Below are 57671 nucleotides of genomic sequence, written 5' to 3' on the forward strand. Positions count from 1 at the left end.
GCAGCGTCTGAATGACGAAATATATCAGGTCACTTTCTGGTGGCGTGACCCTCAAGGTTCTGAAGACCGCTCGACGATAAAGCGCGTATGGGTTTATATCACTGGCGTTACCGATCACCATCAGAACAGCCAGCCCCAGTCGATGCAGCGCATTGCAGGCACTGACGTTTGGCAGTGGACGACACAACTCAGTGCTAACTGGCGCGGCAGCTACTGTTTTATTCCCACTGAACGCGATGACATTTTTTCTGCACCATCACCCGATCGCCTCGAATTACGTGAGGGCTGGCGAAAACTATTACCCCAGGCGATAGCCGATCCGCTGAATCCGCAAAGCTGGAAAGGAGGGCGAGGGCACGCTGTTTCTGCACTCGAAATGCCGCAAGCGCCTCTGCAACCGGGATGGGATTGTCCGCAAGCGCCAGAAATACCTGCCAAAGAAATTATCTGGAAAAGTGAATGGTTGAAAAATTCACGTCGTGTATGGATTTTTACCACCGGCGATGTAACAGCAGAAGAACGCCCGCTGGCAGTTTTGCTCGATGGCGAATTTTGGGCGCAAAGTATGCCCGTCTGGCCTGTGCTGACTTCGCTGACCCATCGTCAGCAACTTCCTCCCGCCGTGTATGTGTTGATCGATGCTATTGACACCACGCACCGTGCCCGCGAACTGCCGTGTAATGCGGATTTCTGGCTGGCAGTACAGCAAGAGTTACTGCCGCTGGTGAAAACAATCGCTCCTTTTAGCGATAGTGCCGATCGCACTGTTGTCGCCGGGCAGAGTTTTGGTGGACTTTCCGCGCTGTATGCCGGACTGCACTGGCCTGAACGCTTTGGCTGTGTATTAAGCCAGTCAGGATCGTACTGGTGGCCGCATCGGGGCGGGCAGCAAGAGGGCGTGTTACTTGAAAAGCTTAAAGCTGGTGAAGTTAGCGCCGAAGGTCTGCGCATTGTGCTGGAAGCGGGTATTCGCGAGCCGATGATTATGCGGGCCAATCAGGCGCTGTATGCGCAATTACACCCCATAAAAGAATCCATTTTCTGGCGTCAGGTTGACGGCGGACATGATGCGCTTTGTTGGCGCGGTGGCTTGATGCAGGGGCTAATCGACCTCTGGCAACCACTTTTCCATGACAGGAGTTGAATATGGCATTCAGTAATCCCTTCGATGATCCACAGGGAGCGTTTTACATTTTGCGCAATGCGCAGGGGCAATTCAGTCTGTGGCCGCAACAATGCGCCTTACCGGCAGGCTGGGACATTGTGTGTCAGCCGCAGTCACAAGAGTCCTGTCAGCAGTGGCTTGAAGCCCACTGGCGTACTCTGACACCGGCGAATTTCACCCAGTTGCAGGAGGCACAATGAGCCAGCATTTACCTTTGGTCGCCGCACAGCCCGGCATCTGGATGGCAGAAAAACTGTCAGATTTACCCTCTGCCTGGAGCGTGGCGCATTACGTTGAGTTAACCGGAGATGTTGATGCACCGCTGCTGGCCCGCGCGGTGGTTGCCGGATTAGCGCAAGCGGATACGCTGCGGATGCGTTTTACGGAAGATAACGGCGAAGTCTGGCAATGGGTCGATGATGCGCTGACGTTTGAACAGCCAGAAATTATCGACCTGCGTACCAATATTGATCCACACGGTACTGCGCAGGCCTTAATGCAAGCCGATTTGCAACAAAACCTGCGCGTCGATAGCGGTAAACCGCTGGTCTTTCATCAGTTAATTCAGGTGGCGGATAACCGCTGGTACTGGTATCAGCGTTACCACCATTTGCTGGTCGATGGCTTCAGTTTCCCGGCAATTACCCGCCAGATCGCCAATATTTACTGTGCATGGCTGCGTGGCGAACCAACGCCTGCTTCGCCGTTTACGCCTTTCGCTGAAGTGGTGGATGAGTACCAGCAGTACCGCGAAAGCGAGGCCTGGCAGCGTGATGCGGCATTCTGGGCGGAACAGCGTCGCCAACTGCCGCCACCTGCGTCACTTTCGTCTGCACCTTTAGCGGGGCGCGGCGCCTCGGCAGATATTCTGCGCCTGAAACTGGAATTTACCGATGGTGAATTCCGCCAGCTTGCTACACAACTTCCCGGTGTGCAACGTACCGATTTAGCACTTGCGCTGGCGGCCTTATGGCTGGGGCGATTGTGCAACCGCATGGACTACGCCGCCGGATTCATCTTTATGCGTCGAATGGGCTCGGCGGCGCTGACGGCTACCGGCCCCGTGCTCAACGTTTTACCGTTGGGTATTCACATTGAAGCGCAAGAAACGCTGTCGCAACTGGCAACCCGACTGGCGGCACAACTGAAAAAAATGCGCCGCCATCAACGCTACGACGCCGAACAAATTGTCCGTGACAGTGGGCGCGCGGCGGGAGAGGAACCGCTGTTCGGTCCGGTACTCAATATCAAGGTATTTGATTACCAACTGGATATTCCGGGTGTTCAGGCGCAAACCCACACCCTGGCAACGGGGCCGGTTAATGACCTTGAACTGGCGCTGTTCCCGGATGAACACGGTGGTTTGAGCATTGAGATCCTCGCCAATAAACAGCGTTACGATGAGCCAACGTTAATCCAGCACGCCGAACGCCTGAAAATGCTGATTGCGCAGTTCGCCGCGAATCCGGCGCTGTTGTGCGGCGATGTCGATATTATGCTGCCAGGTGAGTATGCACAGTTGGCGCAGATCAACGCCACACAGGTAGAAATCCCTGAAACCACGCTGAGCGCGCTGGTGGCAGAACAGGCAGCCAAAACGCCGGATGCTCCGGCACTGGCTGACGCTCATTATCAGTTCAGCTATCGGGAAATGCGCGAGCAGGTGGTGGCGCTGGCGAATCTGCTGCGTGAGCGCGGCGTTAAACCTGGCGACAGCGTGGCGGTGGCATTACCGCGCTCGGTCTTTTTGACCCTGGCGCTACATGCGATAGTTGAAGCAGGTGCGGCCTGGCTACCGCTGGATACGGGTTATCCGGACGATCGCCTGAAAATGATGCTGGAAGATGCGCGCCCGTCGCTGTTAATCACCACCGACGATCAACTGCCGCGCTTTAGCGATGTTCCCAATTTAACCAGCCTTTGCTATAACGCCCCGCTTACTCCACAGGGCAGTGCGCCGCTGCAACTTTCACAACCGCACCACACGGCTTATATCATCTTTACCTCTGGTTCAACCGGCAGGCCGAAAGGGGTGATGGTTGGGCAGAAGGCTATCGTCAACCGCCTGTTGTGGATGCAAAATCATTATCCGCTTACAGGCGAAGATGTCGTTGCCCAAAAAACGCCGTGCAGTTTTGATGTCTCGGTGTGGGAGTTTTTCTGGCCGTTTATTGCGGGGGCGAAACTGGTGATGGCAGAGCCAGAGGCGCACCGCGATCCGCTCGCTATGCAACAATTCTTTGTCGAATATGGCGTGACGACCACGCACTTTGTTCCCTCGATGCTGGCGGCGTTTGTTGCTTCACTGACACCGGAAACTGCCCGGAAAAGTTGTGCGACGTTGAAACAGGTTTTCTGTAGCGGTGAAGCGTTACCGGCCGATTTATGCCGTGAATGGCAACAGTTAACCGGCGCGCCGTTACATAATCTTTATGGCCCAACGGAAGCAGCGGTGGATGTTAGCTGGTATCCGGCTTTTGGCGAGGAACTGGCACAAGTACGCGGCAGCAGCGTGCCAATTGGTTATCCGGTGTGGAACACGGGGCTGCGTATTCTTGATGCGATGATGCATCCGGTGCCGCCGGGTGTGGCGGGCGATCTCTACCTCACTGGCATTCAACTGGCGCAAGGGTATCTTGGACGCCCCGATCTGACCGCCAGCCGCTTTATTGCCGACCCTTTCGCTCCAGGTGAACGCATGTACCGTACCGGAGACGTTGCTCGTTGGCTGGAAAATGGCGCGGTAGAATACCTCGGGCGCAGTGACGATCAGCTAAAAATTCGTGGTCAGCGTATTGAACTGGGCGAAATCGACCGCGTGATGCAGGCGCTGCCGGATGTCGAACAGGCCGTTACCCATGCTTGTGTGATTAACCAGGCGGCAGCAACCGGCGGCGACGCGCGCCAGTTGGTAGGGTATCTGGTGTCGCAATCAGGCCTGCCGCTGGATACCAGCGCATTACAGGCGCAGTTGCGCGAAACGTTGCCACCGCATATGGTGCCCGTCGTTCTGCTGCAACTTCCGCAGTTGCCGCTTAGCGCCAATGGCAAGCTGGATCGTAAAGCTTTACCGTTGCCGGAATTGAAAGCACAAACGCCGGGACGAGCGCCGAAAGCGGGCAGCGAAATGATTATCGCCAGGGCGTTTTCGTCATTGCTGGGATGTGATGTGCAGGATGCCGACGTTGATTTCTTCGCTCTTGGCGGTCATTCGCTGCTGGCGATGAAACTGGCGGCGCAGTTAAGTCGGCAGTTTGCCCGCCAGGTGACGCCGGGGCAGGTGATGGTTGCGTCAACCGTCGCCAAACTGGCAACGATTATTGATGGTGAAGAAGATAGCACCCGGCGCATGGGATTCGAAACCATTCTGCCGTTGCGTGAAGGTAATGGCCCGACGCTGTTCTGTTTCCATCCGGCGTCCGGTTTTGCCTGGCAGTTTAGCGTGCTCTCGCGTTATCTCGATCCACAATGGTCGATTATTGGCATTCAGTCGCCGCGCCCTCATGGACCTATGCAGACGGCGACGAACCTGGATGAAGTCTGCGAAGCGCATCTGGCAACGTTACTTGAACAACAACCTCACGGCCCTTATTACCTGCTGGGTTATTCGCTGGGCGGTACGCTGGCGCAGGGGATTGCGGCGCGGTTGCGTGCCCGTGGCGAACAGGTGGCATTTCTTGGCTTGCTGGATACCTGGCCGCCAGAAACGCAAAACTGGCAGGAAAAAGAAGCTAACGGTCTGGACCCGGAAGTGCTGGCGGAGATTAACCGCGAGCGCGAAGCCTTCCTGGCGGCACAGCAGGGAACTGCGTCGACGGAGCTGTTTACCACCATTGAAGGTAATTACGCTGATGCAGTGCGTCTGTTAAGCACGGCTCATAGCGTACCATTTGATGGTAAAGCGACGCTGTTTGTTGCTGAACGTACACTTCAGGAAGGTATGAGTCCTGAACGCGCCTGGTCGCCATGGGTAGCTGAGCTGGATATTTATCGTTTAGATTGTGCGCATGTGGATATTATCTCGCCAATGGCGTTTGAAAAAATCGGGCCAATTATTTTGGCGACGCTAAATAAATAACTTTATCTTAAATAAAATCCATAATTACTGTAAATGATTGTGGATTTTATTATTTATTATTATGATGAATCCTCAGTTGCTTCTCTGAAAACACGCTTAATGTTGTGTTCGGTGAGGGGAATTTACAAAGTTCAGCTTCGGATAATTCTTGCTAACTGATAAAGTGAGCGCCGTGGAGATTTAATCTTATTGGACTCATTTCAGGTCATATCGCATGTCATCACTGAATATTAAGCAGGGAAGCGATTCTCATTTTCCCGATTATCATCTGGCGTCGCCCAGTAATAATGAAATTGATTTACTTAAACTTATCGAAGTTTTGTGGTACGCAAAAACGCGGGTAATAGCGGTGGCTTTAGCCTTTGCCTGTATCGGGTTACTGGTGTCTTTCATTTTGCCGCAAAAATGGACCAGCTCGGCAGTTATCACGCCCGCAGAGGCTGTCCAGTGGCAAGATCTGGAGAAGGTCTTCACCAAACTCCGCGTGCTGGATCTGGATGCCAATATCGATCGCAACGGTGTGTTTAACCTGTTTATCAAGAAATTTCAGTCTGTGAGTTTATTGGAAGACTATCTGCGTTCGTCCCCTTATGTCATGGATCAATTAAAAGAGGCGAAGATTGATGAACAGGAGCTGCATCGCGCTATTGTCACATTGAGCGAAAAAATGAAAGCGGTTGATGACAACGCCAGTAAGAAAAAAGATGAGCCCGCGTTGTATACCTCCTGGACATTAAGTTTCACTGCGCCAACCAGTGAAGAAGCGCAGACAGTATTGGCTGGTTATATCGATTATATCTCAACGTTGGTGGTGAAAGAGTCGATAGAAAACATACGTAATAAACTGGAAATCAGAACCCAGTTTGAAAAAGAAAAACTGGCTCAGGATCGCATTAAAACGAAAAACCAGCTTGATGCAAATATTCAGCGGCTCAATTATTCACTGGATATTGCCAATGCGGCAGGAATTAAAAAGCCTGTTTATAGTAATGGTCAGGCTGTTAAAGATGACCCTGATTTTTCTATTTCTCTCGGCGCAGACGGTATTGAACGTAAACTTGAAATTGAAAAATCAGTCACCGATGTTGCGGAACTGAACGTTGAATTACGTAATCGTCAATATCTTGTCGATCAATTAACAAAAGCAAATGTCAACGATGTTACTTTTCCGCCATTTAAATATCAGTTGCGCCCATCCTTGCCGGTGAAAAAAGACGGTCCAGGAAAAGCGATTATTGTGATCCTTTCCGCCTTGATCGGCGGTATGGTTGCTTGTGGCAGTGTGCTCTTACATCATGCAATGGCATCCAGAAAACAGGATGCCATGATGGAAGATCGGTTAGTTTAAATCACGGCGGTTGATGGTGCCGTTCGTCCGAGCGGCACCACTAATGGCGTTCCGGCTACTGGATCGTCAATAATCATGCAGCGCAGACCGTAAATACGCTCGATCAATTCAGCTGTGACGATCTCTTTCGGCGCTCCCTGAGCGACAATTTTTCCTTCCCGCAGCGCAATTAAATGGCTGGCGTAGCGACAGGCCTGATTAAGATCGTGCAGCACCGCCGCCAGGGTATAGCCTTTCTCGCGGTTCAGTTCGCTCAATAATTCCAGTAGATCAATTTGATGACTGATATCCAGCCAGGTGGTCGGCTCGTCGAGCAGCATAATCGCCGTTTCCTGTGCCAGCACCATCGCGATCCACGCTCGCTGGCGTTGTCCACCAGAAAGGGTATCCACGCTTTGATTTGCCAGATGAGTTATTCCCGTGGCCTGCATCGCTTTCGTTACCGCTTCTTCATCTTCTTTGCGCCAGCGGGTAAACAGCGGTTGATGCGGGTAACGTCCACGCGCCACCAGCTCCTGCACGGTGATATCGCCCGGCGTGGTAGCATTTTGCGCCAACAGACCAATCCGGCGTGCAACCTCTTTACTGGCGTAATGTTGAATGTGCTCGCCATCCAGCCAGACATGCCCGTGAGCAGGCGTCATCAGGCGGCTTAAAGTACGCAGTAAAGTGGATTTACCGCAGCCATTTGGCCCGATAATTGCCGTGAAGTGACCGTCAGGAATTTCTACAGTCAGATTTTCCGCAACGGTATATTTGCCATATCCGAGGGTTAACTGTTCGCCGCGCAAACGGGCTACTGATTCGGTCATTTTTTGCGAGACTCCTGAATTAACAAGACGATAAGGTAAATACCGCCGAGGCTGACGGTAACGACGCCAACCGGAAGTTGATACGGCATAAACAGTTGTTGGGCGCAGAGATCGGCTGCCAGCAGTAACAGCGCACCACACAGCGCAGCCTGGGTTAGTCCCCAGCGGGCAGTGCCGCTGATGCGCCGGGCAATGTGCGGTGCGACTAAAGCAATAAAGGAAATCGGCCCCGCCAGGGCAGTGGCAGCAGCGGTAAGTACTACGGCAACCAGCATCATTAACAGACGCGAGCGTTCGACGCTGACGCCCAGCGCGCAGGCGGTATCATCGCCCATCTCCAGCAAGCGCATTCTCCGTACCAACAAGGCGGCGGCAATTAACATCAATATAATGATGGGCGCGGAAGGCCAGGTTTTTGTCCACGTCAGGCCGTTGAGCGATCCGGCATTCCATAATCCTGCGGTTAGTGCCGTTTCTAAGGACGCTTTCAGCAACAGCCAGGTATTAAAGGCCACCAGCATGGCGCGAACGCCGATGCCGATAATAATCAACCGAAAGGTGTCGATACCGTTACGCCAGGCAAGTAGCCAGACCAGTAGAGAAGTGACAATGCCGCCTGCCATTGCTGCCAGCGCGATAGCTGTCAGATCCTGACCAAACAGCACCATCGCCACCAGTACGCCGCTCCACGCTCCGGTGTTAAAGCCCATTACGTCAGGGCTGCCGAGCGGGTTACGCATCAACGACTGAAAAATCGCGCCGCTGACGCCCAGCGCCGCGCCAATCAACAGCGCCATCAGCACGCGTGGTAAACGCCATTCGGTGACCACCATCGTCATACTGCGTGGTGCGTCACCCATCAGCGCGGCGAATACCTGCGAGGTTTCCAGTGGCACGGTGCCACTGCGTAATCCCCAAACACTTGCCACCGCACAGGCAGTTATCAACAGCAAACAGGTGATGATTAATCGGCGAGAGACGTAAATCATGCGCCACCTCGCGTTTTACGTCGCACGAGGAAGATCAACACCGGCGCACCAATAAACGCACTGACCACCGAAACGCGCAGCTCGCCGGGAACAATCACACGCCCGATGATATCGGCAAACAGCAGCAGGGCAGGGGTGGCGAGCAGCGTGACGGGCAGCGACCAGCGATGATCGGCACCCACCAGCCAACGCGCCATATGCGGCATCATCAGGCCGATAAAGGCAATCGGGCCAACTACCGCTGTCGCACTACCACAAAGCACGGTAATCGCCAGCAGACCAATTAACTGTGTGCGCGCCACGCGACTGCCCAGCGCCGTCGCGGTGTCGCTGCCGAGGCTTAAACTGTTCAGTGCGCGGCTCAGTAATAGCGCGGTTGCTCCGGCGATCAGCACCGGGATCAGCACCACTTTTAAGGTGTGTAGATTGCGAATATCCAGCGAACCGGCTTGCCAGAAACGCAGTTGATCGTAGACGTCAGGATTAAGCAGGGCGATGCCGCTGGTCAGCCCTTCCAGCACCGCTGCCAGCGCCACACCCGCCAGAGTTAAACGCACCGGACTTAACTGCCCGCCGCCCTGACTGCCGGTAAAGGCAACAATCAACGAGGCCACCAGCGCCCCGGCGAAGGCCATCGCCAGTTGTTCCTGTGCGGAAGAGTAACCAAACAGCGCCGCACCCAGCACAATGGCAAAGCTGGCTCCGGCGTTCACGCCAAGCAATCCGGGGTCGGCAAGTGGATTTCGGGTGAGGGTTTGCATCAACGCCCCGGCAAGGCCAAGCGCGCCGCCTGCAAGTAAACCGGCAAGGGTGCGCGGCAGTCGCGCGTCGAGCACGATGGTGCAGTCGGCGCTCTGACAGGTGCCGGAGAGGGCCTCCAGCACTACGGAAGCGGGGAGTGATTTTGCCCCAATGAGCAGGCTTAATGCCGTCGCGATAATCAGTAATAACAGCAATCCGGGCACGGCAATGGCGCGTGTCACGGCAACAGAACCAGACATACGAACTTCCATGATAATGAAATTAATTATCGTTATCGATCTTATTTGGATATGTTAGCATGTGCAGCCTAAGAATAGGTATTTAAAATATTTGATGGCAAGGCATTGTAATGAATAAACAATCCTGGCTGCTTAACCTCAGCCTGTTGAAAACGCACCCGGCGTTTCGTGCAGTATTCCTCGCTCGTTTTATCTCAATTGTGTCTCTGGGTTTGCTCGGCGTCGCGGTACCGGTGCAGATCCAGATGATGACGCATTCTACCTGGCAGGTGGGGCTTTCGGTGACGCTGACCGGCGGCGCGATGTTTGTTGGCCTGATGGTCGGCGGTGTGCTGGCGGATCGCTATGAGCGCAAAAAAGTGATTTTGCTGGCGCGCGGCACCTGTGGCATTGGCTTCATTGGACTGTGCCTGAACGTGCTGCTGCCGGAGCCGTCATTGCTGGCAATCTATTTACTTGGTTTATGGGATGGTTTTTTCGCATCGCTTGGCGTTACGGCGCTACTGGCGGCGACACCAGCACTGGTAGGACGTGAAAACTTAATGCAGGCCGGGGCGATCACCATGTTGACCGTGCGTCTGGGGTCGGTGATTTCGCCCATGATTGGCGGTTTATTGCTGGCGACCGGAGGCGTAGCCTGGAACTACGGGCTGGCGGCGGCGGGCACGTTTATTACCTTGCTACCGTTGTTAAGCCTTCCGGCGTTGCCACCGCCGCCGCAGCCGCGTGAGCATCCGCTGAAATCGCTTCTGGCAGCGTTTCGTTTTCTGCTCGCCAGCCCGCTGGTAGGAGGGATTGCGCTGCTGGGTGGTTTATTGACGATGGCGAGTGCGGTGCGGGTACTGTATCCGGCGCTGGCTGACAACTGGCAGATGTCGGCGGCACAGATTGGTTTTCTCTATGCGGCGATCCCGCTCGGTGCGGCTATTGGCGCGTTAACCAGCGGGAAGCTGGCACATAGCGCGCGACCAGGGTTATTGATGCTGCTCTCCACGCTGGGATCGTTCCTCGCCATTGGTCTGTTTGGCCTGATGCCGATGTGGATTTTAGGCGTGGTTTGTCTGGCGCTGTTCGGCTGGCTGAGCGCGGTTAGTTCGTTGCTGCAATATACAATGCTGCAAACGCAAACCCCGGAAGCAATGTTAGGGCGGATTAACGGTTTGTGGACGGCGCAGAACGTGACGGGCGATGCCATAGGCGCGGCGCTGCTGGGCGGTCTGGGGGCGATGATGACACCGGTGGCCTCCGCAAGCGTGAGCGGTTTTGGTTTGTTGATTATCGGCGTGTTGTTGTTGCTGGTGCTGGTGGAGTTGCGACGTTTTCGCCAGACGCCGCCACAAGCGGCAGCGTCTGAGAATTAGTTAAAGGTGCATTTTCCCCTCACCCTAACCCTCTCCCCGGAGGGGAGAGGGGACTGTTAGTGCTCTAATTGTATGTTTTATCAATCTTTTTTAAACAGTGAATTAAGCCCATCCAGCACTTGCATGGCGCTGTAGTAATCCAGACGGAACGTCTCGGTTCCCAGCGCATAAACCTGCTTGTTTTGTACTGCGGGCAGGTGCGCGAGCAGCGGATTGGCATAAATAGCATCGGCGTCTTTCTGATCACCGGCGAACAGGAATAGTGACTCGCCATTTAACCCTGCCGCCAGATTTTCCCCACCAAGCTGAATGATGTCATGGCGTTTGCCCTGGCTTTGGCTGGCGTTTAACCCTGCGGGCAACTTCGCCAGCGTAAAGCCGAGTTGTTCCAGCATCTGCCCTTGTGCTGATTCCGGCGTCCAGAGATTAGCACTGTGCGCGGCAGCAGTATAAACAATGGCAGTGACTGGCTGCGGCGGTAATTTGATTTGCTCTTTCGCCGCCGTCAGTTGCTTATCAAACTGTGCAATCCGCTCTGCCGCTTGTTTCTCATGTCCGGTAATTTCGCCAAGCTGCGTTAACAGCGACTGCCAGCTTTTGTCGTCGTAATTGATGATTAACGTCGGGGCGATGGTGGAAAGCTGATCGTACAGCGCCAGCGCCGAATCGCCGCCGGTGGCGCTAATTAAAATCAGATCTGGCATTTGCGCGGCAACGGCTTCGGCACTTGGTTCGCCGATATAGAGCCGCTGCAGTTTGCGTTCTTTCGCCACCTTGCTCCACTGGCGTAAAAAGCCCTGGTCATCCGCTACGCGGTTATTCGGCGTGGTCGCGCCACTGGCGATCACTGGAGCATCAATCGCCAGCAGTGAGCCGGTCAGGGTGACGCTGGTGGAAACAATACGCTGCGGTTGGCTTTCCAGGGTATGAGTGCCACGACTGTCAGTAATCTGACGCGGCCAGTCGGCAGCCTGAACTGCGGCTATTCCTGAAAGCAAAAGTCCTGTTAATAGAAGGGCGTTGCGGTAGAGCGGGGCGAGTCTCACGAATCAGCTTCCTGTTATTAATGAAGTTAATGCTTCTCATTTTCATTGTAACGACAAGCAGATGCAACCCCGAGTTGCAGATTGCGTTACCTCAAGAGTTGACATAGTGCGCGTTTGCTTTTAGGTTAGCGACCGAAAATATAAATGATAATCATTATTAAAGCCTTTATCATTTTGTGGAGGATGATATGGATACGTCACTGGCTGAGGAAGTACAGCAGACCATGGCAACACTTGCGCCCAATCGCTTTTTCTTTATGTCGCCGTACCGCAGTTTTACGACGTCAGGATGTTTCGCCCGCTTCGATGAACCGGCTGTGAACGGGGATTCGCCCGACAGTCCCTTCCAGCAAAAACTCGCCGCGCTGTTTGCCGATGCCAAAGCGCAGGGCATCAAAAATCCGGTGATGGTCGGGGCGATTCCCTTCGATCCACGCCAGCCTTCGTCGCTGTATATTCCCGAATCCTGGCAGCCATTCTCCCGCAAAGAAAAACAAGCTTCCGCGCGCCGTTTCACCCGCAGCCAGGCGCTGAACGTGGTGGAACGCCAGGCAATTCCAGAACAAGCCACGTTTGAACAGATGGTTGCTCGCGCTGCTGCACTTACCGCCACGCCGCAGGTCGACAAAGTGGTGTTGTCACGGTTGATTGATATCACCACTGACGCCGCCATTGATAGTGGCGTATTGCTGGAACGGTTGATTGCGCAAAACCCGGTTAGTTACAACTTCCATGTCCCGCTGGCTGATGGTGGCGTCCTGTTGGGGGCCAGCCCGGAACTGCTGCTACGTAAAGACGGCGAGCGTTTTAGCTCCATTCCGTTAGCCGGTTCCGCGCGTCGTCAGCCGGATGAAGTGCTGGACAGGGAAGCGGGTAATCGTCTGCTGGCGTCAGAAAAAGATCGCCATGAACATGAACTGGTGACTCAGGCGATGAAAGAGGTGCTGCGCGAGCGCAGCAGTGAGTTACACGTTCCTTCCTCTCCACAACTGATCACCACGCCGACGCTGTGGCATCTCGCAACACCCTTTGAAGGTAAAGCGAATTCGCAAGAAAACGCACTGACACTGGCCTGTCTGCTGCATCCGACCCCCGCGCTGAGTGGTTTCCCGCATCAGGCCGCGACCCAGGTTATTGCTGAACTGGAGCCGTTCGACCGCGAACTGTTTGGCGGCATTGTCGGCTGGTGTGACAGCGAAGGTAACGGCGAGTGGGTGGTGACCATCCGCTGCGCGAAGCTGCGGAAAAATCAGGTGCGCCTGTTTGCCGGAGCGGGGATTGTGCCTGCGTCATCACCACTTAGCGAATGGCGCGAAACCGGCGTCAAACTTTCTACCATGTTGAACGTTTTTGGATTGCATTAAGGAGCGAGGATGAGCATCCCATTCACCCGCTGGCCGGAAGAGTTTGCCCGTCGCTATCGGGAAAAAGGCTACTGGCAGGATTTGCCGCTGACCGACATTTTGACCCGCCACGCCGCGAGTGACAGCATCGCGGTTATCGACGGCGAGCGGCAGTTGAGTTATCGGGAACTGAATCAGGCGGCGGATAATCTCGCCTGTAACCTGCGCCGTCAGGGAATTAAATCGGGCGAAACCGCGCTGGTACAGTTGGGTAACGTCGCTGAACTGTACATTACCTTTTTTGCGCTGCTGAAACTGGGCGTCGCGCCGGTGCTGGCGCTGTTCAGCCATCAGCGTAGTGAACTGAACGCCTATGCCAGCCAGATTGAACCGGCGTTACTGATTGCCGATCGCCAACATGCGCTATTTAGCGGGGATGATTTCCTCAATACTTTCGTCACAGACCATTCCTCCATTCGTGTGGTGCAACTGCACAACGACAGCGGCGAGCACAATTTGCAGGATGTGATTAACCATCCGGCAGAAGATTTTACTGCCACGCCGTCACCTGCCGATGAAGTGGCCTATTTCCAGCTTTCCGGCGGCACCACCGGCACACCGAAACTGATCCCGCGTACCCATAATGACTATTACTACAGCGTGCGCCGTAGCGTCGAGATTTGTCAGTTCACGCAACAGACTCGCTATCTGTGTGCGATTCCGGCGGCGCACAACTACGCCATGAGTTCACCAGGATCGCTGGGGGTATTTCTCGCTGGCGGCACAGTGGTTCTGGCGGCCGATCCCAGCGCCACGCTCTGCTTCCCATTGATTGCAAAACATCAGGTCAACGTCACCGCGCTGGTGCCGCCGGCGGTAAGCCTGTGGTTACAGGCGCTGGCTGAAGGTGAAAGCAGGGCGCAGCTTGCCTCGCTAAAACTGTTACAGGTCGGTGGCGCGCGTCTTTCTGCCACGCTTGCGGCGCGTATTCCCGCAGAGATTGGCTGCCAGTTGCAGCAGGTGTTCGGCATGGCGGAAGGGCTGGTGAACTACACCCGTCTTGATGATAGCGCGGAGAAAATTATCCATACCCAGGGTTACCCAATGTGTCCGGATGATGAAGTGTGGGTCGCCGATGCTGACGGAAATCCACTGCCGCAAGGGGAAGTTGGACGCCTGATGACGCGCGGACCGTACACCTTCCGTGGCTATTACAAAAGCCCGCAGCACAATGCCAGCGCCTTTGATGCCAACGGTTTTTACTGTTCTGGCGATCTGATCTCCATTGATCCAGACGGTTACATCACCGTGCAGGGGCGCGAGAAAGATCAGATCAACCGTGGCGGCGAGAAGATCGCTGCCGAAGAGATCGAAAACCTGCTGCTGCGCCATCCGGCGGTGATCTACGCCGCACTGGTGAGCATGGAAGATGAGCTGATGGGCGAAAAAAGCTGCGCTTATCTGGTGGTGAAAGAGCCGCTGCGTGCAGTGCAGGTGCGTCGTTTCCTGCGTGAGCAGGGTATTGCCGAATTTAAATTACCGGATCGCGTGGAGTGTGTGGATTCACTTCCGCTGACGGCGGTCGGGAAAGTCGATAAAAAACAATTACGTCAGTGGCTGGCGTCACGCGCATCAGCCTGAAGGAGAGAACACGATGGCTATTCCAAAATTACAGGCTTACGCACTGCCGGAGTCTCACGATATTCCGCAAAATAAAGTCGACTGGGCATTTGAACCGCAACGCGCCGCGCTGTTAATCCATGATATGCAGGATTATTTCGTCAGCTTCTGGGGCGAGAACTGCCCGATGATGGAACAGGTGATCGCGAATATTGCTGCGCTGCGCGACTACTGCAAACAGCACAATATTCCGGTTTATTACACCGCCCAGCCGAAAGAGCAGAGCGATGAAGATCGGGCGCTGTTGAATGATATGTGGGGGCCGGGCCTGACCCGTTCGCCGGAACAGCAAAAGGTGGTGGATCGCCTGACGCCGGATGCCGACGATACGGTGCTGGTGAAGTGGCGCTACAGCGCGTTTCATCGTTCTCCGCTGGAGCAAATGCTGAAAGAGAGCGGACGTAACCAACTGATTATCACCGGGGTGTACGCGCATATTGGCTGTATGACCACCGCGACCGACGCGTTTATGCGTGATATCAAACCATTTATGGTGGCGGATGCGCTGGCCGATTTCAGCCGTGACGAGCATTTGATGTCGCTGAAATATGTTGCCGGGCGTTCTGGTCGGGTGGTGATGACCGAGGAACTGCTGCCGACGCCAATTCCCGCCAGCAAAGCGGCGCTGCGAGAGGTGATCCTGCCGCTGCTGGACGAATCCGATGAGCCGTTCGATGACGACAACCTGATCGACTACGGTCTGGATTCAGTGCGCATGATGGCGCTGGCGGCGCGCTGGCGCAAAGTGCATGGCGATATCGATTTTGTCATGCTGGCGAAAAACCCAACCATTGATGCCTGGTGGAAACTGCTCTCCCGCGAGGTGAAATAATGGATTTCAGCGGCAAAAATGTCTGGGTTACCGGAGCGGGTAAAGGTATCGGTTACGCCACGGCGCTGGCGTTTGTTGACGTGGGTGCGAAAGTTACAGGTTTTGATCAAGCGTTCACTCAGGAGCAATATCCCTTTGCGACCGAAGTGATGGATGTAGCCGACGCCGGGCAGGTGGCGCAGGTATGTCAGCGACTGTTAGCTGAAACGGAGCGACTGGACGTGCTGGTCAATGCGGCGGGAATTTTACGCATGGGCGCGACCGATCAGCTCAGCAAAGAAGACTGGCAGCAGACCTTTGCGGTCAACGTTGGCGGCGCATTTAACCTGTTTCAGCAAACCATGAACCAGTTTCGCCGTCAGCGGGGCGGGGCGATTGTTACGGTAGCGTCCGACGCTGCACATACGCCGCGTATTGGTATGAGTGCTTACGGTGCGTCGAAAGCGGCGCTGAAAAGCCTGGCGTTGAGCGTCGGGCTGGAACTGGCGGGTAGCGGCGTGCGCTGTAACGTGGTTTCGCCCGGCTCCACCGACACCGATATGCAACGCACGCTGTGGGTGAGCGATGACGCCGAAGAGCTGCGTATTCGCGGCTTTGGCGAGCAGTTTAAGCTCGGCATTCCGCTGGGGAAAATTGCCCGTCCGCAGGAGATCGCCAACACGATTTTGTTCCTCGCCTCTGACCTCGCCAGCCATATCACGCTACAGGATATCGTGGTGGATGGCGGCTCAACGCTGGGAGCATAAGCATGATCTGGAAACGCCATTTAACGCTCGACGAACTCAACGCCACCAGCGACAACACAATGGTGGCGCATCTGGGAATTGTTTATACCCGCCTGGGCGATGATGTGCTGGAAGCCGAAATGCCGGTTGATACCCGTACTCATCAGCCGTTTGGCCTGCTGCATGGCGGTGCGTCGGCGGCGCTGGCGGAAACGCTGGGATCGATGGCCGGATTTATGATGACTCGCGACGGTCAGTGCGTGGTAGGCACGGAACTGAACGCCACGCATCATCGTCCGGTGTCTGAGGGAAAGGTGCGCGGCGTCTGCCAGCCGCTGCATCTTGGGCGGCAAAATCAGAGCTGGGAAATCGTCGTTTTCGATGAACAGGGGCGGCGTTGCTGCACTTGTCGGCTGGGTACGGCGGTTTTGGGATGAACCCGACAGAATTAAATGAGATTGCAGGAAAACTCGGTTAACGGAGTGATCGAGTTAACATTGTTAAGTTAATTATTGGTTTTAACTCTTATTTGTTTGGTTATCGCGTTGTTAAATTCCGCAAAGATGTTATAGAAACAAAATGTAACATCTCTATGGACACGCACACGGATAACAATTATGAACAAATCAGGGAAATACCTCGTCTGGACAGTGCTCTCTGTAATGGGAGCATTTGCTCTGGGATACATTGCTTTAAATCGTGGGGAACAGATCAACGCACTGTGGATTGTGGTGGCGTCGGTCTGTATCTATCTGATCGCTTATCGTTTTTATGGTCTGTATATCGCCAAAAATGTGCTGGCGGTTGACCCGACGCGTATGACGCCAGCGGTGCGCCATAACGACGGGCTGGACTATGTGCCGACGGACAAGAAAGTGCTGTTCGGTCACCATTTTGCGGCCATTGCCGGCGCAGGCCCGCTGGTGGGGCCGGTGCTGGCAGCGCAAATGGGCTACCTGCCGGGGATGATCTGGCTGCTCGCCGGGGTGGTCCTCGCCGGTGCGGTGCAGGATTTCATGGTGCTGTTTGTTTCTACGCGCCGTGACGGTCGCTCGCTGGGCGAACTGGTCAAAGAAGAGATGGGGCCAACCGCCGGGGTGATTGCGCTGGTGGCCTGCTTTATGATCATGGTGATCATCCTTGCAGTGCTGGCGATGATTGTGGTGAAAGCCCTGACTCATAGCCCGTGGGGAACGTATACCGTTGCGTTCACCATTCCGCTGGCGCTGTTCATGGGGATCTACCTGCGCTACCTGCGTCCTGGTCGCATTGGGGAAGTGTCGGTGATTGGCCTGGTGTTCCTGATTTTCGCCATTATCTCTGGCGGCTGGGTGGCAGAAAGCCCGACCTGGGCGCCGTACTTTGACTTTACCGGTGTGCAGTTGACCTGGATGCTGGTGGGTTACGGTTTTGTGGCGGCGGTGCTGCCCGTATGGCTGCTGCTGGCTCCGCGTGACTACCTTTCTACCTTCCTGAAAATCGGGACTATCGTCGGTCTGGCGGTAGGCATTTTGATCATGCGCCCGACGCTGACTATGCCTGCGCTGACCAAATTTGTCGATGGCACAGGCCCGGTATGGACCGGTAACCTGTTCCCGTTCCTGTTTATCACCATCGCCTGTGGTGCGGTGTCTGGCTTCCATGCGCTGATCTCTTCCGGCACCACGCCGAAGATGCTGGCGAACGAAGGTCAGGCGTGTTTTATCGGCTACGGCGGGATGTTGATGGAATCCTTCGTGGCGATTATGGCGCTAGTTTCTGCCTGTATCATCGATCCGGGCGTGTATTTTGCCATGAACAGCCCGATGGCGGTGCTGGCTCCGGCGGGTACGACGGATGTGGTGGCTTCTGCCGCGCAGGTGGTGAGTAGTTGGGGCTTTGCGATAACCCCGGATACGTTAAACCAGATTGCCAGCGAAGTCGGTGAACAGTCGATCATTTCCCGTGCGGGCGGTGCGCCGACGTTGGCGGTGGGGATGGCCTACATTCTGCACGGCGCGCTGGGCGGCATGATGGATGTGGCGTTCTGGTATCACTTCGCCATTTTGTTTGAAGCACTGTTTATTCTGACAGCGGTGGATGCAGGTACGCGTGCTGCGCGCTTTATGTTGCAGGATTTGCTGGGCGTGGTGTCTCCGGGTCTGAAACGGACCGATTCTCTGCCTGCGAACCTGCTGGCAACGGCGCTGTGTGTGCTGGCGTGGGGCTACTTCCTGCATCAGGGCGTGGTCGATCCGCTGGGCGGTATTAACACCCTGTGGCCGCTGTTTGGTATTGCCAACCAGATGCTGGCAGGGATGGCGCTGATGCTCTGTGCCGTGGTGTTGTTCAAAATGAAACGCCAACGTTACGCCTGGGTGGCACTGGTGCCAACGGCCTGGTTGCTGATTTGTACCCTGACCGCAGGCTGGCAGAAAGCGTTTAGCCCGGATGCGAAAGTCGGCTTCCTGGCCATTGCTAACAAGTTCCAGGCCATGATCGACAGCGGCAACATTCCGTCGCAGTATACCGAGTCACAACTGGCGCAACTGGTGTTCAACAACCGTCTGGATGCCGGGTTAACCATCTTCTTTATGGTGGTCGTGGTGGTTCTGGCGATGTTCTCGATTAAAACGGCGCTGGCGGCATTGAAAGAGCCGAAGCCAACGGCGAAAGAAACGCCGTATGAGCCGATGCCAGAAAATGTCGAGGAGATCGTGGCGCAGGCAAAAGGCGCGCACTAAAGTCAGAGTGAGGGGGAATGTTGGTATAGTGCCGATGCTTCCCCTTCACCCTAACCCTCTCCCCGGTGGGGCGAGGGGACTGACCGAGCGCGTTGATAGCTATTAATGCACTCTCTCAGCAACCTGTTTACCGGAGGTATTGATGTTTGATTCACTGGCAAAAGCCGGAAAATATTTAGGTCAGGCGGCGAAGCTGATGATTGGTATGCCTGATTACGACAACTATGTCGAACATATGCGGGTTAACCATCCCGATCAAACGCCGATGACCTACGAAGAGTTTTTCCGTGAGCGGCAGGACGCGCGCTACGGTGGAAAAGGCGGCGCGCGCTGCTGCTAAATTTGTTCGTCAGGCTTTAAACGATTCCACTTTTTCCAACGCTGCACGCAACGTATCTGGTGTCAGCGTGACTGGCAGGTAATGAATGGACTCCACCGGACGTAAGGTGTGGGCAATCACTTTGTCGATCTCCGCCTGATTATTGATATCCACTTCCAGCTCCGCCAGCGTAGTCGGCAGATGAAAACGCTGATACGCCCCTGTTAATTGCGCCAGCACATCATCCTGACCCAGCAAGGCGCTTTGCACCAGAATTCCGTAGGCGACTTTGGTGCCGTGGAGAAACTTCTCGGTTTGCGGCAGAACAGTCAGACCGTTATGCACGGCATGAGCCGCCGCCACACGCGTAAAACGATCGCCCAGACCGCCGACCATTCCGCCACCAGCGATAATGGCATCCACCACATCGCAAAATGATTGCGTTAACTGCTGATTTTGCTGATCGGCAAGCGCCTGTTCGCTACTGTTTAACAAGACGTCGCGAATGGCTTGCGCGTTATTAATCCCCAGACGCACGGTTAGCGGCAAGGTTTCTGGCTGCGGAGCCAGTACCACCGCTTCATACCATTTCGCCAGCGTGTCGCCGATCCCCGCCAGCAGATATTCTTGCGGCGCATTGAGGATAATCTCCGGTTCCACCAAAACCATAAAATTGGCGTCGTCGAAAATTTCATAATGTAGCGCCTGTCCGGCATCGTTATACCAGACGGAGAGCGGTGTCCAGGCGGCGCAGGTAGCGGCGATCGTTGGAACGGCAACAAACGGCAGACCGAGACGGCGGGCGAGGGCTTTCGCGGTGTCGAGCAGTGCGCCGCCACCGACGCCAATTACTACGCTGCGATCGTCACCAGACTGTGTCGCCAGTTGTTGCACATCGCTTTCGCTGCAATGACCGCGAAACAAAATATGCTTTGCTCCTGGCAGTTCAAACGCTAGTGGAAGTTTGGTTTGCGCCGCAGCAATGGCGCGTTCACCATAAATCCACACAGCGCGAGAAAGCTGTTCAGTCGTGAAAAAATCATGCAGGTGATTGAGACTGCCGGGATGAGAAAAGTAGTTAGCCGGGCCGACGACGACGCGGATAGGATTGTGAGGCATGTTGTGTTGTCCTTATTGTTTTATTTAGACATCTAAACGTCTTGATTGCCAAATACTAGCATCGTGTTATAGTGCCTTCAACACGCAACTTCGTCAGGCACAATAAAAATGACAAATAACCCTCTGATTCCACAAAGCAAACTTCCACAACTTGGCACTACCATTTTCACCCAGATGAGTGCGCTGGCGCAGCAACACCAGGCGATTAACCTGTCGCAAGGCTTTCCTGATTTTGATGGTCCGCGCTATTTACAGGAGCGACTGGCGTATCACGTTGCCCAGGGCGCAAATCAATACGCGCCAATGACCGGCGTACAGGCATTGCGCGAGGCGATTGCTCAGAAAACGGAACGTTTGTATGGCTATCACCCGGATGCCGACAGCGATATCACCGTAACAGCAGGGGCGACGGAGGCGTTATACGCGGCGATTACCGCGCTGGTACGTAGTGGCGATGAAGTTATCTGTTTCGACCCCAGTTATGACAGTTATGCGCCAGCCATTACGCTATCAGGTGGGATCGTGAAACGCATTGCGCTACAGCCGCCGCATTTTCGCGTTGACTGGCAAGAATTTGCTGCGCTATTGGGCGAGCGCACCCGGCTGGTGATCCTCAACACGCCGCATAATCCCAGCGCCACCGTCTGGCAACAGGCTGATTTTGCCGCTTTGTGGCAGGCAATTGCCGATCGTGAGATTTTTGTCATTAGTGATGAAGTTTACGAGCACATCAACTTTTCACAGCCGGGCCATGCCAGCGTGCTGGCGCATCCGCAGTTGCGTGAGCGGGCGGTGGCGGTGTCATCGTTTGGCAAGACCTATCACATGACCGGCTGGAAAGTGGGGTATTGCGTTGCGCCAGCGCCCATCAGTGCCGAAATTCGCAAGGTACATCAGTATCTGACCTTTTCGGTGAATACCCCGGCACAGCTGGCACTTGCGGATATGCTACGTGCAGAACCTGAGCATTATCTTGCATTACCGGACTTTTATCGCCAGAAGCGCGATATTCTGGTGAATGCCTTAAATGAAAGTCGGCTGGAGATTTTACCGTGTGAAGGCACATACTTTTTGCTGGTGGATTACAGCGCCGTGTCTACGCTGGATGATGTTGAGTTTTGCCAGTGGCTGACGCGGGAGCATGGCGTGGCGGCGATCCCGCTGTCGGTGTTTTGCGCCGATCCCTTCCCGCATAAACTGATTCGTCTCTGTTTTGCCAAGAAGGAATCGACGCTGATGGCGGCGGCTGAACGCCTGCGCCAGCTTTAGTTATTTGACAGTCCAGGCGCGGGAATATTGGCGGTCGGCAAACAGTTCTTGCAGGCCGTTAATTTGCTTCAGGCGCAACACTTCGTCGCTGTCCATTCCCAACTCTTTGCCGATTTTATTGTCATCCCAACCTAACTGGCTGAGTTCACGAACAATTTCTGACATTGCCGTGACCTGGTGGCGACCGCGCGCCCGGTTGTGGCGAATAGTTGCAGCGATACGTTCGTTACGTGTTCCTTCCAGGCAGGTGACCGGTAAATACCCTTTTAATCGCAATTTTAACGTGTTAGAGCCTTTACCAATTTCATGACGGTGAAAACCATCAACAATTTCAAGTGTGCTGGCTCGTGTGTTGGTCACCACAATTGGCTGGGTAAAACCATCGACCTCAATTGATTTTTGCAGTAATCGTTTCTCTGGCGGCGCGACGTTATTCGGATTGTAATCATTGGGAGTGAGTTGGGTGTTCTTAACCCACAAAACACAATCTACCGGTTCGTCGCGAAATGGACTTACTTGATGGATCGCCGTTCTGATCTCATTGATCGCCTTAATGCGATCTTCTTCCGCCAGACTGGCGAGAAATTGAGTTAAATCCTGCGTTAATCGCTGCTGCATAGTATTCCCCATTCCTGACGTTTTCCTTTAATCCGTTCGTTATAACGTTGATAATTTTTGGCTTTTGTGGGGCTGAATGATAATGCCCGACACCAATAATCATTGTTGAGCAATACTTTGCAGATTCGTCGCCAGGAAGGAACATCTTTTGAGCCAATATCTCCATGCTGTGTCTGAGGGATCTCGATGCCTTTTTTTTGATACCAGTGCAAATAAACAGCAATCTTATTGCGATAATGTTCAGCCGTTTTTTCCGGCATACTATTAAGCAGTAATAAGGCATATTCTTGCCAGTCTAAATGGTCGGGCTTAAGGATCTTCCTATGACCATAAAATTGATTGTCATGACCAGCGTAAATTCCACCGCTTTTTACGCCACTGACCCTGGCGCACATTGCGGCCCATCGGTCAGGTTCAAGAACATGATATAGCCATAAACCTTGCCGTTGCTCTGGACCAAAAGGTTCGCAGATTCGCATATGACGCAGAGGGACGCCAGCCTGGTACATCAGATTATACAAAGGGTTAGATAGAGTCTGGTGTTTAGCATACCAGGTCCAGATATCGGCCACCTTCCAGTCGTAAATGGGATAAATATACCAACAATGACCACCTGGTGCGGCGGTGGTCCACGGTTTATCGTCAGCAAAACGTTGTTTATTTAAGCTGGCAATGGCGACGAAACGATTATAAGACTCGTCGGCACGGATACCGACTAACATTGCGGCTGGACGATGTTGTGAAAACCATTCGGCAAATTCACGCACAAAATGTTCAAAGGTCATGCCTGATTGATAAAACGAGAAAAATGCCGGATCGGTTATCGCATCTTCTGGCGGTTGACGAACCCATTCAATATCAGGCTGCCAGCACTGCCATTCGGGTTGATATTGGGATAATGAATTTTGCGTTGTTAGCGGTAGTGCTACCCAATAAAACTCTTCGATAACATCGGCATACTGCTCACGTAGCGATTGAACATAGTCAATCGTACAAGAAAACTGAGCTTCCCAGTCGATAAACAGGACGTGTATTTTTTTTCCCATTTTTCTGGCCAGATCTGCGGTCAAATGGAGCATTAAGCCAGAATCTTTACCACCAGAAAAAGAGACGCATACGCGAGGCAGAGTATTAAGTGTCCAGGTGATACGGTCTTGTGCTGCTTCCAGGATATTGAGAGGTAGCGGGATTTTATAAATGGACATCTGAAGACGCTCTCTTAACGTGACCGTGAGAAAAGTGCGATAGTTTCCTGATTATAGTATTAATAAATTAAAATGAGGTATCTTATTTTATATTCACATGCTGAATTTTTAAGACGAATATTATCCATGCCGGCAGATGTTTAACATAAGTTGTCATTCAAACGATCAATAAAACGAGAGAAACTCAGGTTGTTTAATGATGATTTATTATAGGAAATATAAAGTGTATTAGACGGTAGATTCTGTTCTATCTTTATTTGTTTTAATTGAAGGTTTTTTTGATAGCTACGATATAATTCGAAGGGCACAATGCCCAGTAAATCGGTAACCGCAATAGTATTGACAATAGTAAACAGTGAAGAGCTACGGAATGCTATTTTTCGGTTTGTAAGAATCGCTTCTATTTCCATCTGAAAATCTTCAAGGCCAGGTGCTTTCGATGTCAGAGAAGTGAACTCTTCATCAAGAATTTCTTCGCGGCTACTGTGTTCCGTTATTCTCGGATGGGATGCGCTACAGATAAGCGTGTTTCGTATCGACTGAAAAGGCATACAGCTTACCGAGCGACTGATGACCGGCATTAATGTGATGACCAGATCTGCTTTGCGATAAGTCAATAAATCTTCGGCGCTTTCTGCTGACATCATGATGTCATGATGTTCAATTTCTACGGCTGTATCTTGTCGCAGACATCCGATCAAGAGGCTACTGTTGGTTGAAGAGATGAGTTGCGGGCCATAAATAATAAATTTTTTCTTCAGTTCTGCTTTATTGACAATGTTGATTGTTTGCTCAAGGTTCTTGAGATTTTTCTCAAGGTGATGATGCAAATTTAACCCTGTCGTTGTTGGTGCAATACCTTTCCCGGAGCGAATAAATAAGGGGTCATTAAATTGTGCACGTAGACGTTGTAAAGACTGACTCACCGCAGAAGGGGTTATATATAACGATTCTGCGGCCTTGCTAATGCTAAGATGTTGGTATATGCATTCAAAAATGACAAGCAAGTTCAAATCGAATTTTTTTAAGTCGTAAAGATTAGCCATGATGCGCTCCATTCATATGCTTGTTCTCATAATATTCATCAAGTCAATGATATGGCTTTATGTATTTATATATATTATGTTGTTTTACTTAATTTACGATTAAGTTTTTCTAAAATACCATAGTTGATATGAGCGGGGTGAACAATACTTGCGATTTTATGGATAACTGAAAAGGAGTGAACTATTTCAGCTATCCATACAATGAATGTTATTTATTTCCCATAATAATATTTAAGGTCTTTTGATCCGGTAATCCGACAGCCTGCTGCAATGTGTTCTCTGGACTCATGTAATAAATCGCAGGTGTGACATTTGCACCCAGTTCGTCCATCAACGCCTCATTGGCACTTAGAATCTTCATCTGTTCCGGGCCCACGCTCCCGGAGAGGTTCAGCTTTAACTTGCCGCCTGATGCTTCATACTCTTGCCACGTTTTTGCCGGATCCTTAGACGCAAGGATTGCCGCCGCAGTTGCTGGGCTTTCGGGTTTTATCACGCCAACCAGTAGGGTACGGATTTGTACTTTACCGGCATCAACCCATGGGCGCGCTTGTTGCCAGAATTGTTTGCAATACGGGCAGAAAGGATCGGCAAAAACATAAACCACGACTGGTGCATCTTTTTTACCGTCAAGTAACCAGCTTGATTGTTCCATGCGTTGCCACATTTCGCGTCCGGCAGGTGCGTAAATCTCTTTTTCAATAAGGGCGTTACTGAGGTTCTCTCCCTTTTCGTTGTACATATAGCCAGATATGGCATGTTTGCCGTCAGGCGTAAGGTAGATAGTGACTCCCATGTCCTGATATTTCCCCAGATAACCTTTCATGCCGCCAGGTGCATCGAACGATTTGATAATCGTAATCCCCTGTTTTTCAATCGCTTTAACGGGCGCAGGAAGCTCTTCGGCGTAAGCAAATCCAGGGAGTAGGGTAAACAAAATTATCTTTTTTAACATTGCTTTGTCCTTTTCGTTCAGTGCAAATACACAATAAAAGGCTTAACCTATCACTGTCATAGTTAAGACCTTATGTCAGATGATTGCCCTTTGTTTATGAGGGTGTTGTAATCCCTCTCGTCGTTGCGATCATCATTGCAACACCGCAGCCTGTTGAACAGGCGCTGAAGATACCAAAGGGTAGTTCAGGTTATGCGGTCACCTGGAAAGGGGACCCTTTTTACTTTTTATCGCCGCTGGCGGTGCAAAGTTCACAAAGTTGTCTTACGAAGGTTGTAAGGTAAAACTTATCGATTTGATAATGGAAACGCATTAGCCGAATCGGCAAAAATTGGTTACCTTACATCACATCGAAAACACGGAGGAAGTATAGATGTCCTTGATTAACACCAAAATTAAACCTTTTAAAAACCAGGCATTCAAAAACGGCGAATTCGTTGAAATCACCGAAAAAGATACCGAAGGCCGCTGGAGCGTCTTCTTCTTCTACCCGGCTGACTTTACTTTCGTATGCCCTACCGAACTGGGCGACGTTGCTGACCACTACGAAGAACTGCAGAAACTGGGCGTAGACGTATACGCAGTATCTACCGATACTCACTTCACCCACAAAGCATGGCACAGCAGCTCTGAAACCATCGCTAAAATCAAATATGCGATGATCGGCGACCCGACTGGCGCCCTGACCCGTAACTTCGACAACATGCGTGAAGATGAAGGTCTGGCTGACCGTGCTACCTTCGTTGTTGACCCGCAGGGTATCATCCAGGCTATCGAAGTTACCGCTGAAGGCATTGGCCGTGACGCGTCTGACCTGCTGCGTAAAATCAAAGCAGCACAGTACGTGGCTTCTCACCCAGGTGAAGTTTGCCCGGCTAAATGGAAAGAAGGTGAAGCAACTCTGGCTCCGTCCCTGGACCTGGTTGGTAAAATCTAAGTTCCGCAATCGCGTAATTAATCGGGTGCTGCGGCACCCGATTTTCTTCCCCGCACCATGATGCAAGCTGCATCCAGGTAGCCGATGAGGCCGCTTGCATGATGATGTTTAAAGCCCAGGAGATAAACATGCTCGACACAAATATGAAAACTCAACTCAAGGCTTACCTTGAGAAATTGACAAAGCCTGTTGAGTTAATTGCCACGCTGGATGACAGCGCAAAATCGGCAGAAATCAAGGAACTGTTGGCTGAGATCGCAGAACTGTCAGACAAAGTCACCTTTAAAGAAGATAACAGCTTGCCGGTGCGTAAACCGTCATTCCTGATCACCAATCCAGGTTCCAACCAGGGGCCGCGTTTTGCAGGTTCCCCGCTGGGCCACGAGTTCACCTCACTGGTACTGGCGCTGCTGTGGACCGGTGGTCATCCGTCGAAAGAAGCACAGTCTCTGCTGGAGCAGATTCGCCATATCGACGGTGATTTTGAATTTGAAACTTATTATTCGCTCTCCTGCCATAACTGCCCGGACGTGGTGCAGGCGCTGAACCTGATGAGCGTACTGAACCCGCGCATTAAGCACACGGCGATTGATGGCGGTACGTTCCAGAACGAAATCACCGATCGCAATGTGATGGGCGTTCCGGCGGTGTTCGTGAATGGTAAAGAGTTTGGTCAGGGCCGCATGACTATTTCCGAAATCGTCGCCAAAATCGATACTGGTGCGGAAAAACGTGCGGCAGAAGAGCTGAACAAGCGTGATGCTTATGACGTATTAATCGTCGGTTCCGGCCCGGCGGGTGCAGCGGCGGCCATTTATTCCGCACGTAAAGGCATTCGTACCGGTCTGATGGGCGAACGCTTTGGCGGTCAGATCCTCGATACTGTTGATATCGAAAACTACATTTCTGTACCGAAGACCGAAGGGCAGAAGCTGGCAGGTGCACTGAAAGTTCACGTTGATGAATACGACGTTGATGTAATCGACAGCCAGAGCGCGAGCAAACTAATCCCGGCAGCAGTTGAAGGCGGCCTGCATCAGATTGAAACAGCTTCCGGCGCGGTACTGAAGGCACGCAGCATTATCGTGGCGACCGGTGCAAAATGGCGCAACATGAACGTTCCGGGCGAAGATCAGTATCGCACCAAAGGCGTGACTTATTGTCCACACTGCGACGGCCCGCTGTTTAAAGGCAAACGCGTAGCGGTCATCGGCGGCGGTAACTCCGGTGTCGAAGCGGCAATCGATCTGGCAGGTATTGTTGAACACGTAACCCTGCTTGAGTTTGCTCCAGAAATGAAGGCAGACCAGGTATTGCAGGACAAACTGCGCAGCCTGAAAAACGTCGATATTATTCTGAACGCGCAAACCACTGAAGTAAAAGGTGACGGCAGCAAAGTTGTTGGTCTGGAATACCGTGACCGTGTGAGCGGCGATATTCACAACATCGAACTGGCCGGTATTTTCGTCCAGATCGGTCTGCTGCCGAACACTAACTGGCTGGAAGGCACAGTTGAACGTAACCGCATGGGTGAGGTAATCATCGATGCGAAATGCGAAACCAACATTAAAGGTGTGTTTGCTGCCGGTGACTGTACGACTGTTCCGTACAAGCAGATCATCATTGCCACTGGCGAAGGTGCTAAAGCCTCTCTGAGTGCCTTTGACTACCTGATTCGCACCAAAACTGCATAAGAAGAAGTAAGATTCACCTGCAATTGTTAGCCGCCGGGGTCAAACCTGGCGGCTTTTTTTCGTTATAAAAAAACCTGCCGGGATTGCTCCGGGCAGGGCATCATAAATACGTTAATCTGTTAACGAACGACTAATACAGGCAGATTAGCATGGCGGATCACGCTGGAAGCGTTAGAACCTAACAGATGGGTTGAAATTGATGGATTACGCGAACCGATAACCACTACATCTGCATTCAGTTCTTTGGCTAACTCGTTCACCTCATCCCGCACGCTACCAAAGCGGACATGTGGTTTGATACGGGAGGGATCAATATTGAAATGACCAACCATTGTCTGTAGGCGTTCTTCCGCCTCATGTTGCAAATGCTCTTCGAAACGACGCACATCGGCAGCAAAACGGTGCAGACTAAGGCTTGCGGCGCCAGGTAATACATGGAGTAAATGAATTACACCATCATCCTGGGCGAGAAATTCAGCATGACGAACGGCTTTGTCGCTTAATTCCATTTCAAATACGTCTACCGGCATAATGATTGTTTTGTACATAAGCATTCTCTCCTTGCTGTTGCATGAATACATAACATCACATTATTGATTGCAGTTCTGTGATTTGCGACGTTGATTTTATATCTATTAAATATTGATTGGTAAAATATATTCACATAAACACTACCAGTGTTGCTCAAGGTATAGCACCGCGACAACGAGTATTGCCGCGATGAAAATATAAAGCACTGTAATACCAAGAGCTTCACTCATAATGGAGTCCGCAGGTTGATAACTTGTTCAGATTAGAACGTAGCGGGGAAGAGCAAAATGATAAGTCTGGTTGATATTTGAACAGAAAGAGGATGCGGATGCATCCTCTGGGCAAAGCGAGTAAACGCTTGTGCAGATGGGATTAAAGCAGGTAGTCGCCAGCGGCTTCAGGCTGGTATTCGAGTTCCAGCACTTCAAGGTGGGTTGCGGTGCCGCCCGGAAGTTCCCAGTGAATGGTATCGCCAACGCGAAGTCCCAGCAGTGCGGCACCCACCGGAGCCATCACGGAAAGCTGAGTATTGCTGTCGGTCATTTTGGCCGGATACACCAGCGTGCGCACACGCACTTCGCCATCGCTAAGATTGCGGAATTTAACCCGGCTGTTCATCGTCACCACGTCGTGTGGTATCTCTTCAGGCGAACACATTTGGGCGCGATCCAACTCTGCGTTTAACGCGTCGGCGATTGGCAAACCGGCATAGGCGGGTTGCTCCAGCAGAATATCGATGCGTTCGGCATCCAGGTCGTTAATGATGATAGTTGGTCTGGACATTTTTACTCCATGTCGTCGGTACTGCGAGTGTCGCAGATAAACATACCCAAAAGAAAACCCTCACCGTCAGGCGGCGAGGGTTTAACTCATATGATGATACTGACTGTTGCTCACTCTTTGAAGTGATATACGTCACATTCAGGTAATTCCTCAATGCAGCGCATTATGTATATATATTAATCATCATGTTTTACGTAAAACGCGCTACGACGTTTTACAGATTTGATTATTAATAACCCGCTTTATCAATCACAAAGGCTTTGCCACAGTTGCCAGGGTGTGGTTGTGGTAAGAATGAGTTTGCTGAGAGCGGTGCGTTGATGGCGTCAGCTTTTATCGAAATCTGGATTTCAGTCAAATACGCCGGGTTACCCTGGCACGTTAACTTGACCGCTTTGACGTTCTCTTTCCCCCAACTTTTGGCAAAGGCGGCGTCAAAGTCACTGCGGCTCACGGTTTTTCCGTAGTTATCCGCGAGGAATTTTCCGGCTGCGCTCTCTTTAATTTCTTGATTCAGACGCACCATCGTGCCGAAATAAGCATCCGGGTCAAAACCAAAACAGGCACCATGTTTCGCGTATTCGTAACGTTCCAGACAAGAGCGTCCGCCAGCCCCCGGCATAACTTCACTCAGTTTAGCTGCGGTTTCCAGCGATAACCCGGTTTCCGGTGAGGAACACATCCGGCTGGCGCGAGCTTCCGGCAAGTTCGGGATTGGACGAGTGGCGCAGCCGAAGCGCATCCAGCGGCGTTCATCAACGCCACGCGCTGCAACTGATTTTGGCAACCCCGGCCACAGACCATGAACGGTCAGAAAATCGGCTTTGTTGGTCGTTTCGGTTTGCAGGCGACATTCATCCCGTTCGTTACGATTTCGATCGTGCTGGCTCTGGCAAAATCCTGTTTGCCAGGAGAGAGCCAGGACATAGCGGTCAAAATCGCCATACTGTTTTGCCTGCAACGCAGCGGCGTTGACAGAAGATAAGGGGAGCAGAGAAGCCGCCAGTAAAGCGGCGTTACGCCAGAATGCTTTCATAATGGGTGTGGGACTCATACATACACTGAATACTATCTATTAAATCATAAAAAAGCCCGCCAGGTGGGGTTACCTGGCGGGCGTGATGATTTATTCAGCGTTTGACGAACGTATTAGTTCCACATGGCGAGAATCGGCCAGCCTACCAGAAGCAGCATGGCAATATAAATCACCCCGAAGATAGCGCCAAGACGCCAGTAATCTTTCGATTTCACATAGCCGCAGCCGTAAATAATAACCCCTGGACCGGTTGCATATGGCGTCAGGCAGCCCATGATACCGATAGACAGAACCAGCAGGATACACAGTTGTTCCATCGGTACGCCCGGAATACCTTTACCGACGGCCAGAATGACCGGCAGCATGGTTGCGGTATGCGCAGAGAGGCTGGCAAACAGGTAGTGTGCAAAGTAGAAGACCAGAACCAGTACAATCACTGTGGCGTTTGGTGAGAAGCCTTCCAGGTGAGTACTCATGGTGCTGGCGAACCAGTCGATAAAGCCAGAACGGGTCAGGCCATTAGCCATAACAACCAGTGTTGCCAGGTTGACCAGCGTGTTCCATGCGCTGTTATAGCGGGTAATGTCTTTCCACGGCACAACGTGCAGCGCCAGCATCAGCGAAACCGCCAGCAGGCCAACTGCAGTGGCGTTAATGACTTCACTACCAAATACCCACAAACCTAAGCTGAGCAGAACAAGACCAATCAGCGTCCACTCTCTGCGTGTCAGCGCACCCATGGTTTTTAGTTCATCACCCGCCCAGGTTGCCACTTCTTCACTGTGTGTGATTTCCGGTTTGTACAGCACGTAGGAAAGCCACGGCGCAATGATAAGTAAGATAACCCCAACTGGCAGGAAGCAGAGGAACCACTGCAACCAGCTAATCTGGATACCGGCAATTTTGCTGACGAACTCCAGACCCAGCACGTTTGGTGCTGCACCGGTGACAAACATGGAGGAACTCAGACTGGTACTGATGACCATCATCCACATTAAATAACCGCCAATGCGACGTGCAGACGGATCGTTCGGGAATGATTTAAACAGCGGCGGCAGGTTTTTAATGACCGGGAAAACCGTACCCCCGGTACGTGCGGTGTTAGACGGTGTAAACGGAGCCAGCAGAATGTCGATAATGACAATTGCATAACCCAACGTCAGCGTGCGTTTACCCATGAATTTTACCAGGAAAAGGGCAATACGACGGCCTAATCCGGAAACTTCATACCCTAATGCAAAGATAAATGCGCCAAATACCAGCCAGACAGTGGTACTGGAAAAACCAGCCAGTCCCCATTTCAGCGCCTGTTTTTGGGCATTAAAAGCGGGGTCAGCTAATTCTTTGGCGTCAAAGAGCAGGTAATTACTGCCAATAACGCAAATAGTCACTGCAATAAAACTGATCGCTGTTGCCGGAATTGGCTCGAGGATCATGCCGACAATCATTGCCACAAACACGGCGAAGTAATGCCATGCCTGCGGCGGCATACCGTCGGGTACAGGGATAAGAAACATGACGCCCATCACCACCAGTGGGGCCAATAATTTCCATATCTTATCTTTTGCTAAAGACATACGGGTTCTCCGAAAATTAATATTTCCAAATTTATCAAGTGCTTAAATTTTTAAATCTGTGCTAAAAACCAGGTAAGAATCAGCAGGTCGGCGCTGCCGCCTGGACTGAGATTTCGTTCGATACACTCCCTGTCGAACTGCCGGAGATAATCGAGATCGGCGGGGGTTCGGATGCCCCCTTTTTGCAATAATGTTTGCGCCTCGCGCTGTAGCCAGCGCAGGCCCCCTTCGCCACCGCGCGATGCGACGTTGGTATCGCCGTTAATCGCCATCAGTAGGAGCAAGGTATCGAGCAATGCCAGTTCAGGATCCAGCCCCTGATCCAGCAGAGTGAGGTAATGCGGGAGGGCGCGGTTGATAACCAGCGGGTAGCCCGCTTCGGCTTCACCGCGCGCACCGGTAAGGCCAAGTTGCTGATATAACCGTTGGCCTGCCGTCAGTTGTGGATTATTGGTGCGCAGTTCGCGATCGGTCAGACCACGGCAAAAACTGGCTGCCGTCGCACAAACGGTTTTGGGCGTTACCGGCTGGTTGAGCTGAAGCAAACGACCAATTGCCGCACACATCAGCCCTAAAGAAAAAATACTGCCTTTATGGGTGTTTACACCTGCGGTAGCGCGGAACATATCGCCTTCGCAGGCCATACCAATTGGGCGTAATCCGCTGAGTACCGATTCTGGTGCCATTTCTGCACTACAGGCACCAAATTCAATGAAACGTGGTAACCAGCCCTGAATCGCCAGCGCGCTACGGTGGAAATCCTCCAGCGACATATCTTTGTGCGCACCGCAGTTAATGCGATCCACGAGACCGGGTTTCGGTGACAGATTGACTTCAGTCAGCATGGCGCGCCAGCCCAGAAGGGCATAGTCATTGATTAATGACGTCGCAAGCTTTGTGGTTTTAGTTGACGTTGCAGGCATCGACATCGTTCAGCAGCGCCTCCATACGGTTGAGTAAATCGGTCAGTTGATGCGTTTTTCCACGCGCACAAACAGCCGCACTTTGCTCGCATAACAGGCAGCGGCGAGGCGGCAGCGAATAATCGCGGCGGGAGAGAATTTCGCCTTCGGGCGTCAGGACATCGATATCCCACAAACGCCCGAGAGCATGACTATGCTCAAGCTCAATGGTTGCGAGCTTGAGGTCGCGAGCCGGTGCGGCAATGCTCAACATGCCCTCCGGCCCGCTGGCGGAAACCAGTGCAGCCTGCTCCTGAATTTGCCAGCCCTGTTTTGCGGCTAAAGCACGCAGGGCAGTCACGCCATGATTAAAAATCCGGCGTGTGACCTCGCTGTCTTTAACCGGCCCAGGCGCAACCACGGTAAAGGAGACCAGTGGAACAGGATGGCGCTTGAGCCAGGCGTGTTGCCGTGCTTGCCTTTCATCCCGGCTTATAAGCAACTCGGGAATCGAAACCGCATGGTGGCTGGCGAGTTCAGGGAGCAGGTGCATGGCTTATTCCTTCACCTGATGTACAACATCAATCACCGAGCCATCGCGGTAACGCACGACGGCAACGACGCGGTCGGTGAATTCAATCGGCTGTGGTTCACCGGTCAGCAGACGCGCGCGTTCGCGCAGCCACTCAATGGAAACCACTTTAATGCCCGCCTCCTGCAGACGCTCTGCCAGTTCAGGACGTGCCGGGTTAACTGCGATACCGTGGTCGGTAACCAGGATATCGACGCTGGAGCCAGGGGTGATGCAGGTCAGCACGTTATCCACCAGGGTCGGAATACGACCGCGCACCAGCGGTGCGACGATGATGGAAAGGGCGGATGCAATCGCAGTATCGCAGTGACCGCCGGAAGCGCCACGCAGTACGCCGTCAGAGCCAGTCAGCACGTTGACGTTGAACTGGGTATCAATTTCCAACGCGCTCAGTACCACCACGTCGAGACGATCAACCGATGCGCCTTTCGAACCCCAGTTGGCGTACTGGTTGGCGCTGATTTCGATGTGATTCGGGTTACGAGCCAGCGATTGCGCAGCGTGGCTGTCAAAGCTCTGCACATCCAGCAGTTTGCGGATCAGCCCTTTTTCATGCAGATCAACCATCGTTGCAGTAATACCGCCGAGGGCGAAGTCGGCGCGAATATCGCGGCTACGCATTTTGTCTTCCAGGAAACGGGTGACTGCCAGCGAAGCGCCGCCGGTGCCGGTCTGCATGGAAAAACCTTCTTTGAAGTAGCCGGAGTTGACAATCACATCCGCTGCGCTGCGGGCAATCAGCAGTTCGCGCGGGTTAGTGGTCATACGGGTCGCGCCTGCGCCGATTTTTGCGGCATCACCAACGCGATCGACTTTGACGATCAGATCGACCTGATCCTGTTCAATACTGGCCGGGTTATGCGGATAAGGCAGCAGTTCTTCGGTGAGCATCACGACTTGTTTTGCGTTGTCGGCATCGACCATCGCATAGCCGAGAGAACCGCAGCAGGCTTTACCGGTGTAGCCGTTGGCATTACCAAATTCGTCGCAGGACGGGACGCCGAGGAAAGCCACGTCGATATTCAGTTCACCGCTCTGTACCAGATGCACACGACCACCGTGAGAGTGGATTTGTACCGGTTCAGCCAGCAGACCACGGGAAATTTCTTCCGCCAGTGGGCCGCGCAGACCAGAGGTATAAATGCGGGTTACTACGCCCTGACGAATATGTTCTACCAGCGGCGCATGGCAGTCGCTCAAAGAGCTGGACGCCAGTGTCAGGTTTTTAAAGCCCATCTTCGCGATGACGTCCATCACCATATTGACGGTCAGGTCACCGCCACGGAAAGCGTGGTGGAAGGAGACGGTCATGCCGTCCTTTAAACCAGAACGACGAATAGCGTCTTCCAGGTTGGCGCACAGTTTGCGATCGCGCGCTTTTTCAGCCTGGTAGGTTTGCTTTGGCGAGTTCTGGAAAGCGGCAAGATCGCATTCAGCGCGACGATTCCAGGTCGCTACCCGTTCTTGTCGTTGAGATTGTTCAATTTTCTGCGTCATTTTGATTGCCTTATTCTTCGCGGATGCCGGAAAGTTCTGCGCGGGAGAGCACCAGACGGGCACGATCGATAACCGGACCGTCAACCATCTTGCCGTTCAGGGAAACCACGCCGAGGCCTTCGCGAGCGGCGGCTTCAGCGGCTTCTACGACGCGGCGTGCGTGATCCACTTCTTTCTGGGTTGGTGCGTAGAGGTTGTGCAGAAGATCAATCTGACGCGGGTTGATCAGCGATTTGCCATCAAAGCCCAGCTGTTTGATATGTGCAGCTTCTTGCAGGAATCCGGCTTCATTGTTAGCGTCGGAATAGACCGTATCGAATGCCTGGATACCGGCAGAGCGCGCGGCCTGCAAAATGGAGCAGCGAGCGAACAGCAGTTCCGTACCTTCCGGTGAGCGTTCTGTACGCAGGTTGCGCACGTAGTCTTCCGCACCCAGTGCGATACCGATTAAACGTTCAGATGCGTGAGCGATTTCTACCGCACGGGTAATACCCAGCGGAGATTCAATTGCCGCCAGCAAACCGGTGCTGCCCGGTTCACGTCCACAGGCTTTTTCAATACGCAGGATCTCTTTTTCGATATCCAGCACATCCTGAGCGGTGTCAGTTTTCGGCAGACGCACAACGTCTGCGCCACCACGAACGACGGCTTCCAGGTCGTTAACGCCCCATTCGGAATCCAGTGCGTTTACACGCACAATGGTTTCAATGTCGCGATACAGAGGATGTTGCAGTGCGTGGTAAACCATGCGGCGAGCGGTGTCTTTTTCACGCAGCGCCACGGAGTCTTCGAGGTCAAACATCAGGGCATCTGCCGGGTAGATGAAAGAGTTGCTGACCATCGCGGCATTAGCGCCAGGCACAAACAACATGCTGCGGCGGGTGCGGGTTTTACGTTGTTGCAGCGAAGCGGAAATCATTGGCAATCCTCCCATGGCAGAGCCGGGATACCGCTGGCGCGCGCCAGCAGGGCTTCCAGTCGTGCACGTAAAATGCAGTCCAGTGCGCCTTTGTCATCGACATTCAGCTGTACGCCGCGCACGTTATAGCGGGCGAGAACGTCCAGAATGGTGGTGCGAATCGCATCGCCAAACTGTTTCTCAACGCTGCTGTTGATTTGCAGGTCGATATCCTGCGTATCGAGCGGGGCGATGCGTATCATCACATCCCCAGACTCAAGGGTGCCTGCAACGGCGGGCTGGTTTATTTTCATTTTTCACCTGTTTCTCATGCGGGGGTCTTTTGACGAGCTGCCGCGTCCTGGCGGGAGTGTTCAAGCAGATTCTGCAAGTAATGCAGCGTGGCTGCCGGAACCAGCGGCGCGATAGCCGTGAGATCGTTTTTCACCAGCAGTTGGCGTACCCGGGAAGCGGATATCGGCATCTCCTGGTAACGCAGCCGCTCAATTTCAACCAGTTCAATGGGCGGTGCGGAGATAGTCGGTGTTTCCAGCCAGTAGCGCATATCCTGGTTGTACTGGGCGGTCACGCGGCAATAAGGTTCAGTACCAACAAAGCGATGGGTAACGCCCAGTGCGGGAGCGAGGTACTGACGGAAAATCTTCAGATCAATTTCGGTGTAACAATGGTTAATGACGCTCTGTTCTTTAATGAAGTAGCAGGGGAACGTGGCGCGGGAGATGATGTATTCGGAGCCGCGATGCACGGTCAGGCGCGGAATATCGGCGGTGCCTTTCAATACCAGATCCAGCCGGTCTTCATAGGGAAAGCGCGAAGAATCTTCTTTGACTAAAAACAGATGCAGGCAGTCACACTGTGCCGCTGCCTGTTGAATCAGATAACGGTGACCGTTAGTAAAGGGATTGGCGTTCATCACAATGCAGCCAATTTTGTTCCCTTCATGACGAAATTTTTTTAGTGACTCGGCATAGCGTTTCAGACGTGTGGCACTGTTTTCCATCAACACCATCACGCCAGGTACGCTGGTCAGCGTGTAAAAACCGCACTGGCGGAACAGCGCCTCGTATTCGGTTTTGGTATAAATAAACAGATGCGTGCTGTGTCGTTCATAGGCGAGGTTTATCAGTTCAGTGGCTAATGTCAGCGCCAGTCCTTCACCGCGAACAGATTCGCTGATAGCGACGCACTTAATAATATTTCCGGCGATTCCACCGCAAGCGATAAGCTTTTCATTGCGAGTTACGGTAATAAATACTTCGACTGTTGTGTCAACGCTCAAATCATTGTCATGCAGAAATTGGGCAATTTCTGCCATTTTTTTATTTTCTGAACGTTTTACCCGGGTGAAAATATCATTGCCGAACATAATAAGTCATATCCTGAAGGTATGTGTTGTTATCAATTTGCAATGAATGTTATTCAGTGTTGCAAACTGATAACCTTTTATTTTCAGTTGGGAGAAAGGGCAGCGAGCGAGGTATATCTGTTTCTCCTTTTGCCATACATCCTAAGGAGTATTGCGGCGTGAAATTTTGATTTATTTCACATAGAGTTAGTGGTTTTTTATTTATTTAATGGTTTTAAGTTTTTTAATTAATGTAATTGCGAATTAGTGCGTGGTTTTAAGTTATTTAATTGATTTAATGAATGAATTTTGCCACGATTATATTTGATTTTTATATATCGAGATTCAACATTTTAATTACATTCACCAAAAGACAGGGTTTACCCCGCAAGGAAAACAATGTTGCAGTTTAATGAGAATAAACAGTTTGCTTTTTTCGAACGACTGGCATTTCCGTTGCGTATCTTCCTGCTGATTCTGGTGTTCTCAATATTTGTCATCGCAGCACTGGCACAATATTTCACGGCCAGTTTTGAGGACTATTTAACGCTTCATGTGCGCGATATGGCAATGAATCAGGCGAAAATTATTGCCTCCAATGACAGCATCATCACGGCAGTTAAAACGCGTAATTACAAACGGCTGGCGACCATCGCCAATAAATTGCAAAGAGATACTGATTTCGACTACGTGGTGATAGGTGACCGCAACTCGATCCGTCTTTACCATCCTAATCCCGAGAAAATTGGTTATCCCATGCAGTTCACCAAACCCGGCGCGCTGGAGAAAGGGGAGAGCTACTTCATCACCGGGAAAGGGTCAATTGGTATGGCGATGCGTGCCAAAACACCAATCTTTGATGATGATGGCAAAGTCATCGGCGTGGTGTCGGTGGGTTACCTTGTCAGTAAAATCGATAGCTGGCGCGCCGAATTTTTATTACCAATGGCCGGCGTATTTGTCGTGCTGCTGGGTATTCTGATGCTGTTGTCGTGGTTCTTAGCCGCACATATCCGCCGCCAGATGATGGGGATGGAACCGAAGCAAATTGCGCGCGTTGTTCGTCAGCAGGAGGCGCTGTTTAGTTCGGTTTATGAAGGGCTGATTGCAGTAGACCCGCACGGTGACATAACCGCCATCAACCGTAACGCAAGAAAAATGCTGGGACTGAGTTCCCCGGGGCGGCAGTGGCTGGGCAGACCCATTGCAGAAGTGGTCAGACCCGCCGATTTCTTCACCGAGCAGATTGATGAAAAACGCCAGGATGTGGTGACAAATTTTAACGGCCTGAGCGTCATTGCTAATCGGGAGGCTATTCGTTCTGGTGATGATTTGCTGGGGGCAATTATCAGCTTTCGTAGTAAAGACGAAATTTCCACCCTTAACGCACAACTGACGCAAATTAAACAATACGTTGAAAGCCTGCGCACATTGCGTCATGAACATCTCAATTGGATGTCTACGCTCAATGGTCTGTTGCAGATGAAAGAGTATGATCGCGTGCTGGCGATGGTTCAGGGGGAGTCTCAGGCTCAGCAACAGCTTATTGACAGCCTGCGCGAAGCCTTTGCCGATCGCCAGGTGGCGGGGCTGTTGTTTGGTAAAGTACAGCGCGCCCGCGAACTGGGGCTAAAAATGACAATCGTCCCCGGTAGCCAGCTTTCTCAACTGCCGCCAGGGCTGGACAGCACTGAGTTTGCGGCGATTGTGGGCAACTTACTCGATAACGCCTTCGAAGCCAGTTTGCGCAGCGATGAAGGGAATAAGATCGTCGAATTATATTTGAGTGATGAAGGCGCTGATGTGGTGATTGAAGTCGCCGATCAGGGTTGCGGCGTCCCAGAGGCTCTGCGCGACAAAATATTTGAGCAGGGCGTCAGTACGCGTGCTGATGAACCCGGTGAGCATGGCATTGGGTTGTATCTTATTGCCAGCTATGTAACGCGCTGCGGTGGAGTTATCACTCTTGAAGAGAATGACCCCTGCGGTACTTTATTTTCAATCTATATTCCGAAAGTGAAACCTAATGACAGCTCCATTAACTCTATTGATCGTTGAGGACGAAACGCCGCTGGCAGAGATGCATGCGGAATATATTCGTCACATTCCCGGATTCAGTCAGATATTGCTGGCGGGAAACCTGGCGCAGGCCCGAATGATGATCGAGCGTTTTAAGCCGGGGCTTATCTTGCTGGATAACTATCTCCCTGACGGTAGGGGAATTAATTTACTGCATGAACTGGTGCAGGCGCATTATCCTGGTGACGTGGTGTTTACTACTGCTGCCAGCGATATGGAAACGGTGTCTGAAGCAGTACGCTGTGGTGTGTTTGATTATCTGATAAAACCAATTGCTTATGAGCGTCTGGGACAGACGTTGACCCGTTTTCGCCAGCGTAAACATATGCTGGAAAGCATTGATAGTGCCAGTCAGAAGCAAATTGATGAGATGTTTAACGCTTATGCGCGTGGCGAACCGAAGGACGATCTTCCGACTGGTATTGATGCGTTGACACTTAACGCAGTGCGGAAACTTTTCAAAGAGCCAGGTGTGCAACATACGGCGGAGACGGTAGCGCAGGCATTGACCATCAGTCGCACTACCGCCAGACGTTATCTTGAATATTGCGCCAGCCGCCATCTTATTATTGCTGAAATTGTTCACGGCAAAGTTGGCAGGCCGCAGCGCATTTACCACAGTGGCTGAAGAGAGTGCCGGAGGAAGCACGCCTCCGGCAAGGAGAATTACTTACCTGTAACTGCGGCGGCTGTACCGGGTACAATCAACTCTGTAGCCACGATGACAATCACCAGCCCAACAAGCACCGGCACCGAGGTGCGTTTAACCACTTCAAAAGGTGAAATTTTTGCCATCCCGGCAACCGCAACCACCACGCCAGAGACAGGCGAAATCGTACGACCCAGGTTTGACGCCTGTAGCATTGGAATAGTCAGGTATGCCGGGTTAATACCAGAAGAGTGCGCCAGTTTCGGGATCATCTCAACGAATGCATAGAATGGCGCATTGCCGGAACCCGTAGTCACCGCCGCCAGCATCGTCAGGATAACCAGCACCAGCATGAGGATAATGCTCGCTGAACCAAACGAGGTAGCGATTGAGATCAGGCTTTGGATAAAGCCAATGGTGCTAAGACCCTGAGCAAAAACCCCTGCCGCAACTAATAGCATTACCACGTTAGCGAAGGCATCAGCCATGCCGCGATAAGCCACTTCGAGGCCAGAAAAGACTTTTTGAGTATTAAAGCTGCGAATAAATTCCAGAACGGAGGCAATCAGCATACATATCACCAGAATGGTGATGATGTGTAATTGCGGACCCCATTTGCCGTCAAAAAATAGCACGCCAATGATCGGTGTGAACGGCAGAATGGCGTAAAACGCGGGAGCGGTGGTAGTGATTTCGCTGACATCTAACATTTCATGAGAGATGTGCTCTTTTTTATCCAGATAACGCTGCCAGAAAAAATGGGCAATCGCCATGCCGATAATTGCGGCAATTGAGATAGGCAGCGTCGTTTTGAAGGCGAAGTCAATTAACGGCATTTCGGAAGCCTGCGCCGCCAGCACCACATCACCGGAAGTTGGTGCGAGAATAATCGCCGCCGGTGAGGCGCAAATGGCAGCTGCCGCGCCGCGACTAATACCCACGTTCACCATGACCGGGAACAACGTTGCCATCAGTAAAACGCCCAGGCCCGTTGCGGAGGAAACTGCCAGTGACATCAGGCAGGCAACAAAATAGGCGGCAATCATCAGCAGGTAAGGGGAATTTATGTACTGCAGCGGTTTTGACGCCAGCTTGACGACCATATCATTTGCGCCGATATGGGTCATATAAGCGGCAAAACCACACAGCATCATAATCATCATGCCAAGATCGCCACCGCGACTCATCAGCAATATTTTAATGTATTCAACGATATCCGTGGCACTGTAGCCCGTTGAAGTCTGGCTGGCAGGTAAAACTTTGTGCCCCATAATGGCACTGATAATCAGCAATAACAGACCACCTGCAAATAATACCCCGGTGGCGGAATACCCTTTAATGATGTAGCGAGCTACACCCACAATAACCATAACTCCAATAAGGAGCTCAATGAATGTCAGCATAATTTTTCCTGTTCCAGACTCCAAGATAAATAATAACAAATTCCTAAGGCTAAAGAGAAAATATGCCGAATAAATGGGTGTCGAATGCTGATTAAAATCAAGAAAAGCTACCATTAAGACATTGGTGTTTTTGTTTTTTATACCTGAATAACAAAATGCATTTTTATGACCGGTATTTATTAATATGATTATGTGTGCTAATTGATAAGTAATTGATGCGGTTTTGTTAATTGTTTTGGTGGAGGATTGTTTTTTACGTAGAAAATGATTTTCTTTATACGCGTGCTGGTAGTGTAATGGATATTGGCTTGCTGGGTTATTATTGCATGTGGTTAAAAAATAAGATTTTTTGTTGTCAGTTTCGAAACGTGTCGGGACGAAATTTTTTGATTAAGCGGCTATATGAAAGAAAAATACCGATTAAGTCTCCGGAATAACTTGATGATATTTTCTTTTATAACGCTATTAAATATTAAGTTTGTTCTTTAGGTTGGAGTAATTAAGGTTTGCTTATTTTAGTTTAGCAATGCTGATAGTGGATTTCTGATAAATATTTTATGGTCACTAATGGGCGCAAGTAAATGTATTGCCGTAATTCCTCTTGTTTTTATTGCGCTAATCCGTGTTGACGAAGTTTCTGCTGGCACGGAGCTATGGATTACCATATTTATATAGAGTCTCGGTAAAACCTGGCAGCAGCCAGAACATTATGAATTGTATATTCCCGCCATCACCCGGCATTCACTTTTCGCTTACGACAAAGAAAAAACGATCGCTATAACGAAAAATCGTGGGGTAGCGGTTTGGCTCAGTTGCGTTGAGATGAGAAAGGTAACGGGTACGGTTTGTACGTAACGGCGCGTGCTAATGGGAATGACATACCTGTCCCGGTGTTACTGCCATTGGTTTCTGTAGGCTATGGGCTGGCTACTTTTCAGATGACCTGTATTCCTGGCACCTGCGACAATGGCAATGTTTACTTTGCCTGGATGCGGTTTCAGTTTTAGACAAGTTATGTTTTTGCAAAACCCTTAAAAATCATAGTGTAAGGCAAGTATCACCAAAAATAACGCGACTTTTATCACTTTTTAGCAAAGTTGCACTGGACAAAGCGTACCACAATTGGTGTACTGGTAACCGACACAGCATTTGTGTCTATTTTTCATGTAAAGGTAATTTTGATGTCTAAGATTAAAGGTAACGTTAAGTGGTTTAATGAGTCCAAAGGATTCGGTTTCATTACTCCGGAAGACGGCAGCAAAGATGTGTTCGTACACTTCTCTGCAATCCAGACTAATGGTTTTAAAACTCTTGCTGAAGGTCAGCGCGTAGAGTTCGAAATCACTAACGGTGCCAAAGGCCCTTCTGCTGCAAACGTAATCGCTCTGTAAGATACGTCAGCAAGAATTCAAAACCCGCTTAATCAGCGGGTTTTTTTTGGTCTTTAGTGTGCAGTTGATGCTGAAAACAACCAGAAAGCCAGTGCTGTCATGGCAAAAGAACCTAACAGGTTTACGAAGACGTTCAGTAATGCCCAGCCAAAACGCCCTTCCTGCAATAAAAACACCACTTCTGCTGAAAATGTTGAGAAGGTTGTCAACCCGCCACAAAATCCGGTGGTGATTAACACTTTCCACACTGGATCAATGTTCGTCATCCGACTGAACCAGGCAAATCCCATACCTATGATGAATGCGCCGATCAGGTTTGCTGCCAGTGTTCCCAAAGGAATCGCCTGATGCAGCGGGTTAAATCGCATACTTAACAGCCATCTCGCCACGCTTCCCGTACCACCGCCAATAAAAACTGCTAAAAGGAGTTGTAACACTGCAAAATCCTGCTATTTGATTTGTATGAGTGATAAGTGTAACGCCGAATAATCGTCGTTGGCGAATTTTACGACTCTAACAGGAGGTGGTAATGCTGGTTGCCGCAGGACAGTTTGCTGTTACATCCGTGTGGGAAAAGAACGCTGAAATTTGCGCCTCGTTGATGGCGCAGGCGGCGGAAAACGACGTCTCGTTGTTTGTTCTGCCGGAAGCCTTGCTGGCGCGAGACGATCATGATCCGGATCTATCTGTTAAATCAGCGCAGCTGCTGGAAGGCCAATTTATCGGGCGTTTATTGCGGGAAAGTAAACGTAACATGATGACGACAATTCTGACGATTCATGTTCCCTCTGCGCCGGGGCGCGCATGGAATATGCTGGTGGCTCTTCAGGCGGGAAAAATTGTCGCTCGTTATGCCAAACTGCATCTTTATGATGCGTTCTCCATTCAGGAGTCGCGTCATGTTGATGCGGGTAATGAAATAGCCCCGTTACTGGAGGTCGAAGGCATGAAAGTTGGGCTGATGACCTGCTATGACTTACGCTTTCCGGAGCTGGCGTTGGCACAGGCCATACAGGGAGCAGAAATCCTGGTCCTTCCGGCAGCCTGGGTTCGCGGACCGCTCAAAGAGCATCACTGGTCAACGTTGCTTGCCGCTCGTGCTCTGGATACCACCTGTTATATGGTGGCGGCAGGGGAGTGCGGGAACAAAAATATCGGGCAAAGCCGGATTATAGATCCCTTTGGCGTCACTATTGCGGCGGCGGCAGAAATGCCGGCCTTAATCATGGCGGAAGTGACACCTGAACGCGTGCGTCAGGTACGTGCACAACTCCCCGTCTTAAACAACCGACGGTTTGCGCCACCGCAATTATTATGATGTTTTTTTATTCGGCGCTTGATTCACCTTGTTACAGATTGCTATTGTGTGCGCGCGTCGAATGACCGTTAATATTCTCTGGTTTTTAAGGCGCGTTCTGTTGCCGGTTTTATGTCAAGAAGGTATCTATGGGTGAGATTAGTATTACCAAACTGCTGGTAGTTGCGGCACTGGTCGTTCTGCTGTTTGGGACTAAGAAGTTACGTACGCTGGGCGGAGACCTTGGAGCGGCTATCAAAGGATTCAAGAAAGCGATGAATGATGACGATGCTGCGGCGAAGAAAGGCGCAGACGTTGATCTTCAGGCTGAAAAGCTCTCTCATAAAGAGTGACGTGGCGAGCAGGACGCTCCCTCAATATCTTGTTCGATAAAAAAAACCCGCTTCAGATAGCGGGTTTTTATCAGACAGATGTAAGTAATTATTACAGGATTACTTAACTTCCATCCCTTTCGCCTGCAAATCGGCGTGGTAGGAAGAACGGACAAACGGGCCACATGCAGCATGGGTAAAGCCCATCGCCAGTGCCTCGGCTTTCATTTCGTCGAACTCATCCGGGCTAACGTAACGTTGAACCGGCAGGTGATGACGGCTTGGCTGCAAATATTGCCCCAGCGTTAACATGGTCACACCATGACGACGCAGATCGCGCATCACTTCAATAATTTCTTCATTGGTTTCGCCCAGACCCACCATTAAACCAGATTTGGTCGGGATTTCCGGATGAGCTTCTTTAAAGCGTTCTAATAGTTTCAGCGACCAGTTGTAATCCGCGCCCGGACGTACCTGACGGTAAATACGTGGCACGTTTTCCAGGTTGTGGTTGAACACGTCTGGCGGCGTGGCGGTCAGAATATCCAGCGCGCGATCCATACGACCACGGAAATCCGGCACCAGAGTTTCAATTTTGATTTCCGGGCTTTTTTCCCGAATGGCTGTAATGCAATCCGCAAAGTGCTGGGCACCGCCATCGCGCAGGTCATCACGGTCAACGGAGGTGATAACCACATAACGCAGCGCCATATCAGCAATGGTCTGTGCCAGTTTCACCGGCTCATTGGCATCCGGAGCTACCGGGCGACCGTGGGCAACGTCACAGAACGGACAACGGCGGGTACAAATAGCGCCGAGGATCATAAACGTTGCTGTACCGTGGTTGAAGCATTCTGCCAGGTTAGGGCAGGAGGCTTCCTCGCAGACAGAATGCAGGCCATTTTTGCGCATTGCGGCTTTGATGCCCTGGATACGTGTAGAGTCTGCTGGAAGCTTGATTTTCATCCATTCCGGCTTGCGCAGCAGGGCTTCGCGCTCTGTTGCCACGTTTTTAACCGGGATAAGGGCCATCTTATCGGCATCGCGGTATTTAACACCGCGTTCCATCACAATGGGTTTACTCATAGCGTGCGTGTTCCAGTTGCGAATTACGAAGGAAAGCGTTCAACTCAATAGATTGTTGTAATTATCAACTATTTTTGAATTAACGACTGGCAGTATATCATTGAAACGGTCCAGAAAGCAGCCAAAGCGGTCGTGAAAATGTAAAATTGTTGTTGGTTTGTGCCATTTTGTCGTTTATCTCTGTGATCTGGCTGTAACAATAATTTTTTCAAATGGCGTTATCGGTAACACCAATCATTCATGAAGTCTGGGGCACGCCGGATGAATTTGTTGTAATAGGCAGCAAAATCCATTTGCTCCTCATTTAATGCTGAAAAGAGCTATCTCTCCAGAGGCCAGCAACGGTTAAAGAGGACATAAATGTGGGCATGAGTAATGACCCAGTGCAAGTTGGGTCATTTATGAGCGTCGTTAAGCAGGTATATATTCTACGGCAGGATTATTAAGCAGTGCTAAAATATTTCTCAGCAACCGTGGTGCAACATTATCGGTTGTCGCATCAGGTCTCCATTGCGATATTTTATCCATTTCCATTCCCGCATAACCACAAGGGTTAATGCGTAAAAATGGCGAAAGATCCATATTGACGTTTAATGCCAGGCCGTGGAATGAACAACCACGACGAATACGTAAGCCGAGCGAGCAAATTTTCTTTTCCCCGACATAGACACCCGGAGCATCGGCACGAGGATGTGCATCAATATCCAGTTCAGCCAGGGTATTCACTACCGTTTGTTCGAGTAAGGTCACCAGCTCACGCACACCCAGTTTGCGGCGTTTAAGATTAAACAGAACGTACATTACCTGCTGACCTGGGCCGTGATAAGTCACCTGACCGCCACGGTCGCTCTGGATCACCGGAATATCGCCCGGCATTAAGATATGCTCCGCTTTTCCTGCTTGTCCCTGAGTGAATACCGGATAGTGCTCGACCAGCCAGATCTCATCAAGGGTATTTTCATCGCGGGTATCGGTGAATTCATGCATAGCCTGGGAAATTGGCTCGTAAGGCTGAAGACCGAGCTGGCGGACAAGAATTTTATCCTGATACAAAACGGCATCTCCGTGGAGAATGAGTAAAAGTGGAGAAAAAGTATATCACAGAGGAGGGAGGGGAGTTACCCGACCAGGAGGCCGGGTAATGGTAAAGCGAGTTACAGAACCATGCGGACAATATCGATTTTGCCCAGTTCTTCATACAGTGTTTCAACCTGCTCGATATGAGTGGCGTTGATAGTGATAGATACCGAGTGGTAGTTGCCTTTGCTGCTTGGTTTTACCGTTGGGGTGTAGTCACCTGGCGCATGGCGCTGTACCACTTCAACCACCTGATCAACCAGCTCAGGTAACGCCTGCCCCATTACTTTGTAGGTAAAAGGAGTAGGGAATTCAAGCAGTTCGTTAAGTTTGGTTTTCATGTCAGCTCCGGCGTAACGTAATTAAATAGCAACTCCCGCCAGAGGGCGGGAGTTTTTACTGATGCTTAGTATATGGGGGCGGAAATTACACTTTCAAGTGTTCAATTTTCAACCAAACCAGTGATGAAACATTAATTTAATGTAATCAATGATTTTTCCGAAGAAGTTACCTTCCGGGATTTCCTGCAACACCACCAGCGGACGTTGCTCAATGGTTTTGCCGTCAAGCTGGAAGTTAATAGTACCAACGACCTGATTCTTTTGCAGCGGCGCATGAAGCTCACTGTTGTTCAGCACGTAGCTGGCTTTCAGGTCTTTCATGCGGCCACGTGGAATGGTCAGGTAAACGTCTTTATCAACACCTAACGAAGCACGGTCAGAATCACCAAACCATACTGGTTCAGAGGCGAACTCTTTGCCTACTTTCAGCGGGTTAACGGTTTCGAAGAAACGGAAGCCCCAGGTCAGCAGTTTTTTACTTTCAGCTTCACGGCCTTTGAAAGTACGTCCGCCCATGACTGCGGAGATCAGACGCATCTGACCCTCTGTCGCGGAAGCAACAAGGTTGTAACCTGCCTTGTCAGTATGGCCGGTTTTGATACCGTCGACATTCAGGCTGTTATCCCACAGCAGGCCGTTACGGTTGAGCTGACGAATGCCGTTAAAGGTGAACTCTTTCTCTTTATAGATAGAGTATTCATTTGGCACGTCACGAATCAGCGCCTGGCCGATCAGCGCCATATCACGTGCAGAGCTGTACTGGCCGTCAGCGTCGAGACCGTGCACGGTCTGGAAGTGGGTATTTTTCAGACCCAGCGCGTTAACGTAGCTGTTCATCAGGCCAACAAAAGCATCCTGACTACCGGCGGCAAAGTCTGCCATAGCAACACAAGCATCGTTACCGGATTGCAGGTTAATACCACGGATAAGCTGTGAAACCGGTACTTGCATACCAGGTTTGAGGAACATCAGCGAAGAACCTTTAAACACCGGGTTACCGGTAGCCCAGGCGTCATTACCGATGGTCACTAAATCAGTTTCTTTAAATTTACCCGCTTTCATTGCCTGGCCGATAACGTAGCTGGTCATCATTTTGGTCAGACTGGCAGGATCGCGGCGGACATCTGCATTTTGCTCGGCGAGAACTTTGCCGGAGTTATAGTCGATCAGGATGTAGGACTCCGCGTCGATCTGCGGTACACCCGGGATCATAGTTTTGATATTCAGGTCATCGGCATGTGCAGCAGAGATAAAGGCTGTGCAAAGAGCCGTGGTGAGCGCCAGGCGCTTCATGATACGAGCGGAAGAAATGGTATTCATGGTCTGAACTACGACATCCGTGATGGAATTAAAAAAAGTGCCCTACTATAGCAAATGCACTACCGGCAGGCATCTGACTTTCCGCGTGACTTTGTTAACGTCATTTACAGAAATTGACACTTCAGTTGCCTGCTTTACGCTACTGCGCGGTGGTAATAAATGACTGTAATTGGGCTTCGGTTTGTAAACGTTGCTGCAAGGTACTGGCTTCGGCTTTGCTGGCAAATGGGCCAAGCTGGATCCGCCAGACTGCGCCGTTTTGGGTCACACGACCGGGAACGCCGAACTTCTGTCCTAACTGCTGTTGATACTGTTGAGCGCGCGCCTGATCGCTAACAGCACCGACTTGCACCATAAAGTTACCGCTGACATTTTGCGAAGCTGCTTGCGGTGTCACCATTGCTGGTGTTGTTGCAGGCGTTGAAGCCGGAGCTGTGACCACTGGCTGCGGTGCCGGCGTCGGTTCGCTGCCCTCCAGTACACCAGGTGCTAAGGTGGTTGGTGCGCCGAGAAAACCGCTGCTGGTTACCGGCGCGCCGGTCGGATCTTCGCTTTTTAGCGTCGCATTACTGACCGGAAGAATGTCACCCTGCGGGCCAGACCCTGAGCTTGTTCCCGCGCCGCCGCTTAAGTCGGGTGGTGCGGGCAGGGCATAAGTCTGTTTGGCGACAGTAGTACAAGCCATACCTGGGCCAGAAAGTGAACCATCCTGGGCGACGATAATCGGGTCGATGCGAACTTTGGTGTTGTTCGAGGTGTTAAGACGGTCGGCTGCCGCGCGCGAAAGTGAAATTACGCGGTCGTTGCCGTAGGGACCACGATCGTTAATGCGCACCACAATCATCCGACCGTTAGCCAGGTTAGTGATTCGCGCGTAGCTGGGGATCGGCAGCGTCGGGTGTGCCGCTGTTAGCTGCATCGGATCGAATGCTTCACCTGAGGCCGTCAGATTGCTGCCCGGTTCGGCATCATAAATAGCAGCCAGGCCAGCCTGACTAAAGCGTGATGGATCCTGCACGATTTTGTAGCTTTTGCCATCGCGCTGGTAATCCTGATTCGCTGTCGCGTTCAGTGGTTCGAAACGCGGTTCTGCCCCGCCAATCTCAACTATTGGGCCGTTACATACCGCAGGCTGCGGTACACTTACCGTCTGTTGCTGACCATCATCGCTTGTACATGCCGCGAGCATTCCTGCCGCGATGCAGATCCCGAGCCACTGCTTACGCATTGCGCACCTCTTACACGCTTTTCGACAACATTTTCCTGTGGGTGTGGATTGACATCACAATCCCGAACCCAGCCATCAGCACTATAAGCGCCGATCCTCCATAACTGACCAGTGGGAGCGGAACCCCTACAACCGGCAGAATACCGCTTACCATACCAATATTTACGAAGACATAAACGAATAATATCAGCATTAAACCGCCAGCCATGACGCGACCAAAGGTGGTTTGTGCTCTGGCGGCTATCCACAGTCCGCGCATGATCAGCAGAATATAGAGAGCGAGCAGAATCAAAATACCCACTAATCCCAGCTCTTCTGCCAGTACCGCGAAGATAAAGTCGGTATGGCGTTCGGGCAGAAATTCAAGCTGTGACTGAGTACCGTGCAGCCAGCCTTTGCCGCGTAATCCGCCGGAGCCAATAGCTATTTTAGACTGAATAATGTGATAACCCGCGCCAAGAGGGTCTGATTCTGGGTCGAGGAGCATCATTACGCGCTGGCGTTGGTAATCATGCATCAGGAAGAACCACAGAATCGGAATGAACGCGGCTACCAGCACCACTGCAACGCCGATCAGGCGCCAGCTAAGGCCAGAGAGGAACAGTACGAACAGACCGGAAAGCGCAACGAGAATTGATGTCCCCAGGTCAGGCTGCGCTGCGACCAGCAGCGTGGGCATAAATATCAGCACCAGCGCGATGGCGGTATTTTTTAACGACGGCGGACAAACATCGCGGTTGATAAAGCGCGCCACCATCAGCGGTACGGCTATTTTGGCAATTTCCGAAGGCTGAAAACGGACGATACCGAGATCCAGCCAGCGTTGAGCACCTTTAGAGATGGCACCAAAGGCATCTACCGCCACCAGCAAAATAATACAGATGATATAGAGATAGGGCGCCCAGCCTTCATAAACGCGCGGAGGGATTTGCGCCATTACGACCATAATGACCAGACCCATTGCGATCTGACCGATTTTACGCTCCATCATGCCGATATCCTGGCCGCTGGCACTCCAGATTACCAGAGCACTGTAGACCAGCAATGCCAGTAAAATCAGCAGCATCGTCGGATCAAGATGGACTTTATCCCAGAATGTTTTTTTATTCGGATTATCCGTCATGATTAATGGTCCTCCGCTGCGGTAACCGCTGGGTTTTCCGCAGGCAGATCGGTGTTGTTATCGCCCAGCATAATGTGGTCGAGGATCTGGCGCATCAGCGTACCGACCGCCGGGCCCGCGCCGCCGTTCTCCAGAATCATGGCGACAGCCACTTGCGGATTGTTATACGGCGCAAAGGCAGTCATCAATTTGTGGTCACGCAGACGCTCAGCAATTTTGTGCGCATTATAGGTTTCGTTCGCTTTCAGACCGAAGACCTGAGCTGTACCCGATTTCGCCGCAATTTTGTACGGTGCGCTGGCAAAATATTTATGTGCCGTACCGTTAGGGCGGTTAGCAACCCCGTACATACCGTCTTTCGCCAGCTCCCAGTAACCGGAGTGAATATCGCCGACTGGCGGTTCATGCGGTTGTACCCATGGCACCTGTTTGCCGTCTTCGGCGGTACTCATCAGCAAATGCGGAACCTTCACGACACCGTCATTAATCAGGATCATCAGTGCCTTACTCATCTGGATTGGGGTTGCTGTCCAGTAACCCTGACCGATACCGACCGGAATGGTGTCACCCTGATACCACGGTTTTTTAAAGCGTTTTTGTTTCCATTCGCGGGTAGGCATGTTGCCGGAACGTTCTTCTGCAAGATCGATACCGGTGTAATGGCCATAACCGAATTTACCCATCCATTCGGAAAGGCGATCGATCCCCATATCGTAGGCCACCTGGTAGAAGAAGGTGTCTGCAGATTCTTCCAGCGATCTTGTGACATTCAGGCGACCATGGCCCCATTTTTTCCAGTCACGGTAACGTTTTTCCGAACCAGGCAGCTGCCACCAGCCTGGGTCAAACAGCGTAGTATTGCGAGTGATCACCCCCGCACTTAATGCTGAAACCGCCACATAAGGTTTAACCGTAGACGCCGGTGGATAAACCCCTTGCGTGGCTCGGTTCACCAGCGGTGTGTTCGGGTCGTTCAGCAATGCGGAATAATCTTTGCTGGAGATACCGTCAACAAACAAGTTTGGGTCATAGCTTGGCGTGGAAACCAGCGCCAGCACACCGCCCGTGCGCGGATCGGTGACTACTACAGCCGCGCGGCTGCCTGCCAGCAGTGTTTCAATATACTGCTGGAGTTTGAGATCTATCGTCAGGTAAATATCGTGTCCGGCTTGCGGCGGTACTTCTTTTAACTGGCGGATGACGCGACCACGGTTGTTAACTTCAACCTCTTCATAACCGGTTTGACCGTGCAGCACATCTTCATAGTAACGCTCAATTCCCAGCTTACCGATATCATGCGTTGCCGCATAGTTGGCTAGTTTGCCGTCATTATTCAGGCGTTCGACGTCTTTATCGTTGATTTTCGACACATAGCCGATGACGTGAGTCAACGCTGAACCGTAGGGATAGTAACGGCGTTTATAGCCTTTAACTTCCACCCCGGGAAAACGGTACTGATTGACGGCAAAGCGCGCCACCTGTACTTCGGTCAGGTTAGTTTTCACTGGAATCGAGGTGAAACGGTGTGAACGTGCGCGCTCTTTTCTGAATGCAGCGATATCATCATCGGTCAGATCGACGACGCTGCGCAGGGCATCCAGCGTTTGCTGCACGTTATCGACTTTCTCCGGCATCATCTCTATCTGATAGATAGTGCGGTTGAGTGCCAGAGGGATGCCGTTACGGTCGTAGATAATGCCGCGACTGGGGGCGATAGGCACCAGCTTGATGCGGTTTTCATTAGAACGGGTCTGATAATCGGTAAAACGAACAATTTGCAGATTATACAGGTTGGCGATAAGCACGCCGGTCAGCAGCAAAATTCCCAAAAAGGCGACCAGCGCCCGGCGCACAAACAGTGCGGACTCTGCCGTATAGTCGCGAAAAGAGTTCTGTAGTTTCATCCGCTGCGTTTTCTACTCAAAGCTTTCTTATCACTCACGATGATAAGGATGGTTGGTGGTAATGCTCCACGCCCGGTACAGACTCTCTGCGACCAGTACGCGAACCAGCGGATGGGGGAGGGTCAGCGCGGAAAGCGACCAGCTTTGTTCTGCCGCTGCTTTACAGGCAGGTGATAACCCTTCAGGCCCGCCAATAAGCAGGCTGACGTCGCGGCCATCAAGCTTCCATCGTTCCAGTTCAGCGGCTAACTGCGGTGTGTCCCAGGGCTTGCCTGGAATGTCGAGGGTGACAATGCGGTTTTTGCCTGCGGCTGCCAGCATCTGCTCACCCTCTTTGTCGAGTATGCGCTTGATGTCCGCGTTCTTGCCGCGTTTTCCAGCCGGAATTTCAATCAGCTCAAAAGGCATATCTTTCGGAAAACGACGCAGGTACTCAGTAAAACCGGTTTGTACCCAGTCCGGCATTTTCGTTCCCACGGCCACAAGTTGCAGCTTCACACATTAACTCCAGAGTTTTTCCAGTTCATACAGGCGACGGCTCTCTTCCTGCATGACATGGACAATAACTTCGCCCAAATCAACGACAATCCAGTCGGCGCTGTTTTCACCTTCTACGCCGAGCGGCAATAGACCAGCAGCACGAGACTCCTGAACAACGTGGTCAGCAATGGACATAACATGACGGCTGGACGTACCCGTACAGATGATCATGCAGTCGGTGATGCTGGATTTGCCCTGAACGTCTAAGGCGATGATGTCCTGACCTTTGAGGTCATCAATTTTGTCGATAACAAAATCCTGGAGTGCTTTACCCTGCAAGTTTTCCCCCTGGGTGAATTAAAAAGATAAAAACGGTTTGTCAGTATACCTGAACCAGAGGCGATTTCGGGACAATTGTCGCCGAATCGGCTTTCGAAAGTGGGCTATCATCCCACCCCGCGCCGCAGATTGCATCGCCATTTTTGTAAAACAATTTCTACAAAGTCGTGTTTAGCGGAAAAAGTCTGGCTGCGGAGAATATCAGCCTGTCCGGGGCTGTCAATGGGCGCTGCACCTTACATGCAAAAAAACAGAAAAGTCATGCATCCCTGTGCCATATAGCGCGGCTATTGAGGACACGTAGAGTTGCGAATGCGTCATTGATTTCAATGGCGCTCCAGCAGCCCTGGTCTACACGAAAATGCCACATCGCCCCGGCTGGCATACCAAGTAAGCGGGCAATTAACAGACTCAACACGCCCTGATGGCTGACGACTAATATATTTTTGTCGTGCTGATATTCAACAAATCTGGCAATAAACCTTTCTACCCGCTGCGAAAACGCCTGAAAACCTTCACCGTTAGTTGGGACGGTATGCTGCCAGTCATTGCACCATGCGTTATAGTTTTCGGCATCTTCTTGCATCAAATCGCGATGATGCCGCATCTCCCAGTCACCAAAAAACATTTCATTAAGCTCAGGGACGGTTTGTACAGGGAGCTGGCGGTCACTGAGAACCAGCCGCGCGGTATGCTGCGCGCGTTCCAGTTCACTACATAAAACCATATCGAAGGGAACATCACGCAACAGGGTATGCAGGCTTTGAGCTTGCTCGATACCGCGTGCAGTCAGTGGCGTCGGCGCATGACCGCTGTACAATCCATCGACATTTGCCTGCGTTTCGCCGTGACGAATTAACCACAGTCGCATCATTCCCTCCGTGATGACAGCTATCAGCGATACAAGCCTTGTTGGTTAATGTAAGTCAATACAGATTCCGGCAACAAATCTTCACATGATTCGCCGTTTTGCAAGCGTTCGCGGATGATGGTCGCCGAGATGTTAAACCACGGCGTTTCAGCGAGGTAAATTTTACCGGCAGACTGAAGGTGCAGATCTTCCGGATTATGCGTCAAATGATCTTCCAGCCACTGCTGGTATTGTGGTTGCGCCATTTCAAGCGGGTAGCCAGGACGCCGACAGACAATTAAATGCGCATTGTCGAGGATCGTTTCGTATTCGTACCAGGTGGGAAAAGTCAGCAGTGAATCCTGACCAATAATAAATGCCAGTGGCACATCGGCGCCTTGTTCCTGTCGCCACTCTTTGAGTGTTTGCGCAGTGTAAGAGGGGGCATTGCGTTTTAACTCACGTTCATCAAGGGTAAACAGTGGTTTATCGGCAATAGCCAGTTCAAGCATATGTTTTCGCTGCGCGCTGTTTGCTTCCGGCTGTGGACGATGCGGAGGAACATTGTTAGGGATAATAGTCACTCGCGTCAGACCAATCAGATTCGCCAGCGTTTCCACGGGTTTAAGATGACCATAGTGCACCGGATCGAAGGTGCCGCCAAACAGAGCCTGTAAAGATTTCATATCAACCATTGATAAATACGTCTGCCAGTGGTTTATGGCACAACAGAAGGGATAATCCCTCCAGATCTGCCCACACCGACTGGCCGTAATCTTGTTTGAGGGTGAGTTCCGTTCGTGTCAGAAGTTGCACGGCCTGACGTAACTGCGGCTGGCTTAAGCGATTTAATGCCTCGCCCATCATGCCCCGCCGGTTCTGCCAAACGCGATGCTTATCAAATAACGCGCGTAGCGGCATATGGGCAGATTGACGTTTCAAATTAACCAGTAACAACAGTTCACGTTGTAATGTGCGCAACAAAATAACCGGCTCGCTGCCTTCCAGACGCAGTTGCTGAAGAATGTGCAACGCGCGCTTGCTTTTGCCCATCAACAAAGCATCAACCCAATGAAAAGGGGTGAAATGCGCGGCATCATTCACTGCCTGCTCAACGCGCGGTAATGTCAGTTTGCCGTCCGGCCAGAGAAGCGATAAACGCTCCAGTGCCTGTGCCAGCGCCAGCAGGTTACCTTCATAACAATAGCAGAGCATCTGATTTGCAGCGTCATCCAGCTCTAAGTTGAGCTGTTTTGCACGCGCAGCAACCCAGCGAGGAAGCTGAGCCTGCTCCGGTGTCTGACAGGTTACCTGCACGCTTCGATTAGCAAGAGCAGTAAACCAGGCAGCATTTTCCTGCGCTTTGCTTAATTTATTGCCGCGCACGATCAACAGCAAATCGTCATGCAGCAGTCCGGTCAGTGTCAGAAGTTGTTCATTGATCGCCGCATTTGGTCCGTTTTCTGGTAACAGCAGCAATAGCGTTTGTCGACTGGCGAACAGACTCATGGCCTGGCATAGCGAAAATATCGCATTCCAGTCGGTGTTGGGATCAATGGAAAAAGTGTGGTGTTCTGCAAATCCTTGTGTTGCAGCCACCTGACGAACAGCGTCCTGGCTTTCCTGCAACAACAGAGGATCGTTACCAAGCAAAAGATACGCCGCGCGCAGCCCTTCATTGAGCTGCGCGCGGAGTTGTTCCGGGTACAACCGAATCATCAGTTACCCAGTGTGGTAGAGACGCGTGCAGGCGTTGCTGCAGTATCCGTTGTTTTCGACGTATCTTCGTCGGAACGGATATCCGCAGCGCGAATGCTTGGCAGCTTACGAATCAGCTGTTCGGCAGCACGGTCGTACATCTCTTGAATGATCATGCCTTGCTCATTATCTTTCGCTAACGCCATTTGCGGGTTATCGAAGAACGAACGGAAGACTTTGGCGCTAATCGGGTAGATGTCACGGCCAGGGATCAATACCGACGCGCTGACTGTCATCACCATTTGATATTCAGCAGTTTGACCATTACGGAAAACTGAAGCGGTATCCTGGGAGATTGATACAGCGCCCAAACGCAGGGATGGAACGTCCTTACGCGTGGTTTCTTTATCAAGCAACTCGACACCGTTCAGACGTAACTGATTACGCACCGCACGGCTTAACGGCCCGTTCGGGTCGCCTGAGTCCAGGATCATGACCTTCATAGTGGAAGGAACCTGCGTGGTATCACGCAGATGCCAGCCACACCCGGCGGTGATTAACACCGCCAGAGATAACAACAATGTTGCCAGATATCGCACGCTTCCTCCCGCGCTTAGCCAACGACCAGATTGAGGAGTTTACCCGGTACGTAAATCACTTTACGCACGGTAACGCCATCAAGATATTTTGCTACCAGATGTTCCTGGCCAGCACGTTCGCGAACCTGTTCTTCCGTTGCATCTACCGGAACGGTGATTTTGGCACGGACTTTACCGTTAACCTGCACCACCACCAGCGTGGAGTCTTCCACCATCGCTTTCTCGTCTGCAACCGGCCACGGCGCGTTGTCGATATCGCCTTCGCCTTTCAGTTCCTGCCACAGCGTGAAGCAGATGTGCGGCGTGAACGGGTTAAGCATACGGACAACGGCCAGCAGGGCTTCCTGCATCAGCGCGCGATCCTGCTCGCCATCGGTCGGCGCTTTCGCCAGTTTATTCATCAGCTCCATAATCGCCGCAATTGCGGTGTTGAAGGTCTGACGACGACCGATATCATCAGTCACTTTAGCGATAGTTTTATGAACATCACGACGCAGAGCTTTTTGATCTTCAGTCAGTGCATCAACGTTCAGCGGCGCAACATCACCTTTCGCAGTGTGCTCGTAAACCAGTTTCCAGACACGTTTCAGGAAGCGGTTAGCCCCTTCAACGCCGGACTCTTGCCATTCGAGAGTCATATCCGCCGGAGAAGCGAACATCATAAACAGACGAACGGTGTCCGCGCCGTAACGTTCAACCATCACCTGTGGGTCGATACCGTTGTTCTTCGACTTGGACATTTTGCTCATGCCGGTATACACCAGTTCATGGCCTGCCGCGTCTTTCGCTTTCACGATACGGCCTTTCTCGTCGCGCTCAACGATAGCATCAACCGGGGAAACCCAGTTACGTTCGCCGTTTTCGCCTACATAGTAGAAGGCGTCTGCCAGCACCATACCCTGACACAGCAGCTGTTTCGCTGGTTCGTCAGAGTTCACCATGCCTGCATCACGCATCAGTTTGTGGAAGAAGCGGAAGTAGAGCAGGTGCATGATGGCGTGTTCGATACCACCAATATAGATATCCAC

56 protein-coding genes and 2 pseudogenes (2 of these 58 running past the window's edge) are annotated in these 57671 nt (G+C 51.7%); 22 read left to right on the top strand and 36 right to left on the bottom strand.

All coding sequences use genetic code 11. From position 1 onward, the window contains the following. From fes to wzz(fepE), 4 genes are all read left to right on the top strand, one after another. Positions 1 to 1144, top strand: the 3' portion of a protein-coding gene (gene fes / locus C3D30_RS05270) for an enterochelin esterase (RefSeq protein ID WP_105286569.1). 59 nt of this gene lie to the left of the window's left edge; the window shows 1144 of its 1203 coding nt (coding positions 60-1203); its start codon lies beyond the left edge, outside the window; its stop codon occupies positions 1142 to 1144. Positions 1145 to 1146: 2 nt separating this feature from the next. Continuing rightward, the gene (ybdZ, locus tag C3D30_RS05275) at positions 1147 to 1365 is read left to right on the top strand and encodes an enterobactin biosynthesis protein YbdZ (RefSeq protein ID WP_000885782.1); all 219 of its coding nucleotides are present in this window, start codon (positions 1147 to 1149) and stop codon (positions 1363 to 1365) included. Continuing rightward, a complete protein-coding gene (gene entF, locus C3D30_RS05280) occupies positions 1362 to 5243 on the top strand; it encodes an enterobactin non-ribosomal peptide synthetase EntF (protein ID WP_000077690.1) in 3882 nt (1293 codons plus the stop codon). Before ybdZ ends, entF begins: the two co-directional genes overlap by 4 nt. Positions 5244 to 5457: 214 nt before the next feature. After that, positions 5458 to 6591: an LPS O-antigen length regulator Wzz(fepE) gene (gene wzz(fepE), locus C3D30_RS05285; RefSeq protein ID WP_105286570.1), complete on the top strand. Its 1134-nt coding sequence runs from the start codon at positions 5458 to 5460 to the stop codon at positions 6589 to 6591. Here the strand turns inward: wzz(fepE) and fepC are convergent. The 3 genes from fepC to fepD are packed head-to-tail and all read right to left on the bottom strand — an operon-like array spanning position 6588 to position 9393. Then, complete coding sequence (fepC, locus tag C3D30_RS05290; RefSeq protein ID WP_000140652.1) at positions 6588 to 7403, bottom strand: iron-enterobactin ABC transporter ATP-binding protein; 816 nt, start codon at positions 7401 to 7403, stop codon at positions 6588 to 6590. The two genes, wzz(fepE) and fepC, sit on opposite strands and share 4 nt — an antisense overlap. After that, on the bottom strand, positions 7400 to 8392 hold the full coding sequence (fepG, locus tag C3D30_RS05295; RefSeq protein ID WP_000640922.1) for an iron-enterobactin ABC transporter permease: 993 nt from the start codon (positions 8390 to 8392) through the stop codon (positions 7400 to 7402). Before fepG ends, fepC begins: the two co-directional genes overlap by 4 nt. Beyond that, positions 8389 to 9393: a Fe(3+)-siderophore ABC transporter permease gene (gene fepD / locus C3D30_RS05300; protein WP_001295314.1), complete on the bottom strand. Its 1005-nt coding sequence runs from the start codon at positions 9391 to 9393 to the stop codon at positions 8389 to 8391. The genes fepG and fepD overlap by 4 nt, the downstream gene beginning before the upstream one ends. A 110-nt stretch (positions 9394 to 9503) precedes the next feature. Here fepD and entS point away from each other — a divergent pair, with 110 nt between their 5' ends. Further along, positions 9504 to 10754 (top strand): enterobactin transporter EntS, encoded by a 1251-nt coding sequence (gene entS / locus C3D30_RS05305; protein WP_001041807.1) that lies wholly within the window; start codon positions 9504 to 9506, stop codon positions 10752 to 10754. Positions 10755 to 10834: 80 nt separating this feature from the next. On the opposite strand, the gene fepB is transcribed toward entS, so the two are convergent. Then, positions 10835 to 11800: a Fe2+-enterobactin ABC transporter substrate-binding protein gene (gene fepB, locus C3D30_RS05310; RefSeq protein WP_001234321.1), complete on the bottom strand. Its 966-nt coding sequence runs from the start codon at positions 11798 to 11800 to the stop codon at positions 10835 to 10837. A gap of 188 nt (positions 11801 to 11988) precedes the next feature. Between fepB and entC the strand changes: the two genes are divergently transcribed. The 7 genes from entC (at position 11989) to C3D30_RS05345 (ending at position 19443) form a co-directional block, all read left to right on the top strand. Further along, positions 11989 to 13164 (top strand): isochorismate synthase EntC, encoded by a 1176-nt coding sequence (gene entC, locus C3D30_RS05315; RefSeq protein WP_105286571.1) that lies wholly within the window; start codon positions 11989 to 11991, stop codon positions 13162 to 13164. Between the two features lie 9 nt (positions 13165 to 13173). After that, a complete protein-coding gene (entE, locus tag C3D30_RS05320; protein ID WP_000026763.1) occupies positions 13174 to 14784 on the top strand; it encodes a (2,3-dihydroxybenzoyl)adenylate synthase EntE in 1611 nt (536 codons plus the stop codon). 13 nt (positions 14785 to 14797) lie between these two features. Beyond that, the gene (entB, locus tag C3D30_RS05325; RefSeq protein WP_001007144.1) at positions 14798 to 15655 is read left to right on the top strand and encodes an enterobactin biosynthesis bifunctional isochorismatase/aryl carrier protein EntB; all 858 of its coding nucleotides are present in this window, start codon (positions 14798 to 14800) and stop codon (positions 15653 to 15655) included. Further along, on the top strand, positions 15655 to 16401 hold the full coding sequence (entA, locus tag C3D30_RS05330; RefSeq protein WP_016231622.1) for a 2,3-dihydro-2,3-dihydroxybenzoate dehydrogenase EntA: 747 nt from the start codon (positions 15655 to 15657) through the stop codon (positions 16399 to 16401). Before entB ends, entA begins: the two co-directional genes overlap by 1 nt. Before the next feature lie 2 nt (positions 16402 to 16403). Then, positions 16404 to 16817 carry a proofreading thioesterase EntH gene (gene entH, locus C3D30_RS05335; protein WP_000637953.1) on the top strand — a complete coding sequence of 138 codons (414 nt, stop codon included), beginning with the start codon at positions 16404 to 16406 and terminating at the stop codon, positions 16815 to 16817. Between the two features lie 180 nt (positions 16818 to 16997). Then, complete coding sequence (cstA, locus tag C3D30_RS05340) at positions 16998 to 19103, top strand: pyruvate/proton symporter CstA (protein ID WP_105286572.1); 2106 nt, start codon at positions 16998 to 17000, stop codon at positions 19101 to 19103. Between the two features lie 142 nt (positions 19104 to 19245). Continuing rightward, positions 19246 to 19443, top strand: a complete 198-nt coding sequence (locus tag C3D30_RS05345) for a YbdD/YjiX family protein (RefSeq protein WP_000460431.1) — start codon at positions 19246 to 19248, stop codon at positions 19441 to 19443. Between the two features lie 9 nt (positions 19444 to 19452). Here C3D30_RS05345 and hcxA read toward each other — a convergent pair whose 3' ends face one another. Next, on the bottom strand, positions 19453 to 20541 hold the full coding sequence (gene hcxA / locus C3D30_RS05350) for a hydroxycarboxylate dehydrogenase HcxA (protein ID WP_016231623.1): 1089 nt from the start codon (positions 20539 to 20541) through the stop codon (positions 19453 to 19455). Positions 20542 to 20649: 108 nt separating this feature from the next. Between hcxA and ybdL the strand changes: the two genes are divergently transcribed. After that, a complete protein-coding gene (ybdL, locus tag C3D30_RS05355) occupies positions 20650 to 21810 on the top strand; it encodes a methionine-oxo-acid transaminase (RefSeq protein ID WP_000183915.1) in 1161 nt (386 codons plus the stop codon). Here the strand turns inward: ybdL and C3D30_RS05360 are convergent, their stop codons facing one another. From C3D30_RS05360 to dsbG, 4 genes are all read right to left on the bottom strand, one after another. Beyond that, entirely contained in the window at positions 21811 to 22440 is a 630-nt protein-coding gene (locus C3D30_RS05360) for an IbrB-like domain-containing protein (protein ID WP_000528560.1), read from the bottom strand. After that, positions 22413 to 23633, bottom strand: coding sequence for a phosphoadenosine phosphosulfate reductase (locus C3D30_RS05365; protein WP_000029786.1), 1221 nt, complete (start codon positions 23631 to 23633; stop codon positions 22413 to 22415). Before C3D30_RS05365 ends, C3D30_RS05360 begins: the two co-directional genes overlap by 28 nt. A 140-nt stretch (positions 23634 to 23773) precedes the next feature. Beyond that, positions 23774 to 24679 carry a DNA-binding transcriptional repressor CitR gene (gene citR / locus C3D30_RS05370; RefSeq protein WP_000002458.1) on the bottom strand — a complete coding sequence of 302 codons (906 nt, stop codon included), beginning with the start codon at positions 24677 to 24679 and terminating at the stop codon, positions 23774 to 23776. A gap of 208 nt (positions 24680 to 24887) precedes the next feature. After that, positions 24888 to 25634 (bottom strand): thiol:disulfide interchange protein DsbG, encoded by a 747-nt coding sequence (gene dsbG, locus C3D30_RS05375; RefSeq protein ID WP_000913741.1) that lies wholly within the window; start codon positions 25632 to 25634, stop codon positions 24888 to 24890. Positions 25635 to 26007: 373 nt separating this feature from the next. Between dsbG and ahpC the strand changes: the two genes are divergently transcribed. Further along, a complete protein-coding gene (gene ahpC / locus C3D30_RS05380) occupies positions 26008 to 26571 on the top strand; it encodes an alkyl hydroperoxide reductase subunit C (RefSeq protein ID WP_000052804.1) in 564 nt (187 codons plus the stop codon). A 128-nt stretch (positions 26572 to 26699) separates the two neighbouring features. After that, positions 26700 to 28265, top strand: a complete 1566-nt coding sequence (gene ahpF, locus C3D30_RS05390; RefSeq protein ID WP_010352341.1) for an alkyl hydroperoxide reductase subunit F — start codon at positions 26700 to 26702, stop codon at positions 28263 to 28265. A gap of 119 nt (positions 28266 to 28384) precedes the next feature. On the opposite strand, the gene uspG is transcribed toward ahpF, so the two are convergent. The 11 genes from uspG to citC all read right to left on the bottom strand — a co-directional run bounded on the left by uspG (position 28385) and on the right by citC (position 37468). Then, positions 28385 to 28813 carry a universal stress protein UspG gene (gene uspG / locus C3D30_RS05395; protein WP_010352343.1) on the bottom strand — a complete coding sequence of 143 codons (429 nt, stop codon included), beginning with the start codon at positions 28811 to 28813 and terminating at the stop codon, positions 28385 to 28387. Positions 28814 to 28936: 123 nt separating this feature from the next. Beyond that, complete coding sequence (gene yldA / locus C3D30_RS20770) at positions 28937 to 29026, bottom strand: small membrane protein YldA (protein WP_016231624.1); 90 nt, start codon at positions 29024 to 29026, stop codon at positions 28937 to 28939. Between the two features lie 142 nt (positions 29027 to 29168). Continuing rightward, entirely contained in the window at positions 29169 to 29579 is a 411-nt protein-coding gene (rnk, locus tag C3D30_RS05400; protein WP_000089726.1) for a nucleoside diphosphate kinase regulator, read from the bottom strand. Positions 29580 to 29808: 229 nt separating this feature from the next. Then, on the bottom strand, positions 29809 to 30615 hold the full coding sequence (rna, locus tag C3D30_RS05405) for a ribonuclease I (protein ID WP_010355769.1): 807 nt from the start codon (positions 30613 to 30615) through the stop codon (positions 29809 to 29811). Positions 30616 to 30728: 113 nt separating this feature from the next. Beyond that, complete coding sequence (gene citT, locus C3D30_RS05410) at positions 30729 to 32192, bottom strand: citrate/succinate antiporter CitT (protein ID WP_000050310.1); 1464 nt, start codon at positions 32190 to 32192, stop codon at positions 30729 to 30731. 50 nt (positions 32193 to 32242) lie between these two features. Then, complete coding sequence (citG, locus tag C3D30_RS05415) at positions 32243 to 33121, bottom strand: triphosphoribosyl-dephospho-CoA synthase CitG (RefSeq protein WP_000062486.1); 879 nt, start codon at positions 33119 to 33121, stop codon at positions 32243 to 32245. Further along, complete coding sequence (gene citX / locus C3D30_RS05420; RefSeq protein ID WP_000550395.1) at positions 33096 to 33647, bottom strand: citrate lyase holo-[acyl-carrier protein] synthase; 552 nt, start codon at positions 33645 to 33647, stop codon at positions 33096 to 33098. The genes citG and citX overlap by 26 nt, the downstream gene beginning before the upstream one ends. Positions 33648 to 33650: 3 nt before the next feature. Then, positions 33651 to 35183 (bottom strand): citrate lyase subunit alpha, encoded by a 1533-nt coding sequence (gene citF / locus C3D30_RS05425; protein WP_000192252.1) that lies wholly within the window; start codon positions 35181 to 35183, stop codon positions 33651 to 33653. 10 nt (positions 35184 to 35193) lie between these two features. After that, the gene (gene citE / locus C3D30_RS05430) at positions 35194 to 36102 is read right to left on the bottom strand and encodes a citrate (pro-3S)-lyase subunit beta (RefSeq protein WP_000622357.1); all 909 of its coding nucleotides are present in this window, start codon (positions 36100 to 36102) and stop codon (positions 35194 to 35196) included. Next, positions 36099 to 36395 carry a citrate lyase acyl carrier protein gene (gene citD, locus C3D30_RS05435; RefSeq protein WP_000700703.1) on the bottom strand — a complete coding sequence of 99 codons (297 nt, stop codon included), beginning with the start codon at positions 36393 to 36395 and terminating at the stop codon, positions 36099 to 36101. Before citD ends, citE begins: the two co-directional genes overlap by 4 nt. 14 nt (positions 36396 to 36409) lie before the next feature. Continuing rightward, the gene (citC, locus tag C3D30_RS05440; protein WP_000467677.1) at positions 36410 to 37468 is read right to left on the bottom strand and encodes a [citrate (pro-3S)-lyase] ligase; all 1059 of its coding nucleotides are present in this window, start codon (positions 37466 to 37468) and stop codon (positions 36410 to 36412) included. A gap of 378 nt (positions 37469 to 37846) precedes the next feature. Between citC and dpiB the strand changes: the two genes are divergently transcribed. Both dpiB and dpiA read left to right on the top strand, forming a co-directional pair. Next, positions 37847 to 39505: a sensor histidine kinase DpiB gene (gene dpiB, locus C3D30_RS05445; RefSeq protein ID WP_016235164.1), complete on the top strand. Its 1659-nt coding sequence runs from the start codon at positions 37847 to 37849 to the stop codon at positions 39503 to 39505. Then, the gene (dpiA, locus tag C3D30_RS05450) at positions 39474 to 40154 is read left to right on the top strand and encodes a two-component response regulator DpiA (protein ID WP_000126492.1); all 681 of its coding nucleotides are present in this window, start codon (positions 39474 to 39476) and stop codon (positions 40152 to 40154) included. The genes dpiB and dpiA overlap by 32 nt, the downstream gene beginning before the upstream one ends. 38 nt (positions 40155 to 40192) lie before the next feature. On the opposite strand, the gene dcuC is transcribed toward dpiA, so the two are convergent. Continuing rightward, a complete protein-coding gene (gene dcuC, locus C3D30_RS05455; RefSeq protein ID WP_000955045.1) occupies positions 40193 to 41578 on the bottom strand; it encodes an anaerobic C4-dicarboxylate transporter DcuC in 1386 nt (461 codons plus the stop codon). Positions 41579 to 42265: 687 nt separating this feature from the next. On the opposite strand from dcuC, the pseudogene pagP (C3D30_RS20810) reads away from it, so the two are divergent. From pagP (C3D30_RS20810) to cspE, 3 genes and pseudogenes are all read left to right on the top strand, one after another. Next, positions 42266 to 42396 (top strand): annotated as a pseudogene (pagP, locus tag C3D30_RS20810) (lipid IV(A) palmitoyltransferase PagP); the annotation flags it as partial. 24 nt (positions 42397 to 42420) lie between these two features. Next, a pseudogene (gene pagP / locus C3D30_RS20815) lies at positions 42421 to 42585 on the top strand (lipid IV(A) palmitoyltransferase PagP); the annotation flags it as partial. Between the two features lie 174 nt (positions 42586 to 42759). Then, a complete protein-coding gene (cspE, locus tag C3D30_RS05465; protein ID WP_000034825.1) occupies positions 42760 to 42969 on the top strand; it encodes a transcription antiterminator/RNA stability regulator CspE in 210 nt (69 codons plus the stop codon). A gap of 53 nt (positions 42970 to 43022) precedes the next feature. On the opposite strand, the gene crcB is transcribed toward cspE, so the two are convergent. Continuing rightward, positions 43023 to 43406 (bottom strand): fluoride efflux transporter CrcB, encoded by a 384-nt coding sequence (gene crcB / locus C3D30_RS05470; protein ID WP_000939738.1) that lies wholly within the window; start codon positions 43404 to 43406, stop codon positions 43023 to 43025. 92 nt (positions 43407 to 43498) lie between these two features. On the opposite strand from crcB, the gene C3D30_RS05475 reads away from it, so the two are divergent. Together C3D30_RS05475 and tatE are read left to right on the top strand one after the other, a co-directional pair. Further along, positions 43499 to 44287: a deaminated glutathione amidase gene (locus C3D30_RS05475; protein ID WP_010351627.1), complete on the top strand. Its 789-nt coding sequence runs from the start codon at positions 43499 to 43501 to the stop codon at positions 44285 to 44287. A 128-nt stretch (positions 44288 to 44415) separates the two neighbouring features. Next, on the top strand, positions 44416 to 44619 hold the full coding sequence (tatE, locus tag C3D30_RS05480) for a twin-arginine translocase subunit TatE (RefSeq protein WP_000503931.1): 204 nt from the start codon (positions 44416 to 44418) through the stop codon (positions 44617 to 44619). A gap of 99 nt (positions 44620 to 44718) precedes the next feature. Here the strand turns inward: tatE and lipA are convergent, their stop codons facing one another. The 14 genes from lipA to leuS form a co-directional block, all read right to left on the bottom strand. Then, positions 44719 to 45684: a lipoyl synthase gene (lipA, locus tag C3D30_RS05485; RefSeq protein WP_000042625.1), complete on the bottom strand. Its 966-nt coding sequence runs from the start codon at positions 45682 to 45684 to the stop codon at positions 44719 to 44721. 411 nt (positions 45685 to 46095) lie between these two features. Then, complete coding sequence (gene lipB, locus C3D30_RS05495; protein ID WP_105284729.1) at positions 46096 to 46737, bottom strand: lipoyl(octanoyl) transferase LipB; 642 nt, start codon at positions 46735 to 46737, stop codon at positions 46096 to 46098. A gap of 101 nt (positions 46738 to 46838) precedes the next feature. After that, the gene (gene ybeD / locus C3D30_RS05500; protein WP_000850550.1) at positions 46839 to 47102 is read right to left on the bottom strand and encodes a DUF493 family protein YbeD; all 264 of its coding nucleotides are present in this window, start codon (positions 47100 to 47102) and stop codon (positions 46839 to 46841) included. Between the two features lie 108 nt (positions 47103 to 47210). Continuing rightward, positions 47211 to 48422 (bottom strand): D-alanyl-D-alanine carboxypeptidase DacA, encoded by a 1212-nt coding sequence (dacA, locus tag C3D30_RS05505; RefSeq protein ID WP_105286573.1) that lies wholly within the window; start codon positions 48420 to 48422, stop codon positions 47211 to 47213. 139 nt (positions 48423 to 48561) lie between these two features. Beyond that, on the bottom strand, positions 48562 to 49650 hold the full coding sequence (gene rlpA / locus C3D30_RS05510; protein WP_001231395.1) for an endolytic peptidoglycan transglycosylase RlpA: 1089 nt from the start codon (positions 49648 to 49650) through the stop codon (positions 48562 to 48564). 10 nt (positions 49651 to 49660) lie between these two features. Then, positions 49661 to 50773 (bottom strand): peptidoglycan glycosyltransferase MrdB, encoded by a 1113-nt coding sequence (gene mrdB / locus C3D30_RS05515; protein WP_000131717.1) that lies wholly within the window; start codon positions 50771 to 50773, stop codon positions 49661 to 49663. Positions 50774 to 50775: 2 nt separating this feature from the next. Continuing rightward, positions 50776 to 52677: a peptidoglycan DD-transpeptidase MrdA gene (mrdA, locus tag C3D30_RS05520; protein WP_000776182.1), complete on the bottom strand. Its 1902-nt coding sequence runs from the start codon at positions 52675 to 52677 to the stop codon at positions 50776 to 50778. Positions 52678 to 52707: 30 nt separating this feature from the next. After that, on the bottom strand, positions 52708 to 53175 hold the full coding sequence (gene rlmH, locus C3D30_RS05525; RefSeq protein WP_000776104.1) for a 23S rRNA (pseudouridine(1915)-N(3))-methyltransferase RlmH: 468 nt from the start codon (positions 53173 to 53175) through the stop codon (positions 52708 to 52710). A gap of 3 nt (positions 53176 to 53178) precedes the next feature. Next, on the bottom strand, positions 53179 to 53496 hold the full coding sequence (gene rsfS, locus C3D30_RS05530) for a ribosome silencing factor (RefSeq protein WP_001161665.1): 318 nt from the start codon (positions 53494 to 53496) through the stop codon (positions 53179 to 53181). Positions 53497 to 53755: 259 nt separating this feature from the next. Then, positions 53756 to 54367 carry an adenosylcobalamin/alpha-ribazole phosphatase gene (locus tag C3D30_RS05540; RefSeq protein WP_105286574.1) on the bottom strand — a complete coding sequence of 204 codons (612 nt, stop codon included), beginning with the start codon at positions 54365 to 54367 and terminating at the stop codon, positions 53756 to 53758. Between the two features lie 23 nt (positions 54368 to 54390). Further along, entirely contained in the window at positions 54391 to 55032 is a 642-nt protein-coding gene (gene nadD / locus C3D30_RS05545; protein WP_024191079.1) for a nicotinate-nucleotide adenylyltransferase, read from the bottom strand. A gap of 1 nt (position 55033) precedes the next feature. After that, positions 55034 to 56065, bottom strand: a complete 1032-nt coding sequence (gene holA / locus C3D30_RS05550) for a DNA polymerase III subunit delta (RefSeq protein ID WP_105286575.1) — start codon at positions 56063 to 56065, stop codon at positions 55034 to 55036. Beyond that, on the bottom strand, positions 56065 to 56643 hold the full coding sequence (gene lptE / locus C3D30_RS05555; protein WP_001269666.1) for an LPS assembly lipoprotein LptE: 579 nt from the start codon (positions 56641 to 56643) through the stop codon (positions 56065 to 56067). Before lptE ends, holA begins: the two co-directional genes overlap by 1 nt. 14 nt (positions 56644 to 56657) lie before the next feature. Continuing rightward, on the bottom strand, positions 56658 to 57671 hold the 3' end of the coding sequence (leuS, locus tag C3D30_RS05560) for a leucine--tRNA ligase (RefSeq protein ID WP_105284732.1). Its footprint extends 1569 nt past the window's final position; the window shows 1014 of its 2583 coding nt (coding positions 1570-2583); its start codon lies beyond the right edge, outside the window; its stop codon occupies positions 56658 to 56660.

The organism is Escherichia sp. MOD1-EC5433, from assembly GCF_002966005.1.
In the GTDB taxonomy this organism is placed as follows: Bacteria; Pseudomonadota; Gammaproteobacteria; order Enterobacterales; family Enterobacteriaceae; genus Escherichia; species Escherichia ruysiae.

Excerpts from the sequence above, each read along its gene's own strand:
- ybdZ (WP_000885782.1), top strand. The coding sequence starts at position 1,147 with ATGGCATTCAGTAATCCCTTCGATGATCCACAGGGAGCGTTTTACATT.
- entF (WP_000077690.1), top strand. The coding sequence starts at position 1,362 with ATGAGCCAGCATTTACCTTTGGTCGCCGCACAGCCCGGCATCTGGATG.
- fepC (WP_000140652.1), bottom strand. The coding sequence starts at position 7,403 with ATGACCGAATCAGTAGCCCGTTTGCGCGGCGAACAGTTAACCCTCGGA.
- fepG (WP_000640922.1), bottom strand. The coding sequence starts at position 8,392 with ATGATTTACGTCTCTCGCCGATTAATCATCACCTGTTTGCTGTTGATA.
- fepD (WP_001295314.1), bottom strand. The coding sequence starts at position 9,393 with ATGTCTGGTTCTGTTGCCGTGACACGCGCCATTGCCGTGCCCGGATTG.
- entS (WP_001041807.1), top strand. The coding sequence starts at position 9,504 with ATGAATAAACAATCCTGGCTGCTTAACCTCAGCCTGTTGAAAACGCAC.
- entC (WP_105286571.1), top strand. The coding sequence starts at position 11,989 with ATGGATACGTCACTGGCTGAGGAAGTACAGCAGACCATGGCAACACTT.
- entE (WP_000026763.1), top strand. The coding sequence starts at position 13,174 with ATGAGCATCCCATTCACCCGCTGGCCGGAAGAGTTTGCCCGTCGCTAT.
- entB (WP_001007144.1), top strand. The coding sequence starts at position 14,798 with ATGGCTATTCCAAAATTACAGGCTTACGCACTGCCGGAGTCTCACGAT.
- entA (WP_016231622.1), top strand. The coding sequence starts at position 15,655 with ATGGATTTCAGCGGCAAAAATGTCTGGGTTACCGGAGCGGGTAAAGGT.
- entH (WP_000637953.1), top strand. The coding sequence starts at position 16,404 with ATGATCTGGAAACGCCATTTAACGCTCGACGAACTCAACGCCACCAGC.
- cstA (WP_105286572.1), top strand. The coding sequence starts at position 16,998 with ATGAACAAATCAGGGAAATACCTCGTCTGGACAGTGCTCTCTGTAATG.
- C3D30_RS05345 (WP_000460431.1), top strand. The coding sequence starts at position 19,246 with ATGTTTGATTCACTGGCAAAAGCCGGAAAATATTTAGGTCAGGCGGCG.
- hcxA (WP_016231623.1), bottom strand. The coding sequence starts at position 20,541 with ATGCCTCACAATCCTATCCGCGTCGTCGTCGGCCCGGCTAACTACTTT.
- ybdL (WP_000183915.1), top strand. The coding sequence starts at position 20,650 with ATGACAAATAACCCTCTGATTCCACAAAGCAAACTTCCACAACTTGGC.
- C3D30_RS05360 (WP_000528560.1), bottom strand. The coding sequence starts at position 22,440 with ATGGGGAATACTATGCAGCAGCGATTAACGCAGGATTTAACTCAATTT.
- C3D30_RS05365 (WP_000029786.1), bottom strand. The coding sequence starts at position 23,633 with ATGTCCATTTATAAAATCCCGCTACCTCTCAATATCCTGGAAGCAGCA.
- citR (WP_000002458.1), bottom strand. The coding sequence starts at position 24,679 with ATGGCTAATCTTTACGACTTAAAAAAATTCGATTTGAACTTGCTTGTC.
- dsbG (WP_000913741.1), bottom strand. The coding sequence starts at position 25,634 with ATGTTAAAAAAGATAATTTTGTTTACCCTACTCCCTGGATTTGCTTAC.
- ahpC (WP_000052804.1), top strand. The coding sequence starts at position 26,008 with ATGTCCTTGATTAACACCAAAATTAAACCTTTTAAAAACCAGGCATTC.
- ahpF (WP_010352341.1), top strand. The coding sequence starts at position 26,700 with ATGCTCGACACAAATATGAAAACTCAACTCAAGGCTTACCTTGAGAAA.
- uspG (WP_010352343.1), bottom strand. The coding sequence starts at position 28,813 with ATGTACAAAACAATCATTATGCCGGTAGACGTATTTGAAATGGAATTA.
- yldA (WP_016231624.1), bottom strand. The coding sequence starts at position 29,026 with ATGAGTGAAGCTCTTGGTATTACAGTGCTTTATATTTTCATCGCGGCA.
- rnk (WP_000089726.1), bottom strand. The coding sequence starts at position 29,579 with ATGTCCAGACCAACTATCATCATTAACGACCTGGATGCCGAACGCATC.
- rna (WP_010355769.1), bottom strand. The coding sequence starts at position 30,615 with ATGAAAGCATTCTGGCGTAACGCCGCTTTACTGGCGGCTTCTCTGCTC.
- citT (WP_000050310.1), bottom strand. The coding sequence starts at position 32,192 with ATGTCTTTAGCAAAAGATAAGATATGGAAATTATTGGCCCCACTGGTG.
- citG (WP_000062486.1), bottom strand. The coding sequence starts at position 33,121 with ATGTCGATGCCTGCAACGTCAACTAAAACCACAAAGCTTGCGACGTCA.
- citX (WP_000550395.1), bottom strand. The coding sequence starts at position 33,647 with ATGCACCTGCTCCCTGAACTCGCCAGCCACCATGCGGTTTCGATTCCC.
- citF (WP_000192252.1), bottom strand. The coding sequence starts at position 35,183 with ATGACGCAGAAAATTGAACAATCTCAACGACAAGAACGGGTAGCGACC.
- citE (WP_000622357.1), bottom strand. The coding sequence starts at position 36,102 with ATGATTTCCGCTTCGCTGCAACAACGTAAAACCCGCACCCGCCGCAGC.
- citD (WP_000700703.1), bottom strand. The coding sequence starts at position 36,395 with ATGAAAATAAACCAGCCCGCCGTTGCAGGCACCCTTGAGTCTGGGGAT.
- citC (WP_000467677.1), bottom strand. The coding sequence starts at position 37,468 with ATGTTCGGCAATGATATTTTCACCCGGGTAAAACGTTCAGAAAATAAA.
- dpiB (WP_016235164.1), top strand. The coding sequence starts at position 37,847 with ATGTTGCAGTTTAATGAGAATAAACAGTTTGCTTTTTTCGAACGACTG.
- dpiA (WP_000126492.1), top strand. The coding sequence starts at position 39,474 with ATGACAGCTCCATTAACTCTATTGATCGTTGAGGACGAAACGCCGCTG.
- dcuC (WP_000955045.1), bottom strand. The coding sequence starts at position 41,578 with ATGCTGACATTCATTGAGCTCCTTATTGGAGTTATGGTTATTGTGGGT.
- cspE (WP_000034825.1), top strand. The coding sequence starts at position 42,760 with ATGTCTAAGATTAAAGGTAACGTTAAGTGGTTTAATGAGTCCAAAGGA.
- C3D30_RS05475 (WP_010351627.1), top strand. The coding sequence starts at position 43,499 with ATGCTGGTTGCCGCAGGACAGTTTGCTGTTACATCCGTGTGGGAAAAG.
- tatE (WP_000503931.1), top strand. The coding sequence starts at position 44,416 with ATGGGTGAGATTAGTATTACCAAACTGCTGGTAGTTGCGGCACTGGTC.
- lipA (WP_000042625.1), bottom strand. The coding sequence starts at position 45,684 with ATGAGTAAACCCATTGTGATGGAACGCGGTGTTAAATACCGCGATGCC.
- ybeD (WP_000850550.1), bottom strand. The coding sequence starts at position 47,102 with ATGAAAACCAAACTTAACGAACTGCTTGAATTCCCTACTCCTTTTACC.
- dacA (WP_105286573.1), bottom strand. The coding sequence starts at position 48,422 with ATGAATACCATTTCTTCCGCTCGTATCATGAAGCGCCTGGCGCTCACC.
- rlpA (WP_001231395.1), bottom strand. The coding sequence starts at position 49,650 with ATGCGTAAGCAGTGGCTCGGGATCTGCATCGCGGCAGGAATGCTCGCG.
- mrdB (WP_000131717.1), bottom strand. The coding sequence starts at position 50,773 with ATGACGGATAATCCGAATAAAAAAACATTCTGGGATAAAGTCCATCTT.
- mrdA (WP_000776182.1), bottom strand. The coding sequence starts at position 52,677 with ATGAAACTACAGAACTCTTTTCGCGACTATACGGCAGAGTCCGCACTG.
- C3D30_RS05540 (WP_105286574.1), bottom strand. The coding sequence starts at position 54,367 with ATGCGACTGTGGTTAATTCGTCACGGCGAAACGCAGGCAAATGTCGAT.
- nadD (WP_024191079.1), bottom strand. The coding sequence starts at position 55,032 with ATGAAATCTTTACAGGCTCTGTTTGGCGGCACCTTCGATCCGGTGCAC.
- holA (WP_105286575.1), bottom strand. The coding sequence starts at position 56,065 with ATGATTCGGTTGTACCCGGAACAACTCCGCGCGCAGCTCAATGAAGGG.